The sequence below is a fragment of the Nonomuraea rubra genome, from assembly GCF_014207985.1.
Lineage (GTDB): Bacteria > Actinomycetota > Actinomycetes > Streptosporangiales > Streptosporangiaceae > Nonomuraea > Nonomuraea rubra.
In genome coordinates this window covers 1,997,009-2,054,679 of sequence record NZ_JACHMI010000001.1, presented here as the reverse complement: position 1 = coordinate 2,054,679, position 57,671 = coordinate 1,997,009, and the positions used below count along the sequence as shown (strand labels likewise).

General features: G+C 67.9%; 49 protein-coding genes and 1 pseudogene. 20 read left to right on the top strand and 30 right to left on the bottom strand.

Annotation, left to right across the window (positions count from 1 at the left end):
• Positions 1-15 precede the first annotated feature (15 nt).
• Both HD593_RS09500 and HD593_RS09495 read left to right on the top strand, forming a co-directional pair.
• Positions 16-915, top strand: a complete 900-nt coding sequence (locus tag HD593_RS09500; RefSeq protein ID WP_185101812.1) for an alpha/beta fold hydrolase — start codon at positions 16-18, stop codon at positions 913-915.
• Complete coding sequence (locus tag HD593_RS09495; protein ID WP_185101811.1) at positions 912-1,664, top strand: GNAT family N-acetyltransferase; 753 nt, start codon at positions 912-914, stop codon at positions 1,662-1,664. The genes HD593_RS09500 and HD593_RS09495 overlap by 4 nt, the downstream gene beginning before the upstream one ends.
• 609 nt (positions 1,665-2,273) lie before the next feature.
• Here HD593_RS09495 and HD593_RS09490 read toward each other — a convergent pair.
• The 9 genes and pseudogenes from HD593_RS09490 to HD593_RS60245 form a co-directional block, all read right to left on the bottom strand.
• Positions 2,274-2,570, bottom strand: coding sequence for a hypothetical protein (locus tag HD593_RS09490; RefSeq protein ID WP_185101810.1), 297 nt, complete (start codon positions 2,568-2,570; stop codon positions 2,274-2,276).
• A 223-nt stretch (positions 2,571-2,793) separates the two neighbouring features.
• Positions 2,794-2,961 (bottom strand): annotated as a pseudogene (locus HD593_RS09485) (IS5/IS1182 family transposase); the annotation flags it as partial.
• Between the two features lie 241 nt (positions 2,962-3,202).
• On the bottom strand, positions 3,203-4,525 hold the full coding sequence (locus HD593_RS09480; RefSeq protein ID WP_185101809.1) for a tetratricopeptide repeat protein: 1,323 nt from the start codon (positions 4,523-4,525) through the stop codon (positions 3,203-3,205).
• Positions 4,526-4,944: 419 nt separating this feature from the next.
• On the bottom strand, positions 4,945-6,495 hold the full coding sequence (locus HD593_RS09475; protein ID WP_221524686.1) for an OmpL47-type beta-barrel domain-containing protein: 1,551 nt from the start codon (positions 6,493-6,495) through the stop codon (positions 4,945-4,947).
• 155 nt (positions 6,496-6,650) lie between these two features.
• The gene (locus HD593_RS09470) at positions 6,651-10,577 is read right to left on the bottom strand and encodes a ThuA domain-containing protein (protein ID WP_221524685.1); all 3,927 of its coding nucleotides are present in this window, start codon (positions 10,575-10,577) and stop codon (positions 6,651-6,653) included.
• Between the two features lie 203 nt (positions 10,578-10,780).
• A complete protein-coding gene (locus HD593_RS09465) occupies positions 10,781-11,770 on the bottom strand; it encodes a multicopper oxidase domain-containing protein (protein WP_185101806.1) in 990 nt (329 codons plus the stop codon).
• Between the two features lie 316 nt (positions 11,771-12,086).
• Positions 12,087-12,446, bottom strand: a complete 360-nt coding sequence (locus HD593_RS09460; protein ID WP_185101805.1) for a hypothetical protein — start codon at positions 12,444-12,446, stop codon at positions 12,087-12,089.
• A gap of 413 nt (positions 12,447-12,859) precedes the next feature.
• The gene (locus HD593_RS09455; protein WP_246547775.1) at positions 12,860-13,168 is read right to left on the bottom strand and encodes a hypothetical protein; all 309 of its coding nucleotides are present in this window, start codon (positions 13,166-13,168) and stop codon (positions 12,860-12,862) included.
• 20 nt (positions 13,169-13,188) lie between these two features.
• A complete protein-coding gene (locus tag HD593_RS60245) occupies positions 13,189-13,545 on the bottom strand; it encodes a hypothetical protein (RefSeq protein WP_221524684.1) in 357 nt (118 codons plus the stop codon).
• A gap of 254 nt (positions 13,546-13,799) precedes the next feature.
• On the opposite strand from HD593_RS60245, the gene HD593_RS09450 reads away from it, so the two are divergent.
• The 5 genes from HD593_RS09450 (at position 13,800) to HD593_RS09430 (ending at position 18,376) form a co-directional block, all read left to right on the top strand.
• On the top strand, positions 13,800-14,207 hold the full coding sequence (locus tag HD593_RS09450) for a hypothetical protein (RefSeq protein WP_185101804.1): 408 nt from the start codon (positions 13,800-13,802) through the stop codon (positions 14,205-14,207).
• Between the two features lie 16 nt (positions 14,208-14,223).
• Positions 14,224-14,910 carry an SDR family oxidoreductase gene (locus HD593_RS09445; protein ID WP_312904432.1) on the top strand — a complete coding sequence of 229 codons (687 nt, stop codon included), beginning with the start codon at positions 14,224-14,226 and terminating at the stop codon, positions 14,908-14,910.
• 384 nt (positions 14,911-15,294) lie between these two features.
• Positions 15,295-15,921: a TetR/AcrR family transcriptional regulator gene (locus tag HD593_RS09440; RefSeq protein WP_185101803.1), complete on the top strand. Its 627-nt coding sequence runs from the start codon at positions 15,295-15,297 to the stop codon at positions 15,919-15,921.
• Positions 15,918-16,808: an ABC transporter ATP-binding protein gene (locus HD593_RS09435; RefSeq protein WP_185101802.1), complete on the top strand. Its 891-nt coding sequence runs from the start codon at positions 15,918-15,920 to the stop codon at positions 16,806-16,808. The genes HD593_RS09440 and HD593_RS09435 overlap by 4 nt, the downstream gene beginning before the upstream one ends.
• Positions 16,805-18,376 carry an ABC transporter permease gene (locus HD593_RS09430; RefSeq protein ID WP_185101801.1) on the top strand — a complete coding sequence of 524 codons (1,572 nt, stop codon included), beginning with the start codon at positions 16,805-16,807 and terminating at the stop codon, positions 18,374-18,376. Before HD593_RS09435 ends, HD593_RS09430 begins: the two co-directional genes overlap by 4 nt.
• Positions 18,377-18,422: 46 nt before the next feature.
• On the opposite strand, the gene HD593_RS09425 is transcribed toward HD593_RS09430, so the two are convergent.
• Positions 18,423-18,959 (bottom strand): hypothetical protein, encoded by a 537-nt coding sequence (locus HD593_RS09425; protein WP_185101800.1) that lies wholly within the window; start codon positions 18,957-18,959, stop codon positions 18,423-18,425.
• A gap of 110 nt (positions 18,960-19,069) precedes the next feature.
• Between HD593_RS09425 and HD593_RS09420 the strand changes: the two genes are divergently transcribed.
• On the top strand, positions 19,070-20,194 hold the full coding sequence (locus tag HD593_RS09420; protein WP_185101799.1) for a sensor histidine kinase: 1,125 nt from the start codon (positions 19,070-19,072) through the stop codon (positions 20,192-20,194).
• Positions 20,191-20,838 carry a response regulator gene (locus HD593_RS09415; RefSeq protein ID WP_185101798.1) on the top strand — a complete coding sequence of 216 codons (648 nt, stop codon included), beginning with the start codon at positions 20,191-20,193 and terminating at the stop codon, positions 20,836-20,838. The genes HD593_RS09420 and HD593_RS09415 overlap by 4 nt, the downstream gene beginning before the upstream one ends.
• A gap of 164 nt (positions 20,839-21,002) precedes the next feature.
• On the opposite strand, the gene HD593_RS09410 is transcribed toward HD593_RS09415, so the two are convergent.
• Positions 21,003-21,482: an RrF2 family transcriptional regulator gene (locus HD593_RS09410; RefSeq protein ID WP_185101797.1), complete on the bottom strand. Its 480-nt coding sequence runs from the start codon at positions 21,480-21,482 to the stop codon at positions 21,003-21,005.
• An 86-nt stretch (positions 21,483-21,568) separates the two neighbouring features.
• On the opposite strand from HD593_RS09410, the gene HD593_RS09405 reads away from it, so the two are divergent.
• Together HD593_RS09405 and HD593_RS09400 are read left to right on the top strand one after the other, a co-directional pair.
• Entirely contained in the window at positions 21,569-22,585 is a 1,017-nt protein-coding gene (locus HD593_RS09405; protein WP_221524683.1) for an MFS transporter, read from the top strand.
• Positions 22,582-23,109, top strand: coding sequence for a GNAT family N-acetyltransferase (locus tag HD593_RS09400; RefSeq protein ID WP_185101796.1), 528 nt, complete (start codon positions 22,582-22,584; stop codon positions 23,107-23,109). The genes HD593_RS09405 and HD593_RS09400 overlap by 4 nt, the downstream gene beginning before the upstream one ends.
• Positions 23,110-23,607: 498 nt before the next feature.
• Here the strand turns inward: HD593_RS09400 and HD593_RS09395 are convergent, their stop codons facing one another.
• From HD593_RS09395 to HD593_RS09385, 3 genes are all read right to left on the bottom strand, one after another.
• On the bottom strand, positions 23,608-23,757 hold the full coding sequence (locus HD593_RS09395; protein ID WP_185101795.1) for a hypothetical protein: 150 nt from the start codon (positions 23,755-23,757) through the stop codon (positions 23,608-23,610).
• Between the two features lie 1,106 nt (positions 23,758-24,863).
• Positions 24,864-25,094, bottom strand: coding sequence for a hypothetical protein (locus tag HD593_RS09390; RefSeq protein WP_185101794.1), 231 nt, complete (start codon positions 25,092-25,094; stop codon positions 24,864-24,866).
• 59 nt (positions 25,095-25,153) lie between these two features.
• Positions 25,154-25,837 carry a DUF998 domain-containing protein gene (locus tag HD593_RS09385; RefSeq protein ID WP_185101793.1) on the bottom strand — a complete coding sequence of 228 codons (684 nt, stop codon included), beginning with the start codon at positions 25,835-25,837 and terminating at the stop codon, positions 25,154-25,156.
• Positions 25,838-25,961: 124 nt separating this feature from the next.
• Between HD593_RS09385 and HD593_RS09380 the strand changes: the two genes are divergently transcribed.
• A complete protein-coding gene (locus HD593_RS09380) occupies positions 25,962-26,918 on the top strand; it encodes an AraC family transcriptional regulator (protein WP_185101792.1) in 957 nt (318 codons plus the stop codon).
• A gap of 61 nt (positions 26,919-26,979) precedes the next feature.
• Here HD593_RS09380 and HD593_RS60240 read toward each other — a convergent pair whose 3' ends face one another.
• The 3 genes from HD593_RS60240 to HD593_RS09370 all read right to left on the bottom strand — a co-directional run bounded on the left by HD593_RS60240 (position 26,980) and on the right by HD593_RS09370 (position 29,365).
• Positions 26,980-27,288, bottom strand: coding sequence for an integrase core domain-containing protein (locus HD593_RS60240; RefSeq protein ID WP_221524682.1), 309 nt, complete (start codon positions 27,286-27,288; stop codon positions 26,980-26,982).
• 106 nt (positions 27,289-27,394) lie between these two features.
• The gene (locus HD593_RS60235; protein WP_221524681.1) at positions 27,395-27,619 is read right to left on the bottom strand and encodes a hypothetical protein; all 225 of its coding nucleotides are present in this window, start codon (positions 27,617-27,619) and stop codon (positions 27,395-27,397) included.
• Positions 27,620-28,096: 477 nt separating this feature from the next.
• Positions 28,097-29,365 (bottom strand): family 16 glycosylhydrolase, encoded by a 1,269-nt coding sequence (locus HD593_RS09370; RefSeq protein ID WP_185101791.1) that lies wholly within the window; start codon positions 29,363-29,365, stop codon positions 28,097-28,099.
• 1,350 nt (positions 29,366-30,715) lie between these two features.
• On the opposite strand from HD593_RS09370, the gene HD593_RS09365 reads away from it, so the two are divergent.
• The 5 genes from HD593_RS09365 to HD593_RS09345 all read left to right on the top strand — a co-directional run bounded on the left by HD593_RS09365 (position 30,716) and on the right by HD593_RS09345 (position 36,721).
• Positions 30,716-32,128, top strand: a complete 1,413-nt coding sequence (locus tag HD593_RS09365) for an ABC transporter substrate-binding protein (RefSeq protein WP_185101790.1) — start codon at positions 30,716-30,718, stop codon at positions 32,126-32,128.
• An 8-nt stretch (positions 32,129-32,136) separates the two neighbouring features.
• Positions 32,137-33,081 (top strand): carbohydrate ABC transporter permease, encoded by a 945-nt coding sequence (locus HD593_RS09360; protein ID WP_185101789.1) that lies wholly within the window; start codon positions 32,137-32,139, stop codon positions 33,079-33,081.
• On the top strand, positions 33,078-33,968 hold the full coding sequence (locus tag HD593_RS09355) for a carbohydrate ABC transporter permease (RefSeq protein ID WP_185101788.1): 891 nt from the start codon (positions 33,078-33,080) through the stop codon (positions 33,966-33,968). The genes HD593_RS09360 and HD593_RS09355 overlap by 4 nt, the downstream gene beginning before the upstream one ends.
• 469 nt (positions 33,969-34,437) lie before the next feature.
• On the top strand, positions 34,438-34,719 hold the full coding sequence (locus HD593_RS09350; RefSeq protein WP_185101787.1) for a glycoside hydrolase family protein: 282 nt from the start codon (positions 34,438-34,440) through the stop codon (positions 34,717-34,719).
• A 448-nt stretch (positions 34,720-35,167) separates the two neighbouring features.
• Complete coding sequence (locus tag HD593_RS09345; RefSeq protein ID WP_221524680.1) at positions 35,168-36,721, top strand: cellulase family glycosylhydrolase; 1,554 nt, start codon at positions 35,168-35,170, stop codon at positions 36,719-36,721.
• A gap of 124 nt (positions 36,722-36,845) precedes the next feature.
• On the opposite strand, the gene HD593_RS09340 is transcribed toward HD593_RS09345, so the two are convergent.
• The 4 genes from HD593_RS09340 to HD593_RS09325 form a co-directional block, all read right to left on the bottom strand.
• Complete coding sequence (locus tag HD593_RS09340; RefSeq protein ID WP_345154942.1) at positions 36,846-38,375, bottom strand: family 43 glycosylhydrolase; 1,530 nt, start codon at positions 38,373-38,375, stop codon at positions 36,846-36,848.
• On the bottom strand, positions 38,288-38,737 hold the full coding sequence (locus tag HD593_RS09335; RefSeq protein ID WP_185101785.1) for a family 43 glycosylhydrolase: 450 nt from the start codon (positions 38,735-38,737) through the stop codon (positions 38,288-38,290). Before HD593_RS09335 ends, HD593_RS09340 begins: the two co-directional genes overlap by 88 nt.
• 224 nt (positions 38,738-38,961) lie before the next feature.
• Positions 38,962-41,202, bottom strand: a complete 2,241-nt coding sequence (locus HD593_RS09330) for a rhamnogalacturonan lyase family protein (RefSeq protein WP_185101784.1) — start codon at positions 41,200-41,202, stop codon at positions 38,962-38,964.
• Positions 41,203-41,232: 30 nt separating this feature from the next.
• Complete coding sequence (locus HD593_RS09325) at positions 41,233-42,612, bottom strand: galactose-binding domain-containing protein (RefSeq protein ID WP_221524678.1); 1,380 nt, start codon at positions 42,610-42,612, stop codon at positions 41,233-41,235.
• 153 nt (positions 42,613-42,765) lie between these two features.
• Between HD593_RS09325 and HD593_RS63285 the strand changes: the two genes are divergently transcribed.
• Entirely contained in the window at positions 42,766-42,888 is a 123-nt protein-coding gene (locus tag HD593_RS63285; RefSeq protein ID WP_281402448.1) for a hypothetical protein, read from the top strand.
• Between the two features lie 70 nt (positions 42,889-42,958).
• On the opposite strand, the gene HD593_RS09320 is transcribed toward HD593_RS63285, so the two are convergent.
• Positions 42,959-44,038 carry a glycoside hydrolase family 53 protein gene (locus tag HD593_RS09320; protein ID WP_221524677.1) on the bottom strand — a complete coding sequence of 360 codons (1,080 nt, stop codon included), beginning with the start codon at positions 44,036-44,038 and terminating at the stop codon, positions 42,959-42,961.
• Positions 44,039-44,745: 707 nt separating this feature from the next.
• Between HD593_RS09320 and HD593_RS09315 the strand changes: the two genes are divergently transcribed.
• Complete coding sequence (locus HD593_RS09315; protein ID WP_312903410.1) at positions 44,746-46,098, top strand: rhamnogalacturonan lyase family protein; 1,353 nt, start codon at positions 44,746-44,748, stop codon at positions 46,096-46,098.
• 10 nt (positions 46,099-46,108) lie between these two features.
• Positions 46,109-48,472, top strand: coding sequence for a glycosyl hydrolase 53 family protein (locus HD593_RS09310; protein WP_185101781.1), 2,364 nt, complete (start codon positions 46,109-46,111; stop codon positions 48,470-48,472).
• 21 nt (positions 48,473-48,493) lie between these two features.
• Here HD593_RS09310 and HD593_RS09305 read toward each other — a convergent pair whose 3' ends face one another.
• From HD593_RS09305 to HD593_RS09270, 8 genes are all read right to left on the bottom strand, one after another.
• On the bottom strand, positions 48,494-48,694 hold the full coding sequence (locus HD593_RS09305; protein WP_185101780.1) for a hypothetical protein: 201 nt from the start codon (positions 48,692-48,694) through the stop codon (positions 48,494-48,496).
• Between the two features lie 175 nt (positions 48,695-48,869).
• On the bottom strand, positions 48,870-50,414 hold the full coding sequence (locus tag HD593_RS09300) for an AAA family ATPase (protein WP_185101779.1): 1,545 nt from the start codon (positions 50,412-50,414) through the stop codon (positions 48,870-48,872).
• The gene (locus tag HD593_RS09295; protein WP_185101778.1) at positions 50,411-51,382 is read right to left on the bottom strand and encodes a hypothetical protein; all 972 of its coding nucleotides are present in this window, start codon (positions 51,380-51,382) and stop codon (positions 50,411-50,413) included. The genes HD593_RS09300 and HD593_RS09295 overlap by 4 nt, the downstream gene beginning before the upstream one ends.
• A 3-nt stretch (positions 51,383-51,385) precedes the next feature.
• A complete protein-coding gene (locus tag HD593_RS09290; RefSeq protein ID WP_185101777.1) occupies positions 51,386-52,630 on the bottom strand; it encodes a KAP family P-loop NTPase fold protein in 1,245 nt (414 codons plus the stop codon).
• A 207-nt stretch (positions 52,631-52,837) separates the two neighbouring features.
• Complete coding sequence (locus HD593_RS09285) at positions 52,838-53,638, bottom strand: hypothetical protein (protein WP_185101776.1); 801 nt, start codon at positions 53,636-53,638, stop codon at positions 52,838-52,840.
• A gap of 143 nt (positions 53,639-53,781) precedes the next feature.
• Positions 53,782-55,773 carry a hypothetical protein gene (locus tag HD593_RS09280; RefSeq protein ID WP_185101775.1) on the bottom strand — a complete coding sequence of 664 codons (1,992 nt, stop codon included), beginning with the start codon at positions 55,771-55,773 and terminating at the stop codon, positions 53,782-53,784.
• Between the two features lie 26 nt (positions 55,774-55,799).
• The gene (locus HD593_RS09275; RefSeq protein WP_185101774.1) at positions 55,800-56,918 is read right to left on the bottom strand and encodes a 5'-methylthioadenosine/S-adenosylhomocysteine nucleosidase; all 1,119 of its coding nucleotides are present in this window, start codon (positions 56,916-56,918) and stop codon (positions 55,800-55,802) included.
• Positions 56,915-57,652 (bottom strand): NUDIX hydrolase, encoded by a 738-nt coding sequence (locus tag HD593_RS09270; protein WP_185101773.1) that lies wholly within the window; start codon positions 57,650-57,652, stop codon positions 56,915-56,917. The genes HD593_RS09275 and HD593_RS09270 overlap by 4 nt, the downstream gene beginning before the upstream one ends.
• Between the last annotated feature and the right edge of the window lie 19 nt (positions 57,653-57,671).

Genomic DNA, 57,671 nt, shown 5'->3' with positions numbered 1-57,671 from the left:
ACGAGGAGCCTTACGGTGACCACCCCTGCCGATCCCCTGCTGCCCGGCAGCCATACCATCACCATCGGGGGCATACCCCAGCGTTACCACGTCGCCGGCACGGGCCCCGCCGTGTGCCTCGTCCACTCGGGAGGCCCCGGGCTGAGCTGGGAGTACCTGCGGATGCCCGACCTGGAACAGCACCTGACACTCGTCTACCTGGAACCGATCGGCACCGGCGAATCAGGACGCCTTCCCCACCCCGACGACTACCGCATCGACGCCTACGCCCGGTTCGTCCACGGCGTGGTGGAGCATCTGAACGCGCCGGCCACGTTCCTGCTCGGCCACTCGCACGGCGGTTTCGTCGCCCAGCGCTACGTCCTGACCCACCCCACCGCCCTGACGGGCCTGATCCTGTACGCCACCTCGCCCCGCACCGGCGAGCAGTTCTGGGCCGAGGCGCTGGCCAACCTCGACCGCCTCCCGGAACGGCATCCCGGCCGGGCGGAGGTGGCCGGCATCCGGGAGACCTTCCAGCGGACGCTGTCCGCCACCGACGACGAGACCGGCACCGAGGGCCTGCGCGCCATCCTGCCCGCCTACTTCGCCGACTACTGGTCCCACGAGTCCGAGCTGGCTCCGATGCGGGCGGGCCTGCGCGTGTGGACGGACCCCATGCGCGCCGCCGGACCTCCCTTCGACGTCCGCGACGAGCTGACCACCGTCACCACCCCCACCCTGATCGTCAGCGGCGCCCACGACTTCATCTGCGCCCCGCACTGGGGAGAGATGCTGCACGAGGCCATCCCCCACTCCCGCTACACCCTTTTCAAGGACAGCGGTCACCTGGCACACATCGAGGAACCCGCCGCCTTCACCTCCGCCATCGCCACCTTCACCCAGGACGTCACCCTAGGAGAGCTGTCACGATGACCACCGCCGACCTGGACCGGCAACTGGCCAACGCCCGCGACTACTGGCTGGGCTGGGGCGCGGCCGACCGCTCGGACGGCGCCCTGACCCTCTACCGCAGCAGCGTGGCCCACCCCCAGCTCAACGGCGTCCTCAGGGTGAGCCCGCACCACTCGCCGCAGGACGCCATGGCAGAGGCGGAAGATCGGCTCGCCGGCGTGCCGCACCTGTGGTGGGCAGGCCCCGACAGCCGCCCCGACCTGGCCGACCACCTGCTGGCCGCGGGCCTGACCGAGTCGGGCACCGTGCCCATCATGTCCCGCGACCTGACCCGCCCCATCCAGGAGACTCCCCCGCCCGGTCTGCGCATCCACCAGCTCACGGACCTGGACCCCCTTTCCGGGTGGGTGCACACCTACGCGCCCTCCTTCGGCGTCACCCCCGACCAGTACGACCAGGTCCTGCAGGTCGAACACGACCGCCCGGACAAACCAGGCGCCCTCGTCCGCTTCGCCGCCCACTGGAACGGCCGCCTGGTCGGCACCTCGGCCCTGTTCGACGCGCACGGCGTCGCCGGAATCTACGTCGTCACCACGCAGGAGACCCACCGGCGCCGCGGCATCGGCACCGCCCTGACCGCCGCGGCCATGCGCGAGGGCCGCGACCGCGACCTCGACACGGCCACCCTTCAGGCCAGCGCCGCCGGCGTCCCGGTGTACCAGCGGCTGGGCTTCGAAACGGTGGCGACGTACCGCATGTTCAGCGGCTGAGGCCAACGGCCCGCCCGCCTCCCACGACACCAGGCCGTGCCCGAGCGAACGTCGGACGTGGGGTCGGAGCAGGCGGCGCCCAAGTGGCGCGGCGCAGGTCCGCAGGTGTTCCCCGGCCCAGGCAGGCCCGGCGGGGGATGCCAGGACGAGGTTGCGGGTCACCTCCACGCGCGCGGTCCCGAGCCTCGCGCGCCGCGCCAGGACCGGGGTGCCGGTAGGCAGGTCGAGCAGCTCGGCGCTCTCCTCGCTCTCCACGTCGGCGCCGCCACCGGCGACCCCGGAGACGCCGGCACCGTCACCGGCGCGGCGGTTGCCGACGGCTTCCTGGCGACGGCTTCCTGGCGACGGCTTCCTGCCGGAGGCCGTCACCGACGCGATCAGGGCCGGGCAGCAGCGCGGCGGCCCGGTCGGACGGGATGATCACCGCTGCGCCTCGGTATGACGATCCAGGATGTTGGGCAGCGACATGGCGCCCACCATCACCGTGCTCGCCTCGCGCCCGAGCCCGTCCCGTTCGCCCAGGAAGAGCCTGCCGTCGCAGGCGTCGAGCAGGTCGGCGCGCGCAGGGAGGAGGTCTCCGGCAGCATGAACACCGGGTCGGGTGGTCGATCACGAACGGCCCGGGGCGGCCCTGGTGACGACGACCGCGAGCCCGCGGGCGTGATGCCGGGCCAGGACAACTCGATCGCGGCGGCGATCTGCGAGGGCGTTCTGGTCCGCCCGCTCACCACGTTGACCACGGGCGCTCCGAGATCCGCGGCCAGCCGGGGCGTTGACCTCGAACTCCGTCGGCGCCCCCACATCGGTGTAGTCGGTGCCGACCACCACCACCGCGTCAGGCTGCCCGGCGAGGGCGCGATAGCGGGCCACGACGTCCCCGGCCGCGCGTTTCGCGTCGGCATGCACCTCGTCAAAGGTGACGCACGCACACATTTCATACCGGCTGCCATCCTCGACGACCCCGTCTGGTAACAGTCACTGTGGTCGGCACCCGTTCTCGCCCTACTCGTGTCAGTTTGGGAATAGTAGTCCCGTATATCTCACTTGAGCTTGGCGCAGAGGGCCACCGCTGCGCGAACAGCGTTGAGGATGACGCGGCGGAGTGAACGACGCGCTCCGTCAGTTTTGATCCTGAGTAGCGGCCCTCTTCGATGAGTTGCAGGACGAGGATGGCCTGCACGATCGTGGTGGCGCGGTGCGGGCAGCAGCGCACCCGGGCCAGGACCTTCCAGGTCTTCAAGGTGGAAATGGCGCGTTCGCCGCAGGCGCAGATGCGGGCGTGGCTGACGCGGGCCGCGAGATCGAGGCCGACCACTACGGCACCAGCCTCGCGGTGGCCGCGACCGAGATCCCCGCCACCACGATCGACGCCATCGCCCGGCGCAGACCCCACCGAGATCGTCCCGGTCGGCTGGGGCGCCGCCCGCGACCTGATCGGGCGCTTCGTCGAGGCCGGGCTCACCAACGGGGGCAGTCCCGGGTGCGGCACCGGGCGATGGATCCATGGAGCTCCCATGGCGCCCGTGCAGTCGCGGTGATCAGGTGGCCTTGCCGCGGGCGATGTAGAGGTTCATGCCGGTGAAGTCGACGGTGATGTTGTACGGCTTCCAGAAGCAGTGGGCGAACCAGCCCATCGAGTCGAACCCCGTCCCATAGGGCCAGGGCACGTTGACCGGCTGGTTGGGGTTCGTGTAGCAGTAGACATCCTTGGCGACGGCGTCGCCGATGCGGATGTCCTTCGGGTAGCAGGGGTAGACGACGGCCGGGTGGCTTTGGGCGAAAGTCCCGATCTGGCGGTCGTAGTCGGTGCGGATCCCCAGCTGCTCGGCCGTTTTCCCCCGCACGCCCGCGGCGATCTCGCCGACTCCGCCGAAGTTCACGCCCACCACTCCTGTGCCGGAGCCGGCGGCGCCGGCGAAGCTGCCTGTGCTGTGCAGATACTGCTCACGGGCCAGCCACACCGGCAGGGGCTTCACGCCCGCCCGCGCCGCGGCGGCGCGGGCCTTCGTGGCGGTTTCGGCGGTGCGGCGGCGCAGGATCAGCTGCCGGCCCGCGTAGTCGAAGGTGGGCAGGAGGTGGTAGAAGACCCACGTGCCGATCAGGCCGTCGTTGTCGGTGCCGACGTCTTCGCCCGGCATCGTTTCCGCCCAGCTCACGGGGATGTTACGCAGTTCCATGCCGCCCAGCGTGAAGGAGTCCAGGATGCCCCAGTGCGCCCGTACGGGGCCCATCCCGAAATCGGTCTCCTGACTGAAGACGGGGCGCAGCCCGGCCTCCTCGGCCACCGACGCGCGCATACTCAGATTCGGGGCGCCGGTGTAGAACAGGAACCGCTTCGCCGGTCCGCCGTTGACCGAGGCCTCCACCAGCGGCATCGGGTCCATCTGCTGGAACGGCACCCGCGCGGTCTCGCCGTGGACCCGATACGCCTCGCCGCGGACCGCCGCGAACCACTTGGCGTAGCTTTCATCACCGGCCGCTTCCCAGTGGGGTACGGACAGGGCGAACTTGTCCTGCCGGATGTAGCAGTCGCCCAGCAACGAATGGGCTTCCTTGTCGCCGGGCGCCAGCTCGACGGCCAGCTTGAGGTATTTCTCGGCGTCGGGGAACCGGTTGGACAACAGCCCGACGTACCCGCGCCGGCGGGCCGCGTGCAGATTCTCGGGGTCATTTCTGAGGATCTCCTCGTACGCGCGGCCGGCCTGCTCGAACTTGCCGGCCTTGAACAGCGCGTCCGCGTCACCACCACCGGCCAGCGCGGTGGCCTCCCCGCCCAGCAGCGGCGCGGTCGCCGCGGCACCGGCCAGAGCGGCAGCGCCCCGCAGGAGCGAACGCCGGTCCCATTGCCTGCCATCAGCCACGCCTTCTCCTTTTTCGTGATCACTTTGCCGTGGTCCCTGCCGGCGGACGGGCACAACACCTCCTGAGGGCGATGCCGAAGGCGCCGGACTCGCCCGCCGGCCGACCCGGTCCAGTGTCAGCCGGCCATGTCCCCGCCTCATCCGCGCCGCGTCATGGTCGTGTCACGGCGGCAACCGACGGTGGCGGCCGACGGTGGCGGCCGTCGACAAACCGAGACATGCGGCAGACGATTGTGATCATCTGAGGAGATGAACCCGGCATGGGACGAGGTGTCCCGCGTTGCCCCTCCCCGGGGACTTCCATGGCGTGGTAGTTGAGCGCGTCGGCGACGACCGTGCACGCGGACGACGCGTCGATGGTGGCCACCTCCGGGGAGAATCAGCTCTGCCCGGCACCCGCCGCCGCCCGGCAGCGGGCGCTACTCGCCGCCGACCTCCACGATCATGAACTTGGCCGTGCCCACCGACATGTTCCCGGCCTTGTCGGTGGCCCGGTACGACAGGGTGTGCGCGCCGGGCTGGTTGACCGACAGCGGCCGCGTGTACGCCGCGAACGGCTGACCGTCGAGCGAATACTCCACGGTGTCCAGCCCGGAGCCGACATCGCTCGCCGTCAGCTTCACCGTCGCCGAGCCGACGTAGTTCCAGGCCCAGTCCTGGGTGCCGGTGATCGCGGCCGACACCTGCGGCAGCGTGGTGTCGTCCTCCGGAGCCACCACGGTGAACCTCAGAGTCGCCACCGGCGTGGTGTTCCCGGCCTTGTCGGTGGCCCGGTACGACAGAGTGTGCGCCCCCGCCTGGGTGACCGACACGGGGGACGGATACTCGGTGTAGGGCCCGCCGTCGAGCGAGTACTCCACCGTGGCGACCCCCGACTCGGTGTCGCTCACCGAGATCATCACGGTCGCCGAGCCGACGTAGTTGCCCGCAGAGTCCTGCTGGCCCGAGAGCTGCGCCGAGACCTGCGGAGGGGTGGTGTCCTCCTCCTGCGGGGCCGTCACCGTGAACGTCACCGAGCCCACCGGCGAGGTGTTGCCCGCCTTGTCGGTGGCCCGGAAGGTCACCGTGTGCGCGCCAGGCTGGTTGACCGACAGCGGCTGCGTGTACGCCGCGAACGGCTGGCCGTCGAACGAATACTCCACGGTGTCCACCCCAGAGCCGGCGTCGCTCGCCGTGATCGTCACCGTCGCCGCGCCCACGTAGTTGCCGTCCGCGTCCTGGTCACCGGTAACCTTCCCGGTGACCTCGGGCGGAGTGGTGTCCTCCTCCTGCGGAGCCACCACCGTGAACTCCACCGAGCCCACCGGCGAGGTGTTGCCCGCCTTGTCGGTGGCCCGGAAGGTCACCGTGTGCGCCCCCACCTGGTTGACCGACACCGGGGCCGAGTAGGCCACGAACTCGCCGCCGTCGAGCGCGTACTCCACGGTGTCCACCCCTGACTCGGTGTCGCTCGCCGAGACCGTGACCGTCGCCGCGCCCACGTAGTTGCCGTCCGCGTCCTGGTCACCTGCCACCTGCGCGGAGACCTGCGGTGCGGTCGTGTCCTCGTTCCCGCCTTCGGTGACGACGAATTCGCCGGTCATCTGGCCGTGACCGGGGATCACGCAGGTGTAGCGGTACTTGCCGGGAGTGAGGTTGACCTGCGCGATGTGCCGGCCGCCGTCGGCGTCGAAGGGGCTGGCGATGATGTTGAGGCTGACGTCGTGGTTGTAGCCGGGGGTGGAGGTGTCGAACGTCAGCGTGTGCGTCATGCCGGTGGTGTTGCCGGTGGCCGCGCTGTTCTCGAAGACGATGGTGGTGGGGCCGGCCGTCGCCGATTCCGGCGCCGACCTGTACGCGGTCATGCTGTCGTCGGCGGTCCAGGTGAGCACCTGGTCCGCCGCCTGCGCGGCGGTGAGCTGCGTACGGGGCCGCGCGTCGGCCTGGACCGACGACAGGAAGAGCGCGGGAAGCGCCACGGCGAGCAGCAAGAAGGCGAGGCGAGGCGCGGACGCCCGCCGTAAGGCTCTGGTCACGAGGGAAGGGAGAGATCCGGCATGCATGTGTCTATGCACCTTTCCGAGCTGGGGTGGAGTGCCGGGCGCGGGGAACGCTCCCCGGCCCGGCACCCGGCCGGCGTACCGTCCTAGAGTTCGCGCACGCGGATGTTGCGGAAGTCGATCACGTCGTTGCCGCCGTGGTTCTGCAGCCCGACGAACCCGCTGATGAACTGGCGCAGGTCGGTGGGCGGGTCACCGGCGCGGGACGACGCCTTGCCCGGCGTGTTGTCGAACTCGCTGATCACCGTGCCGTTGCGAATGATCGTGTAGTGCTGGCCGACCACTCGGACCTCGTAGTCGTTCCACTGGCCCTTCGGGGTCACCCCGGCCCGGTTCAGGCCGTTGGGCGCGAAGTTGTAGATGGAGCCCGTCTTCTGCGGCTCGCCGGTGTCACCGTCGTAGATCTGGATCTCGTGGCCACAGAAGATCGCGACCCACGCGGGTGAGGTGCGCGCCGCACCGACCGTGCCGCAGCTTCCGGCGGGACGCTGCTCCAGCGGAGTCCTCGGGTCCGGGAACCGGACGAAGACGCCGCTGTTGGCGCGGTGCGGGTCGGGCGAGCTGTCACGGAACTGCAGCCGGACCGAGAAGTCCGCGTACGCCTGGTCGGAGTACCACAGCATGCCCAGGCCACCGGAGCTGCGGATCGTACCGTCCGGCCGGAGGTCGAAGCGCCCGGACGGGGCCTGGCTCCAGCCCAGCAGCGACGATGCCGTGCCGTCGAAGATGGGCTGGTAGCCCTTCACCGTCCCGACCTCCGACTCGGCGCCGGCCGCACGCAGCGCCTCGGCCTCCTGGGCGGTGATGACGCCGTCCTTGAGAAGCCGGCTCACGACGGCGCCGAGGTGCTTGACGAACTGGTTGCGGTTCTTCCAGTCGCGCTCGTCGTCGATCAGGTCGTTGATCGTGCAGCCGCCGCCGGCCGCCTTGTTGCGCACGCCGGTGAAGGCGTCGAGGAACTGCACCGTCGGCCGGGCGTCGGGCGCGGCGCAGCCGACCGTGACAGCGATCTTCCCGGTGGCCTGCTCGCCGTCGGCGTAGGTGACCTTCAGCGTCGCCTGGTAGGTGCCGAAGCCGGCGTAGGTGTGCGTCGGGGCGGCCTGGTTCGACGGCGCGCTGCCGTCGCCGAAGTCCCACTCCCACGCCACGCCGCCGGCCTTGGCGCTGGAGAACGTCATCGTCCTGGGATCGGCGTTCTGCCGGGCGGGACGCGCCACGGCGGCGTCCGGGTCCGGCGTCGCCGGACCGCCCTTGTAGGCGACGCGGACCAGCTTCTGGTTGGCGTGCAGGCTGAAGAAGCCGTTGCCGTAGTCGAGCAGGTAGAGCGCGCCGTCGGGACCGAACTTCGCGTCCATCCACGACTGGAGCTGGTTGGCGCCGACGCCACCCGGGATGATGTGCCGCAGGTCCTCGGCGAACGCCGGCCGGCCCGCGTCCCGGGCGGTCTCCGGGTCGACGGTCACGGCTATGCGGTTGTTGCCGTTGGCCTCGTCACCGATCAGCCACTTGTTGTCCCAGTATTCCGGCCACGCGACCCCGCTGCCGGTGTCGATCTGGGAGCGGTGGTAGGTCGGGCCCGACATGACCGCCTGGCCGCCGCCCTTGAGGTAGGGCATGGTGAAGGTCTCCTCGCCCTGCTTGTACGTCGGGACACCGCTGCCGTCCTGCCGCTTCGGGTAGACGGGGCCGCCGCCCTGCGGCGAGTACCAGATCATGTTGTCGCGCGCCGGCGGGATGTCGACGAGGCCGGTGTTGCGCGGCGAGGTGTTCTTCAGGTTGTCGCAGTCGTACCACTCGGCGGGCTGGGTGGCGTCGCTGTTGCTGCGGTCGCGGTAAGGCTGCTTGTTGCCCATGCAGTACGGCCAGCCCTGGTTGCCGGCGGAGGTGAGGACCGTCACGGTCTCGTACTTCGCCGGTCCCCACGTCTCGCTCGGGCCGGTGGCGTCGGGGCCGACCCAGCCGGCCGTGATCCAGTCGTTCTCCTTGTCCCACTGCAACCGCGCGATGTTGCGGACGCCCATCACCCAGATCTCCGCGCGGGTCTTGCCGCCGCCCTCTTCCTCGCCGGTGAACAGGTTGCCCTTGGGGATCGTGTACGTGCCGTCGGGCTCCGGGTGGATGCGGAGGATCTTGCCGTTGAGGTCGTTGGTGTTGCCGGAGGTACGGCGGGCGTCCTGGAACGAGGTGCCCTTGTAGTCCTGGGTCCAGTTGTTCCCGGAGTAACCGCCGGATCCCCCGGAGGAGTTGCTGTCACCGGTGCCGATGTAGAGGTTGCCGTCCTCGTCGAAGGTCATGCCTCCGCCCGCGTGACAGCAGCTGTGGATCTGGGTGTCCCACTGCAGGAGGTCCTTGCGGCTGCTCTGGTCGATCGTCTGGGTACGCGAGTCGTAGTCGAACCGGGAGACCGTCCGCTTGCCGATGCGCCTGTCCCGGTCGATCGACGCGTGCGGCATCCAGTACACGTAGATCCAGCCGTTCTCCGCGAAGTCCGGGTCGAGGGTGATGCCGACCAGGCCCTCCTCGTTCTTGACCAGCTCGTCGCCGCTGCCGCGGTTGCCCATGACGGGCAGCGTGGTCAGCAGCTTGACCTGCTTGGTCCGCGGGTCCCACTGGTGGATGGTGCCGCAGCCGAGGCCCACCTTCGGGTCGTTCCAGTCGGGGATGGGGCCGGTGGCGCAGGCCGCCTTGCCGATGTAGAACACCTTGCCGTTCGGCGCGATGGTCAGGCCGTGCGGCTCGCCGATCTGGTCGAGCTGGCCCTGCGTGTTCGGCGCGGTCAGCCGTTCGACGGTGTAGTTGGCCGCGATGGTCGCCTGGCAGTCGCCCCGGACGATGCCGGTCGCCCACCGGATGGCGCCCGCGAGGTGCGTGCGGAACTGCTTGTCGCTGGTGTAGCTCGCCGCGGTGCCGCCCATGCCGGTGTAGAAGGACCGGCCGCCGTCGTAGTCGCGGCACCAGGAGACCGGATGGAACGGGCCGTTGCCGTTCATGCTCGGGTTGTAGGTCCACTCCTCGACCTGCGCGATCGTGTGGACCTTGCCCACCGGATTGGGATTCCAGCTCAGCCACTTGTCGGTCCGTGACAGGGTGAGCGGAAGCCCTTCGTTCGCCGGATGCCGGCGGTCGACGATGTCCACGACGGCCTTCTGCTCCTTCGGCGCGGGGGGCGGCGCGGAGTCGGGGCCGAACAGCCGCAGCTCGGCGAGCTGGGTCAGGGGCTCACCGCTGTTCGCGGTGATGTCGAGCCGGTAGTACTGGTACGCCGTGGTGTTCTCGAACTTGTACTCCTTGCTCTGGAACCGCTGAGGGAAGGTCTCCCCGCTGCGCTTGTCGAGATCCGTCCAGGTCGTCCCGTTCTGCGAACCCTGGAGGGCCCAGTCCTTCGGATCCCGGCCGGCGGAGTCGTTGGCCGACGTCAGCGCGTAGTGCGCCACCGCGACGGGCTTGTCCAGCTTGCCCTGCACCCACGCGGTCGGCGTCCGGGCCAGCCATTTGGTGTCGTTGTCCCCGTCGAAAACCTTGTCCTTGGTCTCGTTCGGCGGGTTCTCCGCGCTCGCCGCGGTCTCCACCACCTTCTCCGCGATGGGGAGGGCGCCGACGGGACGGGTGCCGATCAGCTCGGTGAACCAGGCCGAGTCCACCTGCGCGCGGGCGGCGTCCCGGATGCCGACGAACCCGCCGCCGCCCCTGATGAACGCCTGGAAGGCGGCGAGCTGCGCTTCGTCCAAGCTCACACCCTTGGCGGACAGGAACACCACGCCGCGGAACCGCGCCAGGTTGCCGGCGGTGAAGACCGCCGGATCCTGGGCCTCCTCAACGGAGAACCCGTTCTTCTTGCTCAGTTCCCTGATCGCCGTCGCGGCCGCCCGCACCGGGTCGTCCTGCTGAGCGGCCTGACCGCTGAAGACCAGCACGTTGACGGCGGCCTTCTTGGCGGCCGGGGCGGGGGCCTGCGCCTGGGCCGGCACGGCGGGCGGGGTCGCCAGTCCGAGCACCAGGACGGCACTCGACATCGTGATCAGTACGCGTCGCCAGGCGGATGATCGGGACGGTAAATGGCCTTTTCGACCCATCATTGCTCCTTGGGATCGAGGGTGGTTCGGGACCATTCGCGGGCGAGTTCGGGGGTCGGCCGCGGTCCGGGGTTGTCGACGTCTGCGTAGGGCTGTGCTCGTACGGCGTTCCGGTCTCGGGGGCGCCCGGGGCCGCGCGGCCGTCAGTGGCCCGTGTGGTCGCCGCCCGGGTGATCGCCGCCCGGTCGGCCCGGCACGTTCCCGGCCGCGTCCGTCACCGTGAAAATGCCGGCCATCCCCATGTCGGAGTGGCTCTGGACGTGGCAGTGGTACATCCACGCCCCCGGGCCGACGCGCTCGCCCGCGATCAGCTGGAAGCCGAACGACTCGGCGGGCCCGGTGATCTTGGTGTCGATGATCCGGCTCTGGTCCTCAAGGCTCTCCAGCATGCCGGTGCGGTTGTCGGCCCAGCGGTGCCCGTGAATGTGGAACGTGTGATAGAACTCGCCGTGGGTGATCACGATCCACTCCACCCGCTCACCGACCTTGGCGACGAACTCCGGCGCGTCGTGCCCGGGACGATTGTTGATCATCATGTCGTTGAAGACGACGGTGAACGTCTTGTCCGGCCTGACGTCCTTCTTCCGCCGGACCACCAGCGGGCCGTACAGCCCTTGACGAATGCCGCCCGTGCCGTGATCGGTCCCCACCACGTGGTCGTGGTAGTGCCAGTAGCCCGCGCTGCCAGGCTCGATGCCGGCACCGCCCGCGCGCCTGCCCTGCGCGTGGGTGCGCCAGATGTAGGTGCGCCGGCCGCCTGGCTCGACCACGCTCTCGTTCAGCCTCGTACCGTCGCTGGCCACGTCGTAGTCCACCCCGTGGACGTGCAGGCTCGCCGTCACGTCCAGGTTGTTGACCATCTCGATCTCGAGCGTGTCGCCCTCGACCATCTCGATGAGCGGCCCGGGAATCGTGGCCATGCCCGGCTCCAGGCCGTAGCCCAGCTGGCCGTTCTCCAGCCGCTCGGCGTACAGGGTGATGCGGCGGACCGCGCCCATGGTCGTGCCGGCCTGGGTCGACGCGGCCGTCTGATTCGCTGCGACCAACGGCGCCAACGCGGCAGCCGCCGCGGACGTGGTGAAGGCACGCCGGGAGAGCAGGCTTTCCGCCACGCCTCTGCCTACCTCGGTCATGGTTCCCCAATCGATGACGCTTGCGTGAGGGTGTCTTGCGGGTGCTCGGGACGCTGCCTTCGCGCGCGATGCGGGTCTAGGGCTGGACCGGCCGCGTCGTGATCGGTGGTGTCGTAGAGGGGAAGTTAGATCGACTTTCGATCGAAGTACGCGCCATTTTCAGCGAAATGTCAACAAGTAGCGGCGAAAGAGTCAGAACTTCCGCCTGTATCTGGTCAAAGCCTGATACGGCTGTTACGTTGACGACAAGATCCGACCTTGCGTCCGCCAGCAATGACATCCACCCAGGTCATGGGCCATGTATGCCTTCGCCGCGCTACGGTTGCCGCCCATCGGCGCTCGGGACAAGGGCGTCGAGACTCTCGCCCTGCGCCACCAGATCACCGTCCCGCACCGGCACCGCGATCTGACGAGGCAACGTCACGCTCGTATCTGCCGGCCGAAGCGGCCCAGGCGCCGCCCATCCACAGTCCACTCCATCCGCGCCCACATTCTGCGCCTGGTTCGAGAGAACCCCGGCTGGGGCTACCGGCAAGCTCACCACGCTCGGTATCAAGGTCGCGCCGTCCACGGTGTGGAGATCCTCGAACAGGCCGGCCTTGATCCGGCGCCCGAGCGAGCGTCCCGCCGACTTCCCGCGCTCGCACACCGACACCCTCCTGGCCTGCGACTTCATCGAGACCATCACCCTGGACGGGCAACGCCAGTACATCCCGGCCATCATCGAGCACGCCACCGGACCCGTCCGCGTGCTCGGCACCACCGCGCACCCGACCGCCGGTCACCCAGGCGATCAGGAACTTCGTACAGGCTCCCCTCCGCCCGCCCTTGCACAACCCACCCTGGTGATCGACACGGCCTCTCGGATCCACGGTCGAGGATCAGTTTCTCGTCGTCGGCCAGGACGACCCGGATCACAGCGGCAGCCTCGCCTGTACGCGCCACGTCCCGCCCGTCTCCTCCCAGGTGCACGTCCCGCCGGCCAGGCCGGCCCGCATGCGCATGCCGGTCAGACCGCCCCCCCCCTGCCTACCGGAGCTGCCTGCGGTCGCATTGTCCATCAGGACCAGGTCGGTGCCGACGGCCACGTCAAGCGTGACCGGGCCGCGCCCGTGACGCAGGGCGTTGGTGAGCGCCTCCCGTGCGATGGCGAAGGCCGCGCGCGAGGTCGGGGGCCGGGATCTTGTCGAGGTGCCCGACGCTCGCGTGCACGTCGAGGCCGCGGGTGAGCGTGTCGAGCGCCTCCAGCGTGTGGCTCCCGGTGGTGATGCCGTCGTCGAGCACGCTCAGCAGCACGTCGAGGTCCTGCTGGGCGTGGCGGGCGGTGGCCGTCAGCTGATCGAGCGACTGTGCGGCGAGCGTGGGCTCGGTCCGCCGCGGCGCCGCCTGGGCGGCCATGGCCTGCACGAGGACGACGCTCAGGGCGTGGCCGACGGAGTCGTGCAGTTCCCTAGGGCAGGGGTCTGGCGGCGGCCGAGTTCGTCGATCACCCGTGACGGCTCGCTGCGCAGCAGCCGGCGCGCTGCCCAGCGCTGGCCGAATCCGGCGGAGACCATCGCGGCCAGTACGGTGGCGGCGAGCAGGAGTGCCTCGACCGGCTCACCGGGCCCCTCATGCGTCAGTCCGCCGAGCGGGATCAGTCCGGGAGACAGCGCCAGCAGGCCCGCGCTGAGCGTGGCGCCGCCGTACAGGTGCAGGCTGGTCAGGGCCACCAGGTAGACGCGGTCGGCCCGCTTGGGCACGTCGACGTCAAGCAGTTCCGACAGCGCGGCCATCTCCAGACGCCGGCATCACGGGCGTCATGGCGAGCAGCACTGAGGCGGGCAGGCACGCCGCCCACAACACCAGCACGCGCCCCGGCGTCAGCGTTTCTAGCGTGAGCGGCATGACGACAACTGATCAGACGGTCCGTACGGCGCCATCGCCCACGGTGACCGCCGGACCACAAGGATCAACCGGGGCTACTCCGCTTGGTTCGCCGGCGACCATCGGGCGGCTGCGTCGCGCGTGGAGGGCCGCGCATGCCCCGGTGACCGGGGTTCCCCGCTGGGCACGAATCGCCGTCTATGCCATCCCGGTCGCCGTACTGCCGTCCAGCCTCTGGCGACTCCCGGCCGCGTTCAGCGACGGGATGGGGGTGGGCGAGCGAGCCTACATCGTCTTCCTGTCGGTTCTGTCGGAGCTGGTGGCGTTTACTGCGTTCGGGCTGGTCGCCACCTGGGGCGAGCGATTTCCACGCTGGGTTCCCGGGCTGCGTGGCCGTAGGGTGCCGCCGCCCGCCGCTGTCATCCCCGCCGCCCTCGGCGCCGGGATCCTGACGGTCTTGTGGACCGCCTGCTTCGTCGCTCAACTTGTCCGGCCGCACAGGAACCGGCGCGGGGATCCGGCCCAGCAGGATCGCTCCTCTGCACCGTTCACTCTCGCGACCGAACCATGAGGAGTGACACCATGAGATTCGACGGCCATCGCGTCGCCACCACCGCTGCGGGCCGCGACTTCGGGAGGCCTCCCTCTCCGCACAGAGTCTCGCCGCCGCCGAGCGGGTCCGCGATGAGATTCGCGATCGTGGCCATCAGCAGGTCCACGCCTTTGCCTGCGAGCTGACAGACCCCGCCTCAATCCGCGACTTCGCTGCCGGCGTTGCCCGGCACACCGGCCACGTCGGCATCCTGATCAACAACGGTTCCCGCCTTCTCCATGGGCCAGACCTCCAGCCAGCCTCCGACGCCGATATCGTCGCCACCATCTCATCCGGCGCCACCGGCACTGTCCTGACCATGAAGCACTTCCTGCCTCTCCTTCTCAACTCGGACAAGCCGGACGTGGTGACGATGGTCTCCGCCTGCGGAACGGCCGGCCATCACCGCTCGGACGCGCACGACGGCTTCTACGCAACCAAGAGCGCCCAGGCAGGGTTCTCCGAGATCCTCTCCAAGCGTCTGCGACCACAAGGAGTCCGGGCGATATCGCTCTACCCGCCCGATTTCGACAGCCCCGATCCGCTCTCCGAGGAGCCGGACACCACCCCGCGCGGTTCCAAGGACGCCCTCACCGCGCACTCGCTCGTGGACTGCATCCTCTTCGCGGTCGCCCAGCCCCGCGACTGCTTCATCAAGGCGTTTCACTTCGAACAAGTCTGACCAGCGCCCTCGCGAATCAACATACGAGCAACTGGCGCCGTGTCCAGCAGGGCGGCGAGCGAGACGGAGAGGAGCGATCAACCAGTGAACACGGGAACCTCCCCGGCTTCGCTCGTCACCCGCGCGGGCGACCAGGGCTGGGCATCGTCGGTCGATCAGGGAGCAGGCGGAAGGCCGGGGCCCTGCCGGGGGCGTAGGGGCCGGGGAGCTTCAGCGGGCGGGCTGCCGGGGACGCCGTCCAACTCCGGGTGGCGGCTCACGGCCAGAGCCGGACCAGAGTACGACGTCGCCGCCGAACCGGTGCACCAAGCGCGTGGCGGTGGATGCGATGCGATGCGTTGAACAGTTGCACGACAACCAATACATCTGTATAGACTCTTGTACGTGCGACCAATATCGGAAGAAGACCTGACCACGCGCGCCCGCATCCGCGACGCCGCGATGGCGTTGTTCGCCGAGCAAGGGGTCAAGGCCACCACGATCCGCGGGATCGCCGAGACCGCCAGAGTCTCGCCAGGCCTGGTGCAGCACCACTTCGGCACCAAGGAAGCGCTGAGACAGGCTTGTGACGAGTACGTCCTCAGCTACATGCGTGAGCAGGTCAACGTAGGCGTCACCGACCGCAACCTGGCCAAGCCCGAGTTCATCGAGAACGTTCACCGCACCGCGCCGCCCCTGATGAAGTACCTCGGTCGCGCGCTCGTGGACGGCTCGCCCGCGGCCGCCGCCATGTTCGACGAACTCGTCAGCGTGACGGAGGGGCACCTCGCCCGCGGCGAGCACTCCGAGGCCGACCACCGCGCCCGCGCGACCGTACTGACGGCGATGAAGCTGGGCATCACGGTGCTGCACGAGCACGTCTCCCGCGCCCTCGGCACGGACCTCTACGCCCAGCAGGGCGCGCTGCGCGTCGGCAAGGCCCAGCTCGACCTGATCAGACCGGAATTCCTCGGCCGCGAGCTGTTCGACCAGGCGCGGACGGGCCTGGAGAAAGTCGAGGGACAACAATGACCGCCGCGGTGCACGCCGACGGCCTGGTCAAGACCTTCGGCCGGACCAGGGCACTGGACGAGCTCGACCTCACCGTCGCAACCGGCGAGGTGCACGGCTTCCTCGGCCCCAACGGCGCGGGCAAGACCACCACGATCCGTATCCTGCTGGGTCAGATGCGCGCCGACGGCGGCCGGATCACGTTACTCGGCGGCGATCCCTGGCACGACGCCACGCAACTGCACCGGAGGCTCGCCTACGTGCCCGGCGACGTCACCCTGTGGCCCTCGCTGACCGGCGGCGAGGTCATCGACCTGCTCGGCAGGGTACGCGGCGGCCTCGACCCCGGACGCCGCGCCGACCTGCTCGAACGCTTCGAGCTCGACCCGCGCAAGAAGTGCCGCACCTACTCCAAGGGCAACCGGCAGAAGGTCGCGCTCGTGGCCGCCTTCGCCTCCGATGTCGAACTGCTGGTCTTGGACGAGCCGACCTCGGGCCTCGACCCGCTGATGGAGGCGGTCTTCAACGAGTGCGTCATGCAGGAGAAGCGCGACGGCCGCACCGTGCTGCTGTCCAGCCACATCCTGTCGGAGGTGGAGACGCTGTGCGACCGCGTCAGCATCATCCGCGCCGGCCGTACCGTCGAGACCGGCAGCCTGGCCGACCTGCGCCACCTCACCCGCACCTCGGTGACGGCCGAGCTGATCGGGCCCGCCCCGGGCCTGGCCGCCCTGCCCGGCGTACACGACGTGACCATGGACGGCGCGCGGCTGCGCTGCCAGGTGGACGCTGACGCGCTCACCGCGGTGCTCGCCGAGCTGGCCGCGGCGGGCGTACGCACCTTGGTCACGCAGCCGCCGACGCTGGAGGAGCTGTTCCTGCGCCACTACGAGGGAGCCGCCAGATGACCGGCACCTGGACCCAGATCCGGCTCATCCTGCGCCGGGATCGGGTGCTGCTGCCGGTGTGGATCGCGATCACGGCGCTGCTGCCGGCGAGCATCGCCTCTGCCACCACAGACCTGTACGCCGATCAGGCCGCCCGCGACGCCTTCGCGGCGGCTTCGGCGAGCAATCCCGCGCAGCTGGCCATGCGAGGCCCCATCCACGACGCGAGCGTCGGCGGTCTGACCGCCTGGACGCTCGGCTCCTCCCTCGCGCTGATCGGCGGGCTGATCAGCATCCTGCTGGTGATCAGGCACACCCGGCTCGAGGAAGAGACCGGCCGGCGCGAGCTGCTGTCCTCGGGCGTCATCGGCCGTCACGCCCCGCTGGCCGCCGCACTCACGGTCGTGCTGGCCGCCAACCTGCTGCTGGGTCTGCTGTCCGTACCCGCCCTGGTCACGAGCGGCCTGCCCGCGGGATCTTCGCTGCTGTTCGGCCTGTCCACCGCCGCGGGGGGCTGGGCGTTCGCAGCCGTCGCAGCCATCACCGCGCAGCTCACCGCGTCATCCGGCACGGCGCGCGGCATCGCGATCGCCATCGGCGGCCTGCTGTTCGCACTGCGCTCGCTGGCCGACACCGGCGGTGCCGGCTGGCTGGCCTGGCTGTCGCCGTTCGGCTGGGTCCGGCTGACCAGACCCTACGCCGACGACCGATGGTGGGTGCTGGGGCTGATCGCGGTGTTCGTCGCCGCCCTGGCGGCGGTCGCGTTCGCCCTGTCCACGTGCCGTGACGTGGCCGGCGGCCTGATCCCCGCCCGCCCCGGACCCGCCACCGGGACGCTGCCGGGCGCGTTCGGCCTGACCGCCCGGCTGCACCGGAGCACACTCGCGGGCTTCGCGATCGGTTTCGGTGCGCTCGGCGCCCTGCTCGGCGTGGCGGCCCGCGGGCTGGACGCCCAGTTGGACACCCCGCAGTTCCAGCAGCTGGCCGCGACCATCGGCGGCGCCGGCGCACCGATCTCGGATGTGTTCTTCACCTTCGTGATGTACGTGCTCAGCCAGCTCGTCGCCGGGGCGGCGCTGGTGTCGGCGCTGCGCGCCCGCGGCGAGGAGGCGGCGGGCCGGGCCGAGCTGCTGCTGTCCACCCCCATCGGCCGGCTGCGCTGGGCACTGAGCCACCTGCTGTTCGCCTTCCTGAGCCCGGTTCTGCTGCTGACCGCGCTGGGGGCGGCGGCGGGGCTCACCTACGACGGCGACGTGGCCCGCGTCACCGGGGCCACGCTGGCCTACCTGCCCGCGGTCTGGACCGTGGCCGGGCTCGCCACCCTGCTGTTCGGCCTGATGCCACGGCTGGCGACCGCCGTGAGCTGGACCGCGCTCGGCCTCTTCCTGGTCGTGGATCTGCTGGCGGAGTTCAAGCTGGCCACAGGGATCGTCCTGGACCTCTCGCCGTTCGTGCACGTGCCGGCGATGTTGCTGGGCGGCTCCTCCTCACCGGTGGCGCCCCTGCTGGGGCTGACCGTGCTGTCCGTCACCCTGGGCGCGGCGGGGCTGGCGTTGCTGCGCCGCCGCGACCTGATGCCCTCCGGCTGAAGCGGCTCAGCAAGGCGCTGATGACGACATCGATCGCACGGAATCTTCAGGCGTGGCGGCGGCGCCGGTGGTAGGCGTAGGCCAGGGCGAGCACGGTCGGGCCCCACAGCGCGAGCGGGGTGATGCAGACCATGGCCAGCGCCTGCCACCAGCCGTTCTCGTACGCCATACGCTCGGAGAAGCCGAGCCAGGTGAGCACCATCCACACCGAGACCGCGCTCAGCACCAGTCCACCGGTCACGGCAGGAACGACCGCCGCCATCGGTGGCACGCGGCGGCCGCCGATGACCGGGATCCAACTCGGGACCACCTCGCCCCACCGGCGCACCAGACCGATGCTGAGCAGCGCCGCCAATTCCGTGAGCACACTGAGCCCGAACACGTACGGGATGGTGATCCACAACGGCGACACAGGCGCGTCGTCGAGCTGACCCATCTCGAAGTGAAAGGCGAACGGCAACCTCCACAGGCACGAAGGCAGCAGCAGCCAGGGAAGCGCGTAGGCGGCACGCATCGCCCAGCGGGGGACGGGCTGTTCGGTGTCGCTGGCGGCCGGAGCCTTGTGCAGCAGATTGATCGTCATCGTCGCCTCCTGATTTCTAGGGTCGGGACCCAGACTGCGCTCACGCGGGCAGGAAGACATCTGCCGATCGGCCGATTCGCCGGCGCGGGCCGCTGCCCTAAGGTGCCGCCATGAGGTTCCTTGCAGGCGGGCTGGTGGCAGCCGGTGCGTTCGCGCTCGCACTCGCGCTCCGGCCGCTCCCCAGCCCGCTCGTCGTCGTGCCCGCGATGCTCACGGCCGCGGCCATGTCGCTTGTCTGGTGGCCGAGGGCGCGCCCCCGCCTCGCGGCGATCACGGCGGCCACCGGTGTGGCCGGCGCGACGTGCACGCTCGCCTGGCTTGCCGATCCCGGCATCGCCGGCGGCCCGTCGACCTACGTCCACACGGTCGCCGTGCTCACGCTCATCACGCTGACCGTGCGCTGGGCCGCCGCGCGGCAGGCAGTCCCTGCGGTGGGGGTGGCGGCGATCTCCGAGGCGCTGCTGGCGTTGCAGATCACTCAGCCGCCGCCCTCAGGCCTCGACGCGGTCGCCCTCACCCTCTTCTGGTCTGTCGGCACGGGAGGCGCGATCGGCCTCGGCGCCTATCTCCGCACCCTCGACCGGCGCCGAATCGACGCGGTCAGGCAAGCCCGCCGCACCCAGCGCCTGCAGCTCGCCCGCGACCTGCACGACTTCGTCGCCCACGACGTCAGCGCCATGGTCATCCAGGCCCAGGCGGCGCAGATCCTGCTCGACCGCGATCCGGCCGAGGCCGCGGCCGCACTGCGGGCGATCGAGGAGGACGGCGCGCGGGCGCTGGCGTCGATGGACCGGACCGTGCGGATGCTGCGCGAACTGGAGGGCGAGAGCGCCTCCGCCGAGCCGCTGCCCGGGCTCGACGGCCTGCCCGAGCTGGTACGGCGTTTCGCCGACGCGGGGTTCCCCGGCACCGAGCTGCGTGTCGAGCCCTCCGGCCCGGTGCCGCGCGAGGTCGCGACCACGATCTACCGCATCGTCGTCGAAGCGCTCACCAACGTCAGAAAGCACGCGCCGGCCGGGTCCAGCGTGGCCATCCAGGTAACCGACGAGACGGGGACAGTCGTCGTGACCGTGGCCGACCATGCGCGCGACCAGGCCCCGCCGCGCCTGCCGTCCGCCGGACGCACCGGCGTCGGCCTGGCCGGGCTGGCCGAGCGGGTGCAGGCACTGGGCGGCGAGTTCACCTCTGGCCGCGGCGCCGGCGGCGGCTGGGTCGTGAAGGCGGTGTTCCCATGACCATCCGGGTTCTGATCGCCGACGACCAGCCGGCCATCCGGCGCAGCTTCCGCACCATTCTCGATGTCCAGCCGGACCTGGAAGTGGCGGGCGAGGCGCCGGACGGCGTGACCGCGCTCGGCCTCGCCCGCGAGCTCCGGCCGGACGTGGTCGTCGCCGACATCCGCATGCCGCGCATGGACGGGCTCGAACTCACCCGGCGCCTGGCCGGCCCCGAGGCGGCGGCGCCGATGCGAGTGATCGTCGTGACCACCTACGACCTCGACGAGTACGTGCACGCCGCGCTCCGCGCAGGAGCCTGCGGCTTCCTGCTCAAACACGCGGGGCCGGTGCTCCTCGTGGAGGGCATCAGAGCGGCGGCCGCAGGCGATGCCTTGATCAGCCCCTCGGTGACCGTACGCCTGCTGCGCCACCTCACCCCATCACCCACCCGCACCGGCGCGCCGGGCGAACAGCCCCTGAGCGACCGCGAGCTGGAGATCGTCAAACTGGTCGCCGCAGGCAAGTCCAACCCCGAGATCGGCGCCGAGCTGTTCATCTCGGCCGGCACCGCCAAGACCCACGTGGCCAACGTCCAGCGCAAGCTCGGGGTGCGCAACCGCGTGGGCATCGCCGCCTGGGCCTGGGAACACGGCCACGCGTGAACCTTGAGCAGGCGCCTCGGTGACGCCGTTCGACTGCCTCGACGACGGTCTGGGCGCCGCGCGCGTCGCGTGCGGCGGTCGTGCCGAGGGAGCCGACCTTGTCCGCGGCGATCACGCCGGTCCGAGCACGGTGGAGGAAGTGGCGTCCATTGTCTGCCGGATTCCTATCGTGTGGCGGCCAGCCATCGGCTGACAGCGGCCATCGCCGTACCCTCGCTGTCGGCGTCGATGCGGGCGGCGAGGTCGGCGATCGTGACCTGGCGCAAGGCGTCCGCCCAGGCCTCCTCGGCCGCGGCCATGGCGCGCGCGATCGCGCACGGCCGCTCGCATCGCTCGGCCGGGAGGGCGAGCGGGCCTCGCTGCCGGATCTCGGTGCACCGGTAGGCGGGCTCGCCGCCGTCGATGGCCCGTACCACCTCCAGCGCCGAGATCTGGGCGGCGGGCCGAGTCAGCTCATATCCGCCCACTTGCCCGGCCGTGGAGTGCACGATGCCCGCGCGCGACAGCGCCTGCAGGTGCTTGGCCAGGTAGGCGGGAGGGGTGCCGTGCAGCTCGGCGAGCCTGGCCGCGGGGACGGGCTCGCGGCTCTGGCTGAGGGTGACGCAGCTGTGCAGCGCCCACTCCACCCCGTTGGACAACTTCATGGTCACCAGCCTACCCAACTCGGATGTTTATTATCCGAGTTGTGGTACAACTCGGATAGAGATTGTCCGAGATCATTGGAGTGTCCATGATGTTGACCTCTTCGCCACCCGACAAGCAGGTGCTCGGCGCGGCAGGGCTGGCGATGTTCGTGGCGGCGGCCAACCTGCGGCCGGCGATCGCCGCGGTCTCGCCGCTGGTGGACCGCATCCGCGCCGACCTGGATCTGACCGCGACCGGCGTGGCGCTGCTGACGACCGTTCCCACGCTGGCCATGGGGTTGTGCGCGCCGTTGGCCGCCGTGGCGGGCCGCCGGTTAGGGCTCCATCGCGGGGTCCTGCTCGGCCTGGTCGTCATCGCCGTGGCCACCGCCGCCCGCCTCGCCGGGGGATCCACCTGGCTGCAACTGAGCTGCGCGGCGGTCGTCGGGGCCGGCATCGCCATCGCTCAGACGCTGCTGCCCGCCGTCGTCAAGAGCCGCTTCGCCGACCAGGCCGGCCTGGCCACCGGTATCTACACCGCCGGGCTCGGCGCGGGCGGCGCCGTCGCGGCCGGAGTCAGCGCACCGCTGGCCGGCTTCCTCGGCTCCTGGCCGGGGGCGCTGGCCTCCTGGTCGGTGCTCGCGCTGGCCGGGGCGATGGCGTGGGCGGCATCCCGGCGTTCCCTGGCCCTGGACCGGGTGGCGGCCCCCGCGGGGCCACTCACCACGGGGCTGCCCTGGCGTAGCGGGGTGGCCTGGCGGGTGACCGCGCTATCGGCGGTCAACTCCGCCCTGTACTACTGTGAACTGGCCTGGATCGTGCCCCTGCTTCAGGAGAACGGGCCCGGAGCCGGAGCCGGGACGTTGCTCACCGTGATGATCGGCATCCAGGTGGTCGCGATGCTGGCCGTCCCTGCCGTGCTCGGCGAACAGCGCGACCTGCGCGTGGGGCTCGCGCTGACGGCCGCGCTGACCGCGCTCGGCTTCGCCGCCCTGGCCCCCATGCTCGTGGGCATCCTGCGCGACGCCACGGCCGATTTCCGCCTCGCCTTCATCCTCCTCGCCGCAGCGGCCACGCTGACCATCGTGCCCATCACGCGGCTCCAGAAGGCGGCGCATTCATGACACGGCTCAATCCCACTGAAATCATCGCCCTGTACCGCCGCTGCTACGCCGACCCACCCTGGTCGGAGACTCCCGAGCAACTCGACGCCTACGCCGATCGCCTGGCGGAAGCCCTGGAACATCCCTTCTTCAGGGCGTGGGTCGAACGCGATCGCGACGGGCGGTTGCTCGGCATCTGCTATGGCTGGCCGACCCCCGCCGATCTGTCGGGCAGCCGGATCTACGACCTGCTCAAGAGCTCCTTCGGTGCACCCGCCGTCTCCAGGATGACCTCGGGCTCCTTCGAGGTCGTCGACCTGTTCGTCCACCCCGAGGTCCGCGGGAAAGGAATCGCCTCCGCGTTGCTGTCCCAGGCCGTCGCCGGCTGGCCCAAGGCCTGGCTGATCACCTCTTCGCAAGCACCCGCCGCCCGGCTGTATCACCGCCTGGGCTGGCGGGAGGCCGGTCCGCTCGTGGGCCTGGATGAGCCGCCGCTCGGGCTGTTCACACTCGAAGGCGATCAGCGGATCGCGCGGGAGCAATAAGCTGGCATCAAGATCGCGATCACCGGCATCCGGATGCCGCGCATGAACGGCGCGACCATCGGAGTGCACAGTCGATGGCACAAGACTTCCTACGCTGGCGCCACCGAAGCGTGAGACGCCGCGTTCGGTACATATTGAGCAAGGCATTAGCATCGCGGCGCTGTCGATAAGTCAAGCGTTGGCGATCAGCACGAACGAACATAAATACTAGATCAAGCGTCATCTCGACTCGTCTCGAAGTCGCAGTCATCGGATTTACGAGCACGCAGGCCATCGAATTAGAAGTAGGGCCGCACCGTGTCCTCGGGTGATGGTTCGTGCCACCTCAGCACGTTATGTGTGTCAGGCGGAGCCAGATCCTGACGGCACGTGATAGAGCGTACGAGCACGCACCGAGCACGATCGGGCCCTCACCCTAGCCACCATCGTTGCGACCGTCCACTCAAGCCACGCCTTCAGAGCCGCATCGATACCACCTGACGAGACTGCACCGGCAGGTCAGCCTTGTGCGCGTACAACGGCGACGGCTATCTCCCCGTTAACCGCATAGGACGCGACCGTGGGAGCGACGACGCCGTCGACGACGACGGTTGCCAGGCCCGCCGAACCTGCCGAGTAACTCACGCTGTCGACCAGCGCGTCCTCCACGACAACCGTGGCCTCCTCAGGGCCGCTCCTGCGACCGGACACGTGGATGAGCTGGACATGTTCTCCACGCCGCAGGTCATAGGGCGCCTGGCCGGCTTGAGGGCCAACCCCACTTCGACAGGCTTCCCTCGACTGCTCCGTCTCCGCCGACGGCGGCCATCGGCCCGGTGAGCAAGGTGCCAGGAAGCACCGTAACTGTGGCTACGGCGGCCGCAACCTCCTCACGCTGGGACCAGGACCACGGCCCCGTGGACGCCCACGCGGACGGGGACATCAACAACGCGCACGCCAACGTCCCAGTACACCTGCAGCACCGGCACCCCCTCCGTCAACCCATGCCATCACCAAAAGTAGCCCTATTACACCTGAGAGTAGTCGCACAACTTGAGAACGCTCCCCTTCTTCTGCACGCAGCCGACCGCTCGGGCCGGAGGAGCCCTCCATTCGAAGCTCAAGGTCGCCGGAAGCCCGTGGCCGTGAAGGTCCTCTCACCGGTCCGACCAGCCCTTGTGCCGTGCCAAACTCGTCCATGGCATCTGGCCTGGCCTTCTATCCTCGGCACTCGTTTTTCTACGCCTGCTGTATCTGCTGATGGTCCGGTTGTTCGGCTGGTTGACGCTACTCACGCGGGACGACACCTCCAAGGACGTGGAGATCTTGGCGCTGCGTCATGAAGTCGCCGTCCTGCGTCGTCAAGTCTCCCGACCACGACCGGACCGGGCCGACCGGGCGCTGCCGGCCGCACTGGCGCGACTGCCACCCGCGCGGCTTCGCCGCCATCGAATCGTGACACCGGGCACCTTGTTGTCCTGGCACCGCCGGATGGTCAGCCAACGCTGGACGCACCCGAACGCGACCGGACGTCCAGCGATCCCCACTGAACTGTTCCCCTGTCTGCGGCCTGCGGCGCCTGCCGCGTTCGGACAGCGCGGTAGCGGCTTCGGCGCAGCCGGAGACAGGTGCGCCGAGGTCCTGCTCCTGTCCCGCGCCACCGAAAGAGGTCTCACCGCGAAGGACCTTGGACGGGTACGTCCGGCCGATCGGCACCAACGCATGGCCGACCCGCGTACGCAGCGACGCGATCGCCGTGTGCGGCCTGTCGAGCTTCACCCGGTGACCTGCGCGACGCCCGACTTCACCACCCTCATGGACGGGACCCGCTTCTCGCCCTTTGCCAGCGTCCTCGCCTCGGAGACCGTGGTGAGCACGTCACGGTCTTGGACGTTGGACCAGGTGAACGTACACGACTCCTGGGAGACGGCGGCTGTCACGGCACAGGCGGACGAACAGATGAAGATGCCGGATCCGGCGATGGCCGCAGTAGCGATCTTCAGCATGACACGTAGGACGCGAAGAACATCCCAGAAGTTCTCAGCACGCCGGGGACGACGGGATGTCACCGATGGGTACTACGGTGGGCGGTCCATCCGAGGACGGCGTACCAGGCCAGGACCCAGGTGAGCCACAGGCGCTGGGTCAGGCCGGCGATGCCGTCGTTGCCGGCGGTGGTCGCCTCGTCGAAGGTGCTGAAGTAGACCGCCATGAGGATCAGCGTGATCGGCGCGGCCACGTAGAGCAGCAGGTTCGCCAGCCGCCGGCCGGAGACATCTCGCAGGAACAGGCCCACGGCCACGAAGGTCAGGATCGGTAGCTGGAAGGCCAGCGTCACGCCGGCGAAGTGCAGGGCGGGCGATTCGAGATCGAACAGCCCGATGAGCGCCAGGCCGATCGGTACGAGGCCGAGGCCGATCGAGGCCGGCACGCGCCTGATCGTGCGTCCTCCCTCGACGGCCCGGAAGAAGCCCAGGAAGCCGGCCCCGAACAGCAGCCCGCTGAGGACGAACGCGGCGTTCATGTACGGGGCGGTGTCGCCCATGCCGAGCCCGCTGATGGGCTGGGTGAGGTTGGAATACGGCGCGATGTGGTCGCCGCCGATGGTGTACCCGTCGCTGACGAAGCTGAGCACGATCCAGGCGACGGTGAACAGAACGGCGCCGGCGACCGTGCCCAGCGCGAGCCGTCCCCAGAGTACGGTTCGCGAAGTGACGGTATCGGCTGGGGCGGTGTTGGCGGTGGGCATCAGGTTCCTTTCACTCCCCCGTGTCGCGATTAAGAAGAGGATCAAGGACGGCACCCGGAGCTGGATAGGACAAATCACGTCAACTGGGTGGTAATCCGCGCCACCGTGCTGCCACGCTTAGCCTGTGGACGGGTTGGATCTTGCTCTTCTTCCCAGGCTCATCATTAGCGGTTCAGGTCTGGACCCCGAACCGATAGCACGACAGGCCGGCATTCCCGTGTGGGTGCTCCATACCGACCACGCGAGAATCGCCGGCGACCGCTACCTGCGAGCATGGGAGCTCGTCGAGCACGGTGCGGAACGTGACGACATCGCCCTGTTGATCGCCGAACGCTACGTGGTCGGCGCGCTCGGCCTCTACGACTACCTGTTCATCACCGCGTCCACACTTTGGGACGGCATGGCGGCCACCGGCAGCTACATGACCACCATCAGCACCAACTGGCGGTTCGAACCCGCCGAGGAGACCGATCGAGAGATCTCCTTCACCGTCCATCTCAACACCGGCGAAGGGCGCGGCGCCGACCTGGCCATGCAGTTCGGGATCGCCGGCGCCTTCAGCCGCGCCCGCACGGCCACCGGTCGTCCCGTCAACCCGGTGCGGGTCGCCCTCCGGCAGCCCGCACCGCGACATCACGCCGCGTTCCACACCTTCTTCCAGACCGGCCAGGTGGACTTCGACGCTCCCGCCGACACCGTCACCATGCGCAAGTCCGACCTGGAGCTGCCCCTCCTCGGAGCCGACTCGCTCCTGGCTAAGATCCTGCGCCACCAGGCCGAGAACCTTCCGCCCCTGCCGGTGAGAAACACATGGCTGGACGAGTTCCGCCGGCTCTTACGGGACTCGTTGATGACAGGCCCCACCATCGAGACCGTTGCCGCGCATCTCGCGACCAGCCCTCGCACCCTGCAACGGCGGCTCGCCGCCCACGGCACCACCTGGCGCGAAGAACTCGATCGTGTACGGCGATCGGAGTACCACCGCATGCGGCCCGCCGGCCTCAACAGCCTCGCGCGGCGTCTCGGCTACTCGGACGCCCGCTCACTCTCCCGCGCGAACCGCCGCTGGCAGACCGGATGAGGCACTCCCCGGCACTGGCTCGCAGCCGCCTCCGCCTGTGGGTGCCAGATATCGTGTCTCCTCATGCGAACTGGGCGTATTCGTGTAGGAGGCCGCCGAGCCGGTCTCGTCGGGAGACCTCGATGTCGGTGTCGACTGGATCGGGTAGCGCCCGCAGAGGGCTGGCCTGCTTCAGGGCTCGGTGCGGACGATGCCTGTTGAAGTGGGTCTCGTACTCGGCGAGGACCTTGCGCAGGTGACGTTCGTTCAGGAAGAGGACCCGGTCGAGTAGCTCGCGGCGCACGCTGCCGACCCACCGCCCCATGACCGCGTTCATCCGAGGAGCCTGAGGTGCGGTGAGCAGCACGCGGATACCCTCGGTCGTGAACACCTCATCGAACAGAGCGGGTGAACTTGCTGTCCCGGTCTCTGATCAGGAATCGGAAGTCGCTGATCCGATCGCCCAGGTCGAGCATCAGGTTGGCGGGCTTGCTGGGCTACCCGGCCGGCGGTGGGGCGCGCCGTGACACCGAGCACGTGGACCCGCGGGTGGCGTGCTCGACCACGGCGAAGCAGTACAGTCGCGCGAGCATGACCGTCTCGACGTTGAAGAAGTCGCAGGCCAAGATCCCGGACGCCTGGGCCTTGAGGAACTGGGCCCAGGTCGGACCGCTGCGCCGGGGAGCTGGATCGACGCCGGCCTTCTTCAAGATCGCCCACACGGTGGCCGGGGACACCTTCCGACCCAGGTCGGCGTGCCAGCGCAGGAGCGTCCGCGGTGTGACGAACAGGTGACATCGGCGGCGTCGGGACAGGAGTCGCGCGAGCGCGGAAATGATGGCCCGGTCCGCCCACGACGGCCGAGGCACGGCCACCTGGCGGCAGAGCACAGCCAGCTGATGCCGCAACACCAAGATCTCCGCATCCTTGGACGCCTGTGATCGCGCAAGCAGCGCGATCCAGCCGAATACCCGTACGACGATCGAGTACAGCAGCCGCAGAGCCGCACTGCGATCTTGCCAAAGCCGAGCCCGCGAACACAGCAAACCCCAGATCAAACCCTGTGACGCAATATTCGGCACCCACAGGCCCTGGCCGGGTTCGCAGGCTCACACCGGGTGTCCTCTCGCGTTCCCGATGCGACCGGGCAGTCCGCAGCCAGCCGCGCGCCCCTTCACGGGTCGAGCCGAGCCGGCCCTCTACTTGGGCTCAAAGGCCCAGACTGTGCTGGCGTCGGTCGCGCCGGTGTTCCATTTCACCTCGCCCGCCGAAGTCGCGTACATGTAGTCGCGGCTGACATGGCCGTTGGTCAGGCGGTGGCCTCCAGGGGCCGACTCGAATCCCCAGAGCGAATCGGCGATGATTTCACCCGAGTTCCAGATGACGGCGTTGTTCGTCGCGTCGCTGTCCAGGTAATACCTCCCTGTTCTGGCGTTCCTGATCGTCCACGCGCCGGAGGATTGCTGCGTGACGACCCAGTCCTGGTCGTCGTAGGAACTCGGGGCCGCGACGATCAGCGCGCCGTTCGCCTCGGAGTCCAGGTACCTGCCCGTTGCCACGTTCCGGATCTTGTAGGTGGCGCCGCTCACGATCGGCGCGTCCGCCGCTTTGCGGTAGGCACGGAAATAATCGACGACGAATTCTCTCGGCCTGGGGTCCGCGGGATCGACGTTTCCGGTCCAGCCGGCGTTCTCGTAGATGCCCAGCAAGAACACCGCACCGTAGGCGGGAGACGCGTTGATGGTTCTCGTCAGGACATTGTCCACATACAGCTTGAGTTGCGTCGGTGTCCACTCGAGACCGTAGATGTGCATCTCGGTCGTCATGTCGAATCCAACGGAGATCGTGTTGCTGGTTTCCACCAAGTTGGGATCGGACCACTTGTGCAGGCTGTAGAGAAAGCTGCGCCCCATTTGACCCGGGTGCTCCATGACGTCGATCTCCCCGGTCTGGGTCGACGTGTCCTGCCTGCCTGCCGTCCAGAACGCGGTGTGGATCCCGCTTCTCGCCGAGCTTTTCGCGCGGATCTCGAAGTACCCGTACCGCGGGGTGTACTTCATGATGGTGGGGATCGAGTGATGGAAGGGAGAGGTCTTGTGCAGACCGGTCCTCTGCCCGGTCTGGATGCTGGAGACCTTCATCGGGTTGCCGTCGGCGTAATAGGCCGGCTGGTCGTCGTCGATGCGCAGAACGAGGGCGTTGTCGCGGAATCCGTACCGCGCCCTGGATCTTTCCTCGGTCGTCCGCGACTCGAAGTAGTTGGTGATCCACAGGCTCGTGTCGAGGCTGCCGTTGAACTCGTCGTTCCGATCGAGAATCCAACCAGGTTTCTCCAGCGGGTTCGGCGGAATATCAGCTGCTTGGGCGGGTTGCGCGGCCGTGGCGTTGAAGACGAGAGCCGAGGCCAGCAGCGAGAGGATGATCCCTGATCGGGTAAGTCGTTGAATGCCTAAGTGCGTACTCACCATGGGTTGCGACCGCCTTTCGATGGTCAAACGGCTGCGCAGCGAATCACCTGGACATGCGCGTTGCTGCAGTAGCCGTGTGGCCAGGGACTCCGGGAAATCTTTCGCCGCCTGGGGCGGAGCGTGCTCTCAACCGCGTTGGGCGTGAGCGAAAAGGCGTTGGATGGCTCGCCCGCAGAGGCGGCGGACAACGTCTCTGCAAGTGCCGCATCGGACCGGTCAACAGCTCGGAAAACGCATTCCGCATTGTGCAAACAGACAGCGGCGATGTCAAGAGCCGACGTTGCCGACAGACGGCATGGCCGATCCGACCAGCGATAGCAGGGGCGCCAGGCTTCCTGGGAAGGCTGCTGGCACCTCCGGCGCGCCATACCGGCGAGAGGCGCCTGAAGAGCAGTCTTTGGGAGCGTTCACAGAGCAGAAAGTGGCTCTTTCATCGGCTGCATGCCCGCTATCAGGGCTTTTACTGCGAATCCAAGAGTGGGCCTTTCGATACGTCGGCCCGTGCGTTACTGTGCACGTTCACAGAGCCTCATTCAGCCTGTGAGGAGGACATGTGGCCGCGCTGCCAGCCCATCTGCGGCTTCGCACGAGATCACCGCCACGCCCGCCGCGGGGCATGCGGCGACACTCCATCCACCTGACTGCGACCGTCGGTACGGCCGGCGCAGGGCGACAAGAGAGCGGCTCGTGCGGACACGCCGCTCCCGAGGTACGGGCACAACCGAGCTGTCCGCCTTGCCCGCAATCGGCGGAACACCCCCCGCGCATAGTCAGCCACGAGTACGGCACGCCGGTCAGCCCGGATCTCTCTCAAAAGAAAGCCCCACGACGCGTATAGCCCATCGAAGTCCGACCCTCGCGGCCGGCCGACGTCGCGATATTTGCGATTAAAACGATATAACGACCGCGAGACACGCGCGTTAGCGTCCAGCCCGCCAAGGAGCCTCGCATCCCAGTGGCGCGTGGATGCTCACGCCGGCAAGGGATAAGTCGCTGGGAACGTTCACAGACCCTCATCAGACCTGTGAGGAGGACACGTGGCCTCACCCTCACCCCTGCCTGCGGCTTCCCAGCCGATCCCGGTCACGCCGCATCGCAGACCACGTAGTGTCATGGCCTCCGCTCGACCGTGACCGTCGACACCGGCCCTCCGGCACAGCGACACCAGGGCTGCTCGAGCGGACTGATCACCCGCTCGTGGCGCAGAGCGCTAGCGCCAACGGGTCGTCTGTTATGCCCGTCCTCCGCCCCTGAGCACGACCTCCTTGGAGGGTTCCATGAAAAAGATCTCGGTGGCGTTTGCGTTACTCGCCGCCGCGACCGTTCTCCACCACAACTGGAGCGAGCACTGTGAACGCTCATAGCGAATTCCCACTGGTTGGCGGAGGGAAGCCCATGTTTTACGGACGTATCAGCCGACGCCGCCTCCTGAGCAGCTCGGCCCTACTTGCTGCCGGCGCCGCGGCGGCGACACCATTGCTCGGAGCGTGCAGCGCCAGCTCAGGCCGCTCGGGCGGCCCGTCCGGCAACAGCAAGACCGTGACGCTCACCGTCATGTACAAAACCGACGAGCTGACGAAGGCGCACATCGCCGACTTCGAGTCCAAGAACCCCGGAATTAAGATCAACTTTGTTGAGTACGACAGCACGCGGCTCAACGCGATGCTCGCCTCGAACGAGCCACCGGACTTCGTGCGCGCGGTGGCGGTCGGCAGCTCGAGCGCCAACGCCCAGGAGCTGTACACCGCGCTGGACCCGTACATGGCGAAGAGCAGCGTGTTGAAGCCGGAGCACCTGCTGTCGGTCAACGACAGCTTCCGATGGGACGGCACGCGGAGCGGCCAGGGCCCGTACTACGGAATCGTCAAGGACTGGAGCCAGGACGCCACGCTCTGGTACAACCGAGCACTTTTCGAGGGCGCAAAGATCCAGCCGCTGAGCACGACCGAGCCGATCTCGTACGACGAACTGTTGGAGATCGGGAAGAAGCTGACCAAGAAGAGCGGCGGCAAGACCCAGGTCTACGGCCTCGGGGTGGAGTGGGCCTGGGGCCTGTCGGCGCCGATCATGATGATGATCCTGCAGCAGGGTGGCCAGGTGTACAGCGCGGACCTGACCGAGACCGACATGACCACACCGGAGGCGTTGCGAGCACTGAGGTGGTACGTCGACTTCGCCCAGGCCGGCGTGGGGCCCACCGCGCTCGACCCGGCTCCGGACGGTGCCGACCTGTCACTCTTCCTCGCCAAGCGGATGGCGATCACCCAGGACGGCTACTGGTACGGCGGCAACTTCGTCGAAGAGTCCGACGAGATCAAGAACAACGTCGCGATGGCGCCCGCGCCGGTGATGGGCGACAAGCGCATCAGTCCCACCTACGTGGGCTGGGGTGCGGCCATCCCCTCGAAGGCCAAGCACAAGGACGAGGCGTGGAAACTCATGGAGTACTTCATGGCCGGCCCGCCATCCGAGGAACGGGCGAAGAGCGGCTGGGGCATTCCGGCCTTGAAAGCGCAGCTGACGATGTTGCCGCAGGAGCTGCCGTACCAGAAGCAGGCGTACCAGACCCAGCAGGCCGAACTTCAGTACGCCGGCCAGTTGCCCGACTCTCCCTACATGGTCGCATCCGACGGCTGGAACACCGTGCTCGACAAGCAGCTTCAGCGGGCCATCAAGAAGGAGATCACCGTCGAGCAGGCCGGCAAGGCGATCACCGATGAGGTCAACAAGCTGCTGAAGCAAGGCAAGGACCAGATCGGCTAGTGGTCGCCATGGCAACGGAAAGGGCGAGGCGTGGGCGGCCCAGCTGGAAGCGGCATTCCAGCGGGACGTTCTACCTGTTCGTCTCGCCCTGGGTACTCGGCTTCGCGCTGCTCACCGCGCTACCGCTCGGCTACGCGCTCGCGATCAGCCTGACCAACTTCAACGGCCGCAGCGACCGTTGGCGCTGGGTCGGCTTGCGCAACTATGCCGAGCTCATGGGTGACGCGGAGGCCATCGCCAGCCTGGTCCGCACGCTCGCATACACCGCGATCGCGGTGCCGCTCATGGTGGCCGGCGGGCTCGGCCTGGCGGTGCTGCTCAACCAGCGGCTGAAGGCAGTCGGCCTGTTCCGGACGATCTTCTTCCTGCCCTCGGTCGTCCCGATCGTCGCCATGGCGATCATGTGGAAGCTCATCTTCAACCGAGACGCCGGCATCCTCAACGCCATCCTCGAGAAGATCAGCATCGGCCCGATCGCCTGGCTGGTCGACCCGAACGCGTTCTACGCGCTGATCATCCTCACCCTGTGGGGACTCGGCGGCGGGATGGTGATCATGCTTGCCGCCCTGCAGGGCGTCCCAGCCGAACTGGAAGAGGCGGCGCGCGTCGACGGCGCCACCCGCTGGCACGTGTTCCGCCACGTCACCGTGCCGATCATCTCCCCCGTCATCTTCTTCCAAGTGGTGACCGGCATCATCGCCTCCCTGCAGATCATCATCCAGCCGCTGCTGCTGGCCCAGACGGGCCAGGTCGGCAACGTGGGCGAGGTGCCAGAAACCACACACCTGTACATGGTGCAGGTCTATCAGGAGTTCTTCGTCAACAGCCGGTATGGCTATGGCTCCGCGATGCTCTTTGTGTTCTTCCTGGTCATCCTGGCCATCACGCTCTTCGTGCAGCGGTCGAGCCGGCTATGGGTCCACTACACGGTCGACAGAGAGGCCGACCGATGACCATCACGAAGATCCCCACCCCAGCGCCCACAGTCAGCACGCGGCGGCGGGCCCGGCGCCCTCGGCGGCCCGCCAAGACGGCCGGCGCCTACCTGCTGCTGATGACGCTCGCGATACTGTTCGCCGGGCCGTTCGCCTGGCTTGTGCTGGCCGCCTTGAAGACCAAGGCGGAGTGGGTGTCGATCCCAGCCAAGCTCCTGCCCGAGGCGCCGCAGTGGGACAACTTCACCCAGGCTCTCACCGAAATCAACTTCGCGGCGTACCTGGGGAACTCGATGTTCCTCTCGTTCCTGTACGCGATCCTGGTGACTTTCTCCAGCGCGGCGGTCGGCTTCGGTTTCGCCCGCCTGCGCGGGCGCGGCAAACGCCCGCTGTTCGTGCTGTTGCTGTCCACCATGATGCTGCCGCAGATTCTGACGCTGATCCCTACGTACGTGCTGTTCGCCCGAGTCGGGCTGATCAACACGTACTGGCCATGGGTGCTGTGGGGCCTGGCCGCCTCACCCTTCCTGGTGTTCCTGTTCCGCCAGTTCTTCGCCGGCATCCCAGCCGAACTGGAAGACGCGGCGATCATCGACGGTTGCGGGTACGGCCGCATCTTCCTGCAGATCTTCCTGCCGCTGTCCCGGCCGGTGCTGTTGACCTCCTTCCTGCTCTCGTTCACCTGGATCTGGGGCGACTACCTCGGACCGGCCCTGTTCCTCGACCCCGACCAAACCACACTGTCCGTCGCCATCTCCGCCTTCTACCTCGACCCGCATGGCAACCCCGACTCCACGGTGCAGGCGGCGGCGGCCGCCCTTTACGTGGTGCCCGTTCTAGTGATCTTCCTGTTCGCCCAGCGTTACTTCATCCGCGGCGTTGTCAGTTCGGGTTTGAAGGGATAACCCACGACGCGCCTCACTTCGCTTCTGGTGGCGACGATGACGGCCGCTGCCATGACCGCGCCGTCGCCGGCTTGTGGTCACACGTAGGGGCTGGTGCTCGTGCCGATGACGGTCAACGGCATGAGCACCTCACCGCAACCCCACATCTACGTCCGCTGAACACCAAACGGTGAGGGTGCCTGGGGCCGCCCCACCTCCGCTACCCCCCCCACGGAGGCATCATGTCCATGCCACGACGTATCTTTCTCACGCTGAGCGCCGCAGCAGCGGGCGTTACCCTGCTCGGTTCCAGAACGGCACACGCAGATCCCGCGCCAAGCACGCCGTTCGCGGTCGGCGTGCGCCGGTATGGCTGGACCCGGGGCAGCCGCCCGTGTACCACCTACGTTACTACCGCTTCACGAAGGACGAGCGAAGCACATCGCAGACCCCGTGCGGCTAGTTCATCCTCGCCGAGAAGTCGGCGACCATGCTCAACCGCACCTACTCCTTCGTCGCAGACTGCCTCGGGAACAACGCGATCGGCCAGGGCGAGGGCCCGCTGGTCTTCAAATCGAACACCGACGAGCGCTGGTACATGTTCATCGACGAGTACGGAGGCCGGGGCTACGTACCGTTCACGACCACCGACCTGAACACCCGGCAATGGTCACCCGTCTCCAGCTACACCATGCCCGGCCGGCCGCGCCACGGCACCGTCCTGCCGATCACCCAGGCCGAGTACGACCGGCTACTGCAACACTGGGGCTGAGCCGCCGGCCGCTCGGCACGCCGAGCGCCCCACCTGCCTGATCACCCGGCAACGGCTCGAGCAGCTTGGCGGCGCGATCGCCGCTTGTTGCAATGAGATTTCCCGACTTCTACAGTGTGCCTATCGCAGCATTTCCCCTGCTGTCGAAATGCCGTCGAAGCGCTTCGACTAGATGAGACGTTAGCAGGCAAGCCTTGCTAAGAACAGCACGTATTCGGTGTTGGCTTCCGCCGCGATCGTCGGCCCGATCCCGCGCCTGCCACTCCGGCCAACCGCCCCCTCCATGCCGCGCGTTGCGCAAAACTCACAAGCTCGATGAGAAGAGTCCGACACCACCGATCGAGAGGTTTGCCTGGACGAAACTGCTCCTGGGCACACCAAGCCTGAAAGAGAGGAAGTACCCATGGTTCCAACAGCAAGGAAGATCAGGGCCATTCTCCTGGCCTGCATGCTGTCGGCCGCCCTATCGGTGTCCGGCTTGACCACGCATGCGTCGGCCGACACCACGACACAGCTCAACGCTTCGCAGATCGTCGCCGACATGGGAGTGGGCTGGAATCTGGGGAACCAGCTGGAAGCCAACGTCGACGGATATCCCAGCGAAACGGCGTGGGGCAATCCGACCGTAACACAGGCTCTCATCGACAAGGTGAAGTCGACAGGCTTCAATACGATCCGGATCCCGGTCTCGTATTTACGGCATATCGGGGCCGGCCCGGACTACACGATCAACCCTTCCTGGCTGAACAGAATTCAGGAAGTCGTCAACTATGCGTACAACCGAGGCATGTATGTGGTGCTCAACATACATGGAGACGGCTACAAAACCATCCCATACGCCTGGCTGATCTGCGATTCCTCCAACCAAACAGAGATCAAAGCCAAGTATCAGAAGATCTGGCAACAACTCGCGTCCAGGTTTCAAAATTACGACCAACGCCTGATCTTCGAATCCATGAACGAAGAATTCGACGGACAGTACGGCAATCCCACTCAACCGTGCTACTCAAACATCAACAGCTACAACCAAATCTTCGTGGACACCACAAGACGAGCTGGCGGAAACAACAGTTCACGATGGCTGCTTGTTCCTGGCTGGAACACGAACATCGATTACACCACCGGAAACTACGGCTTCGTGATTCCGACGGACAACTACCGATCGCCCTCCATCCCCAGCAATGAGCAGAGAATCATGATCTCCGTTCACTATTATGCTCCGTGGGACTTCGTCGGAGAGGAAAACGGCACGATCACGCAGTGGGGACCGGCAGCAACCAACCCATCGAGAACATCCACCTGGGGACAGGATGATTACATGGATTCGCAGCTGAAGAAGACGTACGACAGTTTCGTCGTCAGAGGATACCCGGTAGTCGTCGGCGAATACGGCTCGATCGACAAGTCATCCTTTGATTCGTCGAACAACAGGTACCGTGCGGACTTCGCGCACACCATGGTGGCCACCGCCAAGAAGTACGGAGCAGCCACTATTTACTGGGACAATGGCGTCAACGGCCAATACGGTTTTGGGCTGTTCAATCGAAGCACCAACGCGGTGACCCAGCCAGGAATCATCGGCCCCATTATGAGCGCCATCGGCGGTCCTGGGTCGGCCACCCGCTACGAGGCGGAAGCTTCGCCGGCGGTGTGCACTGGCACCATCGACTCCAACTGGTCGGGCTACTCAGGTACCGGCTTCTGCAACGGCACCAACGCGGTGGGGGCCTACGCTCAGTTCACCGTCAACGCGAGCACGGCGGGCACCGCGACGCTGCTGGTCCGGTTCGCCAACGGTGTCGCCACCACGCGGCCGGCCTCGCTGCTCGTCAACGGCTCGGCGGTGCAGACCCCGTCGTTCGAGGGCACCGGCGCGTGGAGTACATGGGTCACCAAGACCTTGACCGTCACGCTGAACGCGGGCGGCAACACCGTCAGGCTCAACCCCACGACGGCCAGCGGCCTGCCCAACATCGACTACCTCGAAGTCACGACGCCCTAGAACCCGGCGGGCCTGGCGGGCTTCGCTGGGCTCGCCCCATGTCGTTATCGGCTAGGGCAACCAGGTATTCGGCGTCACAGGCTTCGGCATGAGCACGATCAGTCGCGTGGCCTCGATGCCCAGATCATCCGGCGGAGAGAAGTGCATGCGGTGCAGCCGCATGCACTTTCTCCCGCGAGGATGCATGCACATCACGCTGCCGCGCGTGTCCATTGCTGGTTCGTGCCGGTGGTCCCGCAGGGCGGCCCGGGGCGCTCACCGATTCGAAGCTCACTGCGGCCGAGTCGGACTGGCCTGGCCGCCCGGTGAAGCTCGCGCCGTTCCTGAACCCCGTCGTGCCGTCGTTTCTGTCCAGCCAGATCTCGTAGTTTCGGTTCCGCAGGTAGGAGCCGGGGTTGCTGGTCGACTCCAGCGACACCGTGCCGCTCCCGGCCAGCCCGATGACGATGCGGAACTGCGACTCGGCCAGGTTCGTCATGTCCGCGTCGATCCGCCCGCGGAACGGGACCTGCCGGATGAACCGGTCCGGGAAGGTGTACGACCTGAACCGGTACGGCGTCGCGCCGTCCGGCACCGGGATGCCGAAGTTCGGGGTGCCGCCGGCGTTCCAGTACAGCTTCTGGATTCGGGTGCGCCGGTTCGCGTCGTTCAGCGGATCGCCGCTGATATCCCTGTAGTTGCGGTCGTGGTAAACCAGGATGTCGCTCTGCCCGTCCTCGGAGACCGTGAACGAGTTGTGGCCCGGGCCGTACTGGCTCGTCGCGGCGTTGGACCTGAACACCGGCTGCTGCTTCTTGCTCCACGACGCCGGGTTCATCAGGTTGCTGGACGCCGACGCGGTCAGCATCCCCATGCAGTAGTTGCTGTCCGTGGCGCCGGCCGAGTAGGTCATGAACACCTTGCCGTTGCGGATGAGCACCGACAGGCCTTCGTTGACCTTGTAGCCGACCGTCTCCCACGACAGCGTCGGGACGCTCAGCCGTGCCGGAGTCCCGGAGATCGTCCACGGGTGGCTCATCGGCGCCAGGTACAGGTTGGTGTTACCGCCGATCGCCGGGTCCTGCTGTGCCCAGGACAGGTAGCGGGTGCCGTTGTGCGTGAACGTGGTCGCGTCCAGCGAGAACGTGTCCAGGTGGGTGACGATGCGTCCCTTCTCGACCCACGTGCCGGTGAACGGGTCGGCGCTGCTGTTCTCCAGCACCCACATCCGGATCCGCCAGACGTCGTTGCTGCGGCCCGCGGCGAAGTAGATGTACCACTTGCCGCTGATGAAGTGGATCTCCGGGCGCCCAGATGTGCCGTCGTCGCCCGGCGCAGGATGATCCGGTCGTACTCCGGCACCGTGGCGGTGAGGTAGTAGTAGCCGTCGGTGTGCCGGACGATGTGCGGGTCGGCCCGCTGCGCGATCAGCGGGCTGGTGTACGTCACCGCCGGTGACGCCGCCGCTGGGGATGCGTCCAGCAGCGTCGCCGCCGCGCCCGGTGCGGGGATCGCGAGGAAGTACGTCTACGCATCGATTACCCCTCCTTTGGACGGGCAGCAGCTGCCACTGCTGGCAGTTGTTGTTCAGCCACGACCACTGCTGGATGTTGGCGCCGTCGGCGGAGCCGCAGGCGTTGACGTCGAGTACCTTGCCGCTACGGACGTTGACCAGCCGGCGCTCTCCAGCACGTGGGTGCGCTGAGTGTCACAGCAAGGGGCGCCGACCTGGGCGCCGGAGTAGTACAGGTACCACCGGTTGTCGATGAAATGGATCTCGGGGGCCCAGAAGTTCGTCCCGCGCGATGACGTGCTGTCCTCCCAGACCTGCACGCTCGGCGCGGTGGCGAGCCCGGCCAGCGTCGGCGACTTGCGCATCAGCAGCTTGTTGGTGAACGTGGTCGTGATCAGGTAGTAGTTGCCGTTGTAGTACTCGAGCCAGGGATCGGCCCCCTTCTGAGACTTGATCGGATTGGCGTACGGAAGGCCCGGTGCGGCGGAGGCCGGCTGCGCGACGCCGGCGGACAGCGCGTGCACAGCGCCGTCACAGCGGCAAGTAAGACCCGATGGCTAGCACGGGACATGTCGGAGTCCTTTCGACAGCGGTCGTTTGGTCCTTGCACGGGCACCTCTTTGTTAGCGTTAACAGTCCGCCAGGTGCCGCTGACCGGCGAGGCTCCCTAGGCGGAGGACAACTCGCCATCGGCACAGGTCACGGTCTGGCGGCCCGATGGATGCCGGGCCGCCAGACCGCTGGCGGGTCAGCGGACGTAGATGTCGGGCTGCGGTGGGGTGTTCATGCCGTCGCCGAGGAAGAAGCTCGGGTGTGGCGGCTGGTTGTAGGCGGTGTTCTGCCAGGCGATGGCGACGCGGTACTGGGTGTCGTGCATCAGCGTGTAGATCCGCCGGTCGGTCTGGATCGGAGTGGCGTAGATGCGCAGCGCGGCGTTGTCGTCCCGGGGCAGGATGATTTCCTCGCGCCAGTCGCCGAACAGGTCGCCGGACAGGGACGGGGTGGCCTTGGTGCCGTTGATGGAGTGTGCTCCGGAGGCGGTGAGCAGGCGGGTGTCGCCGCCGGTGCCGTATTTGTCGACGTGGTTGCCGTCCAGCAGTTCGCGCACCGGGTCGCCGTCCCACCAGGCCAGGAAGTTGTAGCTGCTGGGGTTGCGCCCGACGTTGCCGCCGGAGGCGTTGAAGAGGTTGCCCAGGCCGGTGCCGGACCCCCAGAACTCGCCGCCGGCGTTGCCGGTGTGGATGTCGCCGGCCACGCCGCGTGCCGGGCCCTCGCAGTTACAGGTGTTGTTCTTCTGCATGATGATCGAGCCGTTGCCCGCGTCCCGGAGGGTGGCGGCGGCGCCGGAGCTCTGCTCGTGGATCATCCAGATCTCCTTGCCGGTACGGCTGGGCACGAAGTCTCCGACGTGCAGGGCGTCGCCGTGGGCGTAGAAGCTGGTGGTGTAGCGGCCGGTGCCGTTGGCGTTGATGGTCATGCCGCCGTAGACGACCTCGTCGGTGCCGTTGCCGTCGACGTCGGCGATGGACAGCGAGTGTGCGCCGCGTCCGGTCCACTGGCTGCCGGCGCTGCTGGAGTCGAACTTCCAGCGCCGGGTGAGCCGGCCGTCGCGGAAGTCCCAGGCCGCGATCGCGCTCTTGGCGTAGTAGCCGCGGCCCATGATGAGGCTGGGGCGCTGACCGTCCAGGTAGGCCGTGCCGGCCAGGAACCGGTCGCCGCGGTTGCCGTAGTTGTCGCCCCAGTCGTTGATGTTGCCGCGGGCCGGGTCGAAGTTCACCGTGGACATGGCGGCGCCGGTGAGCCCGTTGAACATGGTCAGGTACTCGGGTCCGGTGATGATGTAGCCGGAGGAGTTGCGGTGGTCGGCGCCCGCGTTGCCGATCGTCTGCCCGGTGCCGGAGACGGTGCCGTCGCCGGTCTTGACCGCCAGCTCGGCCCGGCCGTCGCCGTCGTAGTCGTAGACCTGGAACTGCGTGTAGTGCGCGCCGGCCCGGATGTTGCGGCCCAGGTCGATGCGCCACAGCCGCTGGCCGTTGAGCCGGTAGGCGTCGATGTAGACGTTGCTGGTGACCCCGGACTGGGAGTTGTCCTTCTGGTCGCTGGGGTCCCACTTGAGGAAGATCTCGTACTGGCCGTCGCCGTCCGCGTCGCCGACGCTCGCGTCTCCGGCGGTGTAGGTGCTTCCCGGCCGGGAGATCGGCACGTCGAGGTAGTTGCCGCCGGCAAAGCGCAGCGACGGCCCGGACGCGGCCTGCTCCACGCCGTTCACGACCGCTCGGACGGTGTAGGAGGCGTCCGCCGGCGCGCCGTTGTCCAGGTAGTTGGTGGCGCCGGTGAGCGGCGAGGGGTTCAGCTTGGCCGAGCCCCGGTAGAGGTTGAATCCGGTGCTCGCGCTCTCGGTGCCCAGCAGCCGCCAGGACACCAGGTTGCCCGACCCGGAACGCACGCTGATCAGGCCGCGGTCGAGATCCTCCATCTGCCGGCCGGTCGGGTTCGGGTCCGGGCCGCCCTGGTCCGTCTCGAGGTAGTCGATGTTGGCCAGGCCGTCGGCGGTGGTCGGGCTCAACCGGATGATGTTGTCGCCCGCGTTCAGCGACACGGCCAGCGTCTTGGTCCCCCAGCTCGTCCAGGCGCCGGTGGGGTCGAACGCACTGGCGGCATGTGCGACCGCGCCGTTGACCAGCACGTCCGCGGGACGGCCCGCGGTCGCGCCGTTGGCGTACCGGATCGCGATGGTGGCCGCGCCGGCCGCCGATGCGGTCACGGTGAACTGTGCCGCCGCGCCGGCCGCGTTGGTGCCGTTGCAGAATCCACTGCCCGAGAAGCCGGCGTGGTTGGACTCGATGAGCCCGTCGCACGTGGCCGGGGCGCTTTCCGCCTCGTAACGGGTCGCCGCGGATGCTTCCGCGGCCATGACGACACCGGTGACGGCCATCGTCAGCGCGACGCCGGCCGACAGCAGCGCGGTGCGCGGTCTACGTAAGGACATGAGGAACTCCAGCAGGTAGGGCGGGGGTGGTTATCGCAGGTACGGCACCGGCGACAGGTTCAGCTCGCGCATGCGCTGCAGGACGAGCTTGGCCATCTCGTTCGCGCCGTGCGCGGAGAAGTGTGTGTTGTCATTCAGCTCAGTCAGGTAGAGCGCGGCCGAGGCGTTCGGGCCGAGCCCCTCCACCAACGCCTCGCTCGCAGCGGTCAGGTCGATGAGCGACGTGTTCTGCGCGGCCGCTACCTGCCGCATCGTCGCCGGGAGATTGGCGCCCACACCGTTGACGTGCAACGCCGTCGAAGTCAGCGTGCCGTCGGCAGCGAACAGCCGACGCACCGGAGGCGTGACCAGCACCGGCGTCCCACCCTGCGACCGCACCTGGGTCACCAGGCTGGTCAGGTTCGAGGCGAACGCCGAGGCCGTCGTCGACTTGTCGTTGTGCCCGAACTGGATCAGCACCATGTCGCCGCTCCGGATCAGCGGCTTCATCGCGGGGAACAGCGCCGCGTTGGACAAGAAGCTGCCCGAGCTCTCGCCCGAGTCGCCGTAGTTGGCCACCGACAGGCCCAGCTTGAAGTACTGCGGGAGCCGCTGCCCCCACCCGGTGTACGGCGCGACCGGCTGGTCGCAGACGGTCGAGTCGCCCGCGAGATACAGCACCGGCCCGCTCCCCTGGGCCAGCCCGATCCCGTTCAGCTTCGGCGTCTGCCCGGAAAAGACCAGGTCAAGCCCGGGCCTCCCGGTGCCGCCCTGCCCGGTCGGCTGCCCTTCCGGCTGGCGCACGTTCAGCGTGAACGAATACCGCGCATACGAGCCCGCCACCGTCGATACGGCAGGCAACACCGTACGGCGGGCCTCCGCCTGCACGCTGGTCACGCCCGGGCTGGCCGGGTCGCCCAGGACCACGGTCACGTCGTAGTTGCCCGGCTGGACGTCGAAGTGGCAGGTGACCGGCGAGGTGCCGGTGCACCTGGAACGCAGTGCCGGATCCGGCTCCGGCCCCTGCCGGGTGCCGGTGTCGGCGCCGAAGACCTTGAAGTCGGTGATACTCGCCCACGTCGACGCGACGAGCCCGGTCACCGTGATCCGCACGTACCGCGCGGTCGCGGTGAAGGCGTCGCTCTGCACCTGGGCGGCGGTCGTGCCGGCCGTCCGGTCGGCCACCCGCGTCCAGGCCGTGCCGTCGGTGGAGACCGAGACGTGGTACCTGTAGGTGCGGGCGAACTCCCAGCGCACCTCGGTGCCACTCAGCGTCGCCGCGCTTCCGAGGTCGACCTGCCACCAGTGGCCGGTCCTGCCGTCGGCGGCGCACCAGCGGGTGGCGGTGTCGCCGTCGTTGGCCAGGGACGGTCCGCGACCGGACTGGCTGGAGTCGGCACTCGCGGCCTTGCCCAGCGCCAAATCCGTCACCGCTCCGGCCGGCGTCGCGAGCGGTACGGCCAGCAGGCCGACTAGGAGTGTGAGGAAGGCGAGAACGACGAGTTTCGAAGAACCCGGCGGTCTGGGCACGCGGCGACCTGACCGAGATGAGCCCATGCTGATTCATGCTTTCTCGTGAGGGCGGTGGAGACGGACGCGGAGGGCCGGCTAGATCGTCACCAGCGCGGCAAGGGGCTGCGCGGGCGCGAGTGCCACACCGCTCCCGACGGGGTGGCGGGTCTGGGCTTGCCCAGCACGTCCGTGTGAGGTGTCCCCTCAGGTGCGATGGACGGAGCTGCCGGGAGCGGGTGCCCGGCAGGAGCTGCTTCGCTCCGGCCTACGGGGTCCACCGGACGTGGGGGTTGATGTGACCGGTCCAGTTGAAGACGGCCATGTTGTCCCACTCGTTACCGCTGCTCGCGATGTTCGCCGGGTCCCAGCCGTTGCCGGGCACGGCGTACCAGGTCGGCTCCCAATAGAAGACCCCGATCGCACCCGCGTTACGAGTGGTGCTCTGCACCGCCGCGAACTGCGCGCCCTGACCCTGCCAGGTCATCCGGTACCCCGAGCAGCCCGAGGTCACCACGTTGCGCGTGGAGTCGGCGTTGTCGGCGGTGAAGGGGTAGGCGGTCTCGGCGATCACCACGTCCTTGCCGTACCGGGCCCGCATGTCGGCGATGACCGTGGACAGATTCGACGTCGTGCCGTGCCACATGCAGTAGTACGACAGGGCGGTGATGTCCCAGGACACGCCCTTGGCCCGGATCCCGTCGTAGAACCAGCGGGCAGAGGACAGGCTCTCTGCCAATGCCGTGTGGATGATCACCTGGGTGCCGGGGTTGCACGCCTTGGTCGCGTTGTAACCGGCCTTGAGCAGGAGGCTCAGGTTCGTGAAGTCGTTGTTGGTCACCCTGCCGTCGTTCCACAGCATGCCGGTGTTGATCTCGTTGCCGATCTGGACGCTGTCCGGGACGGTGCCCTGCGCCTTGAGGCTGGTGCACACGTCGTAGGTGTAGTTGTAGACGTCGGTCTGCAGCTGGCTGATGCCGTGGCCGGCCCAGGCGGCTGGCTTGTACTGCTTGCCGGGGTCGGCCCAGGTGTCGGAGTAGTGGAAGTCGACCATCAGCTTCAGCCCTTTGGCCTTGACCGCCCTGGCCTGCTGCAGCACCTTGGCCTTGTTGTTGTAGCCGCTGATCGGGTTGTTCCAGATCCGCAGGCGGGCGTAGTTGACGCCGACCCCCTTGAGGATGTCCAGCGGATCTCGCTCCACGCCACCGGCGTCGTAGTACTTCGCGCCCAGATCCAGCGCTCGTTGCAAGGAGGAGACGTCTGCGCCGAGCATGCTGAGCGATGCGGCGGCGGCGTGGGCCGGTTGCCCGGCGGGGACGGTCGCGGCGGCGCATAACGCCAATGCCACCAAGATCCTTTTCATGGAGTCCTCCGATGGTCAGGGCGGAGATCAGAAACGGGGATCACAGCAGTTGCCGAAGCAGGCGGCGCGGCCGGTCGCGCACGGGGCCGGTGCCGCCGGCTGAGGCCGTCTGTTGGACGGGCATGACAGACAGACCCGCTGGCGCTCGCGTCCTGGGGCTCGAGTGGGCGGTCAGTCCGCTTGAGCCGTCCTGGTGTCGCTGCGCCGGGAGCCGGTGTCGACGGTCGCGGTCAGGCGGAGGTCGTGTCGCCGCAAGTTCTGCGGCGGGGGTGACGGGGGGTCGGGTGCGAAGCCGCAGGCAGGGTGGGGGGTGAGGCCACGCGTCCTCCTCACAGGCTTGATGAGGCTCTGTGAACGTGCACAGTAACGCACAACGCTGCGCGCTGAAAGTGCCCATGAGAAGTCCGAGGTAAAAGCCCAGACAGCGAGCATGCAATAGCCGCTGGCGGTGACAAGGCCCTTTTTCACCCTGTGAACGCTCCCAGAGCTTTCCGGGCATACCCCGGAGCGGTCTGAAAGTTTCACGCGTTGGGACCGACGTCGCGGCAATGATGGCGAGTACTGCAAGCGTATCAGCGGCGGACGCCGTACCCGGGAACGCCACTCGAAGTCTTGACGCACCGATGCTAACGCTCCTACGCTCACAGTCGTTATATCGATTCAATTGGCTCCGACCCCCCTAGGAGCTTCCCGTGCGCCCCGCCCGCTTACCCCATACAGTCACGGCCGCCCTCGTGTGCGCTCTACCGGCCCCGCCCGCCGCCGCCGTACCCCACATCAAGACGGAGCGCCTCGACCGTGGCCTTGTCGCCACGACGGCACCGAGAGGCGTCTTCCTGAGCTGGTGTTTCATCGGGACGGAGGTGACCGAAGCAGGTCCAAGCGGAAGACTCGGCGCCGACTTCCGCGTCTACCGCGACGGCCGCCTGACCGCCACGGTCACCGACAGCACGAACTGCCTCGACCCCGCCGGCACGCCCACCTCCCCGTTCGGCGTCGCGCCGATCGGGGGCCATAGGAGCGCTTCCATCAGCGCTTTACGTGAATCGTTTTACGACGTTTCTCTGCGCAAACCGGCCGACGGCGTCACCCCGGCGGGCGAGGCCTACACCTACGCCGCCAACGACATGAGCGTCGGCGACGCAAACGGCGACGGCCGCTACCAGCTGGTGGTCAAATGGGAACCGTCCAACGCCAAGGACGTCTCCCAGCACGGCTACACCGGCCCCACCTGCCTCGACACCTACACGCTCGACGGCACGCTGCTGTGGCGGCTGGACCTGGGCGTCAACATCAGGTCGGGCGCGCACTACGCCCAGTTCCTGGTCTACGACTTCGACGGCGACGGCCGCTCGGAGGTGATGCTGAAGACCGCTCCGGGCACCAGCGTCATCTGCTATGACGCCGCCGGAAACCCGAAGCAGGAGCGGTTCGTCACCATGCCGCGGCCGGGCTACGCGCACACCGACGACTACCGGCTGAGCGCCGCCGGCTACTTCGACCACGTCGTGGAGGTGTTCACGAAGTGGCACAAGCATCCCGAGGTGGTCGCCGGTCGCTGGCCCGCCACACTGGAGCAGGCCTTCGGCATCACCCCGATGCTCAGCTACCCGCTCTCGCGCGAGGCGGCGACCGAGCTGGCCACCCACTTCGTCGACGTCTACGCACGAGCCCGCAGCGGCAACAACCGCCTGCGGGAGTTCGCCGGCTTCGTCATCATCGGCCCCGAGTACCCTGTCCGTCTTCGACGGCGCCACCGGCAAAGAGCTGCACACCATCGGCTACAAGCCCGGCCGGGGCGACGCCGGCCTGCTGTGGGGCGACTAAGCGATGGCCCGCATCGAACCGGGCAACCGCGTCGACCCCTTCCTGTCCTCGGTGGACTACCTCGACGCAAACGCCTCTCAGCGATCTTCGCCCGCGGCTACTACACCCGCACCACCCTCATCGCCTACGACCGGAACGGCCACAAGCGTGCATCCGCCACGCGCGGCCGCCCAGGTCGCCGTGTTCGCCGGTCACAAGCCACTCGGGGACAGAAATGAGAAACAAGGAATGACGCATCCCATCCGCAGGATATTAGGCATCACCACCGCAATCTCTCTGGCTTGCGGCGCAGCAGTATTCGGGCCGGCCCTCCCGGCCTCCGCACTCTACGGCGATGTGCAGATCAAGCCGATCGAGAGCAACATCAGCGCCAAGTCATGGGCCAGCGTCAAGGTCAGCAGCGGGGCATCCACCGCCGACCTGGCGATCGACCAGGACGACCAGACGGCGTGGATCGCCGAGGGCACGCCTTCGAGCCAATGGCTGACGCTTGATCTCGGCGGGGCCTACGACAACGTGAGGAAAGTCGGGGTCGTCTTCCCGGACCCGGGAGCGGTCTACCAGTACGTGATCGAGTCGTCAGCGAACGGCGCCGGCTGGCACGTCATCGCCGACCATTCGGCCAACCACCGACCAGGCCGCGGCTCGATCGACCTCTTCACCCAGCCGGGGACAAGGTACGTACGGGTGAGGATCACGGGAACGTCGCCCGGCGCGACCGTGGGGATCAGTGAACTCAGCGTTTACAACTACCTGCGCGAGGAGTTGGTGCTCGGCTCCGACGCCTCCTGGGTCGACAACGACGTCGCCGAAGGGCGCAACTACTGGGTGAACCCCTTGGAGGCGGATCGAGGCGCGGGGCCCCACCTGCTCGACGTGCTCAAGGATCGTGGCTTCGAATACACCCGGCTGCGCATCTTCAACGAACCCCGCAGCGAGGGCACGGGGGATCTGCTGGCCACGCCGTACCAGGGCCCGGAGCGATCGGCCGAGGTGGCCAAGTGGGTCAAGGCACGGAACATGGGCCTGGGCGTCGACTTCCACTACGCCGACTCGTGGGCCGATCCGTCGAAGCAGCCCAAACCGCGGGCCTGGGCCCAGCTCGAGTTCGGTGACCTGACCAAAGCGGTGTACGACTACACCTACGCCTACATCGAGCGGCTGATCGAGCAGGGCACGACACCCGACAAGGTGGCCGTCGGCAACGAGATCGCGAACGGCTTCATGTTCGGCAGCGAGGCCGCGCTGGCCGGTGTGACCAACCCGGCGTACTTCCGGAACGAGCCAGAGATCTACCAGTCGCAACCCGGCGGCGGCCTGCTCTGGAACTACTGGCGCTCCACCGACCCGGACCAGCAGCGGCTGTACGACGAGGCGTGGGACCGCTTCGCCACGCTCTCCGCGGCGGGTATCCGCGCGGTCCGGGACGTGTCGGCCGCCCACGGCAAGGACATCAAGGTCGAGACGCACATCGTCACCAGCGGCGTCGAGGGCAAGACGCTGGAGTTCTGGAACCAGTACCTGACCCGGATCAAGGCCAAGGGCGCCGACACGGACGTCATCGCCCACTCGTACTACCCGCAATGGCACGGGTCGCCGGAGTACTACGAGTCCATCATCAACGCCGTGGCGGCAGCGCACCCCAAGTACAAGATCGAGGTTGCCGAGACGTCGTACCCGGCCTCGGGTGGCGGAGGAACCCCGCTTCCCAACTCGCCGTATCCGCGAACCGTCCAGGGGCAGGCGGACGCCCTGCAGCGCGTGTTCCAGATCGCCAACGACATCCCGAACAACCAGGGACTGGGCGTGCTGGCGTGGGAGCCGGCGAGATGGGAATCCTTGTTCCGCGCTGTTCCCGGAATGACGCGTACGTATGAGCCGAACGCGTCGATCGATGTCTTCACCAAGAGTCACGCATCGCACGTGGTGGAGGACACCGTGTACTCGGCCGCGTTGGTCGGCGATGAGATCGCGCTACCGGATTCGGTACGGGTGCTGACCATGGCGGATGGTTCGGCCAAGCCGGTCCCGGTGGTGTGGGACGCGGTACCGGACGGCGGAACCGGTGCGGCCGGCCGGCTCACGATCCGCGGTTCCACTACGTTCGGATCGGTGACGGCGGTGGTCGACGTGGTCGATGCGTACGCCGGCCTCCACTGCGACCGGACGATCACCGGCCAGTACTCCGGGCAGCTGAAGGTGACCGGCGGCGTGACGTGCCTGGACGGAGCGAGGATGTCGGGCCCGGTGTCGGTGCAGGCCGGAGCCTCACTGCAGGTGAACGACGCGGTGATCAGTGGCGGGGTGAACGCGGAAGGCGCTGGTACCGTCGTGGTCTGCGGCACCCAGATCTTCGGCCCGGTGAGCGTATCCGGGATTTCGTCGCTGACGTTCGGCAACCCACGGCTGGGTTGTGCCCGGAACACGATCATCGGTCGGTTGGCGGTGACCGGGACGCAATGGTGGAACGTGATCGCCGGGAACGCGATCAACGGCCCGTTGTCGTGCAGCAGCAACGCCGTACCGCCCGTGAACAACGGATTCACCAACGCCGTGACGGGCCCGAAGTCAGGACAATGCAGCACGCTGTAGCGATCAACGGCCACCGCGCCTTCATCGCCCGCCGCCGAGCTTGCGCCCCAGCGACGAATACAGGGCACCACCGACGAGGACTGGGAGGAGTTCCTCGGCCACGTCGAACGCCGCAAGGTCGCTCTCGTCGGCTGCGGCCGAGCCTGCGGACGCAACTGCATCCACAAGCACAGCCGCTTTACCGAACTGATCTTGGTTGAGCTTCCCCCGTTCGCCGGACACTTGACCTGAGGTCATCCTTGATCATCAGGGATGGATGACCTCCATGTCCGCACCTCACCCTCCCGAGTTCCGGCACCGCGCGGGCGAGCTCGCGCGGTGCCGACCGGCTCATCGACTTCAACCCCGGCCGCTACCAGCGCGCCAGCCAACCTGGCCCTGCGGATGCGCTGAGCCTTCAGTGCCGGCCGAGCGCGGCGGCCACCTGCTCCACCAGCGTGTCGAGTCGCCGGGAGAACTCGGGGGAGCCGTCGGCCACCAGCACCACGTGCGCGAGTCGGCTGAGGCCGGTCAATACGGGCGGGCTGGCGTACCCGCTGATCAGGACTGAGGTGAAAGCCGCGCGGCCGTCCTTGCGGCCGGCCTCGGCGAACCGGTGGTCGTCGGCGTAGAGAGCCTTGCTCAAAGTGATGAGCACTTGCGGGTCGCGGCTGTCCGGTAGGCCGAACGACACGAACTCCTCCCCGTTCCCCGAGCGTTCCACAACGAGACCGGCCGCCAGCAGCCGGGCCTCCAGCAGCATGGCCAGCTCGGTCAGTTCCGGACAACGGGCGCTGCCCGGCACGGAGCGGGCGATCGTCTCCACCCCGATGGGGGCGCGGGAAAACCCTCGCTCGTAGCCCAGCCAGCTGAGCTGGAGGAAGCGCCGGACGTTGCCGCCACTCTGTCGGAGCAGTTCGCGTACGGCGTCGTCGGTGAAGAGCCCGCGCGCCGCCCCGGTGTAGGCGGTGAGCAGGAGTTCGGCCTCGTGCGGCGTGAGCAGTGGCAGCCGATGGGCCGCGGAGGCAAGGCGCTGGCGCAGGTCGGGCGGCATGAGGTCCCAGCCGGCCAGATTGCACACCAGGAGCAGCAGCCCGCCGGCCAGCGGGATCGTCTCGGCCAGGTTCTGCAGCAGGGTGCTGTTGCGGGGAAGCAGGGTCCCGTCATGCAGGAGGAACTTCTCGCACTGGTCGAGCACGAGCACGAACGGAGCGCCGCCCCTGGTCGTCAGGGCGGCTAGGAGCTGGAGGGCGTACCGGCAGCGCTGGGGGTCGTCGAGCTGCGGGTCGACGCCCATCGCGAGGGCGTTCCCGGGACTGATCGCCCGGCCGCACAGCCAGTCGTAGGCCGCATGGGAGAACTCGGGTCGTAACAGGAACGACAGTGCGCGCTGGAACTGGGCGCCGTCCCCCACCGCAATGCTGATCTCTCTGGCCTGCGCTTCCAGCACTGCGTTGTAGTCGGCGTCGCCCGCGTCGAACAGCTCGAGCACCATCGAGGGCTCGTTGCGAATCGCCGCGTGCACCTCTTCCAGTTGAGCGGCACTGCCGTGCTGCTCGGCCCACTCGACGGCGAGCACGCCCAGGTAGCGCAGGCACAAGTCGGTCAGGGCGTCCTGGGTCAGCGACGAGGCCAGGCGGCGGTAGGCGGTCACGAAGTCGTCGTTGTCGAACCTCAGGTAGAACTGGACCGCCCGCCGGTCCACGGCGTCGATGCTCGCCATCATCCGGCAGGCGGCGTGCGTCTTGCCCGCGCCGTGCGCGCCATACAAGCAGCCCAGTGCGCCGTCGCGGCCAAAGTCGCGGATGTAGTCGTCGGCCAGCCTGAGTGCTCCCTGGACGCCGGAAAGCCGGGCGGTGGGTTGGTAGCGGGACCACTGGCGCCGCGCATGGGGCAGGAAGCTCTCTCCCAGCTCGCACGTGCCGCGCGCGGGAAAGGGATTACGGGCGGGGATGGAGGTCATCGTAATCTGCTCCACCGCTCGCCCTGCCACATCTTGATCCGTAGCCAGCGACTCGACATGCGCAGATCGTCAGTCGGCCAGAGGTCCTCGCCTTCGTACTCCACGAGCCGGAGGTCGAGCAAAACTTCGAGGTGGCGCAGAGCCTGCCCGATGGTGAAGCGCCTGCTGTCGAAAACCGCCTGCAGGTCATCCGGGTCGAACGGGACGGGTGGCGTGCCAGTCCAGCGCTGTTCGGCCAGGCAGGCGATCTGACGGGTGGTCAGGAGCGGCAGATCGATGATGGTGCCGCGCCTGGCGAAGTCGCTCCGGTCCGCCTCGGTGAGCTGGGCGGCATTGGCGTGCTGGTAGGCGTCCACGGTGAAGACCACGACGGCGGGAGTGTTCTCGAACACCCTGGTGCTCAGGGTGATGAGGTCCTTGGTCGCGACACCCTCGTAGACCACGCCGAACGCGGCGTCACTGGCGGCAAACGTAGCCGCGAGGAATTCCGCGATCTCCTGCAGGTCGTACTCGTCCATGGGGTCGACGGAGCCTCTCCGGCTCAGCTCTGAAAAGCGGCCTCGCAGGCCCGGGGGCATCTCGATGGTCATTAGGCCCATCTTGTTGCGCAGCGACAGCAGCGTGGAGCGCACCTGCGCGTAGGCGTCGTGGGTCATGTCGTAGCCGTCCATGCGATGAGTCGCGAGGCGGTGCTGAGGCCCATGTGCCTGGTGGTAGAGGTACAGCAAGTGGTTGGCCAGCGAGGTCCTGCCGCTCATGCCGACGCCGGTGATGAGGAAAAGTGCGGGTCCCCTGCGGGTGACGGCCGCTTCTATGGCTTCCTGCAGCTTCGGCAGGCGGACGAATCCCTCCAGCTCCAGGAGGAGGCTGCGATCGAGCTCCTGCTCCAGGGAGTTCAGCGGGCGCGTGGTGTAGGGGTTACCCGCCATCAGGCCGTACAGCTCGTAGCGGACGTCGCTCACTTCCACGTCTCAGCCGCCGATCATCGTCAGGTACACGGACAACTCATCGGCGGACGCGGCGAAGGCGGACTTCGCGAAGAGCAGGGCGAGGAAGTCGTACTTCGTGGTGTAGACGTCGCTCAGCTCCCGCAGACGGTCCGCCTGTTCACCGAATCGATCGTGCCAGTCCGGTGGGTATTTCAGTTTGTGCTGGTGGACCAGTTCGATCGCGTGCAGGAGCGTGGGCAGGCGGGCCACCTCCGCGTACAGGTCCGGGCTCTGTACGCGGAGCACGACGAGGCGGGCGATCAGGTCGGTGTGCAGGTCGGCCAGGCGGGGAGTGGCGTCGATGATCGCCTCGGTGAGGCGGAGCAGGTTCAGTACGCGCTTGATCTTGCGGGGGTTGGGCGTGACCGTCTGCTCCAGGATCGCGACGTGCTGCTGGGCGAGCTTGCCGGGGCCGGACTCGCGGATGAAGCGGCCCACCTCGGCGGGGCCCAGCGGGTAAAGGTGCACCGGCAACTGGATCATCTTGTCCAGATAGTCGTCGCCGATGTGAACCGTGGCGGGGAACTTGAACGCCTCGTATCGCACTGACACTCCGCGATCGACCACGTCCTTGGACAGAGCGATCACGACGAAGACGTTCCGCAGGTCCAGGAAGAGCTTGATGGACTCAAGCAGATCGATGATCTGGTCGGGGCCACATCTGTCGAGGTCGTCCACGAAGAAAACGATCTTCCGGTTCTCCTTGGCCAGGTGGTCGGCCTGCTCCTGCAGGGCCTCGCGCAGGCGGCCGGTCTGGCTGTCGATCTGGCCGCGCATCTCGGCATACTGCTGGGCCAGCTTGCCGATCTTCTCGACGCTGACGGCGCCCAGGTTGAGCTTTTTCAGCAGTTCGTCGGCGGCCAGGTTCATGGTGATGACGCCGAGCTTCTTCACCATCTCGGTGAAGCGGTGCTTGGGATCGGCGGAGACCGTGTTGTGCAGGGCGTTCAGCAGGGGGAGCAGCATCTCGGGCTCGCGGCGGTGCACCCAGGGGTTGAAGTGCACGCGGACGAACTCCTCGGCGTGCCGCTCGGCCAATCGCTGGTCGACCATCTCCAGCAGCGTCGTCTTCCCGCTGCCCCAGTCGCCGTACACGCCGATGGTGAACGGGGTCTGCGTGTCCTGGCTGGTGATGATCGACATCAGCGGATCGACGTATCGGCGGAACTGGAGCAGATCCCGGCGCCAGCTCACCGGCGCGTCAGAGAGCATCGCGATATCCGGCATGTGTCCCCCTTCACTCCGAGCATCCCTCGTGTGGAGTGGGGGGTAAGGGGGGTTATGCAAACGTGATGTCGACGAGCCTGCTCCGCACCTCCTGCACGCTCGGGTTGACCAGGGCCGAGCCGTCGGGGAAGACGACGGTGGGAATCAGCTAGGAGCCGCTGTTCAGCTCGCTGATGTGCTCGATGGCGCCGGGGGTTTCGTTCACGTTCAGCTCGGTGTACGGGATGCCCTCCTGGGAGAGCTGGCCCAATCAGCGCTCTCTTCATCGCCGTACAGAAGACCGGTGAGGTCCTCGCCCAGCGTCCGCAACTCGATGAACTCCCCCGGCTCCAGGACGATGCCGGCGTTGAGAACGTCCAGGTCCTCGGGGCTTTCGCTGACCGCGATGAACCGCTGGTCCTTGATGTAGTGGCGGACGAGATCGAAAACGGGCGGCAGGTTCTCCCGCGGAGGTCCCACGCCCGTACGGAGTTCGAAGGGAACCAGTTCCCCGTGGATCATCCGCCAGCCGGCCTCTTGTGCGAGCAGGAGCTTGCGTTCGTCGAGAAGCATGAAGGCGCGGCTGGCCAGGTTGGAGGTGCCGTGCACCTTGCGGAGATTGTCGAAGAACTCCCTGGCCGTGTCACCGGTGCTGGTCAGCTCGTGCTCGAACACCCTCGTCACGAGCCCGACGGATTCGCCGGTGTTGGTGACGATCACCACGCCCACCTGGACCTTCGTACCGCTAAGGAGGGGTACGGCGGCAAGCGTCCCATCGGAGGCGGCGACGATCCCGGTGCGCGCAAGATGCTTGGCCCATTGCATCTTCTCCGGGGACGGGCGGCGGATCTGGGCGCTTAAATCCTGATTTTCTGCCAATATCTCGGCACGGAGCTGCTCACGCCGCCCGTGTGAGGCCAGAACGGCCACATCGACCCGATCCCTCAGGTGATCGACATACTTTTCGAGCTCCACCCATGGCGCAACCGACAGGATGTCGGCAAGGCTTTGTGCGTCACGCTGTTCCACTGGACCTCCAGCTCCTCCAGTGACGCTGCGCAACCGATCACCACACTCTGTTGCAGAGTAGCCACGAGACCAGCGGAGTGCCAGGTCTTATGAGCACCAGGTCACTGTCGAAGGAAGCCGCACGCACGAGTGCTTGAGCTCGCCTATTCGGGGTCGTCCAAGGCGGCCGAGAGGTTCCCTGTGCGTAGCTCCCGCTGATCGACCCATTTCTTTCCTTCGGCGGCGATCGCTTCCAGGACATGAAGGGTGTGAGGCAGTCCTGCGGCGTCCAGCGACACTTCGGACACCGCTCCGGGGCGCTCTCCCTGCTGTAGTTCTTCCACCCCCGAGTTCACCTCGACACTGATCTCATTGCCGTTGACGAGCGCGAGCTGGAAATCGCGCCCGCCGTCGTCCGACTGCTTGACGCTTACGGACGCGACCGCTTCGAAGCGGTAGTTGAGCCGCTGCCGGTCGTGGAAGGTGCCTTTCAAGAAGTCGAGGGTGACGGTGAACTGGCGCACCCCTTCCTCAGTGACGAGGAAGACCAGGAGCTGGTACTTCTTGTAGCGCCACGGACCTCCACGTAGCCGTGCGCGTTCGCTCCCCCGGGCGGGAGCCTCGATGAAGGCGTGCGCGATGACACCGCTCATGGTCAGCCTGTAATGCCGCAATGCCTCCTCCAGGAGCACCTTGCGGTCGCAGTCCAGCCAGGCTGCCATTTCCTCGTCATCAGGCTTGTCCTCCAGCCTTGCTCGCCACCTCGCCAGCGCCTCCAGATCACCCTGGTACGCCGAGAGGTTCTCAGCCCGGTCGGCGGCGTACCGGCGACGCTCCAGGACGATGCGCAGCCAGGTGCGGGCGCAGAACCACCCGGCGATCAGTAGGAGGAGAATGGTGCCGATCGCAGGCAGAGGCTCGATCGGCACGATGCCGACAGCGGCCCAGCCGCCTGCACCTGCGAGGATGAGCAGTCCGAGTGTCGCCCGCGCTTTCGTCCCGAAGGGAGTGGCAAGCTCCCGGCGGTAGCTCCACAGCGTGCCTTTCCTGCGGCGCGTGGCGGCCTTGCCTGCCCGGTGCCGGATAAGCCAGGCGATCTTCTCGACTCCGACTCGGGTCTCGCCGTAGACCTCCGTGAGCTCGTCGCGCAGGCTCCGGCGTATGCCTTCCGTTTCGGCGTCCCACTGGTCGCGGTCCATGCCGGGAGGAACGTACTTGGCGAAATAGTGGTCGATCCGGTGCTCGGCCTTCTTCGCGAAATTGCCCCGCTGCACCTTCGTCTTGCGTTTCGGGGCCTTCTTGGTGCGGCGGCCGACGCCTACCCGCTCATTCTCTGTTCTGCGTACCCGGTACTCCCTGTCCTTGGCACGGCGGCGTACGACGCGGTGGCGCCAGCGCGCGGTGTCTCGCACGCCGACCGAGGCGCCGGCGAGGCCCAGCACGTAGGCGGCCATCAGAAGCGCGCGGCCGCTCTGCAGGATCAGATAGCCCAGATTGGCTGTCGCCGCGATCAGGACGACCGTCGATACGGCCGCTCGGGCCCAGCATGTCGCCGGTGTATCAGGTCGCTGAGGCTCCCGCAGCAGAGGCCTGGCCGGTAACGGGTGGAAGAACTTCCAGATCCGGTCCTCGCGCCGCTCGGCCATCTGATCCGCCTTGGCCTGAGACAGCGCCCGGTGCCACAGGTGGTCCTCGATGGGGCCGTCGAGGTACAGCTCCAGGTGTTCCAGGATCAGGCTGCGTTGCGGTTCGCGGAGCGCGTCGAGGTCCTTGACCACGACGCGGATGTCGTCCTCCGCCTTGCCCGCCGACTCCAGGAGGCGGTCGATGATGCGCACTCCCTCCCGCCATGGATCCTCGCCCCGCAGCTGCATGGTGGCGTGCCTGTCTCGCAGCTGGCCGGTCTCGTCCTTGGTGAGCTCGTGCCGCGTCCGGCGGCTCACCATGGCGAGCAACCAGTAGAAGTAGACCTCGTTGGTGGTGTAGCCGACCATGGCGTCGTTGATCAGCCGGCGGGCCGGCCCCGGCATGCGGCCCTTCAGAAACGAGACACCCTTGCGAAACGTGGTCTCGGGCGAGTCTCGCGGATCCCTCTCGTAGACGTTGAGGTTGTGCACCGTGCCCGCCTGCACTCCGATGTGGGAGTCCGTGGCCACGTTCTCGACACGGTGCCCTGGCTCTGTCATGACAGGGATTGGGCTAGGGCGATGATGGCGGTGAGCTCTGCCGCCAGCGCGGCCACATCACCGACAAGCCCGCGCAGCTTCTTCAGCGCCAGCGTCAGCGCGTTCCTCCTATCCGGCATCTCGCCTTCCAGAGCCTGGTCGGCCGCGCTGAGCTCCGCCTCCGCCGCCTTGTACGTCGCCTCGTCCAGGTGCCCGTCCGCCCATGCCTGCCACAGCCGGGAGCGGAACCCCACCAGCGCCTCCGGCAGGTCCTCCGGCCGGGACGTCTCAGGAGTGATCCGGACGCCGCCGTGCACGATGCCGGCCTGCACTCCCACGTGCGCGTTCCCCTTGGCGATGTTCCTGTTCGTCTCGGGCATGGCAGAGCTCCTTGTCGTGGATCCTTCGGCGGACAGCTCCTCGGCCAGAGCCGCGGCGAACGTGGCCGCGCTGGCCACGGCGCGCGGCTGCCACTGCTCGCGGTCCGTGGCTTCCTTGGTGCCGTCGGCCCGGTCACTGATACCGCGGATGACGACCACAGGCAGCGCCCGGTTCAGGTGGCCGGCCTGTGCCACTCCGGCGCCTTCCATCTCGATCGCACGTGCGTCGTTGTAGTGCTCGCGAATCCAGTGGGCGTGCTCGGAGAGCCGGGAGTTCAGCACCACCTCCCCCGCGGCGATCGGCCCGAAATGCACCTGCGGCCGAGGGTCGAGGTCCCCGGCCCAGGCGCCGGTGCGGTGCAGGTGCTGGGCGATCTGGTCGGCGACGTGCGAGGTCTCCCAGACTCGGGGACGGCTCTTGAAACCGTCGTCCTGGCTGGTCCCGCCGTGGAACGCGTACACGTGCGTGGCCACCACGACGTCGCCGAGCGCGATGTGCGCGTGCAGCGCGCCGGCCACTCCCACGAAGAGCAGCGCGGCCGGCCGGAACTCGGCAATGGCGCGTTCCGCCAGCACCGCCGCGGAAAGATTGCCCTTGCCGACGTGCGCCAGGACCACCTGGCACCGACCATCCACCAGCCGGCCCACCTCGAAGAGGGTGCCTTGGGAGTGCCGGTGCAGCCGCAGGCCGGCCAGCTTTTCGCGGACCGCCTGGTATTCCAGGTCGAGTGCGGTGAGGATCACAACAGGGCTCACTGCGCCGGCTCCTTTCCGTTCGGCGAGTTTTCGGCGGGGCGGATCATCGGGGGGTACAGGACTTCGCGCGGGCCTGCCCGGAACAGCCGGGCCGGTCGCCCGGTCGCGGCCTTGCGCGCCGAACCGGCAGGGAGGATGAAGCCATCGGTTTTCTTGATCTTCCGGTAGAAGTTCCGGGGATCGAGCGGCATCCCCCACACCGCCTCGTACACGTCCTGAAGATCGGTGATCGTGAACGTCGGCCCGCAGAAGGCCGTGGCGAGTGCGGAGTGTTCGAGCTTGGCGCGGGCACGCTCGACGCCGTCGGTGACGATGCACCGGTGATCGAACGCGAGGTCCAGCTCACCGGAGAGCACCCGGTCGGTGGGCTGCCAAGTGGCGTCGGCGGCATCGGTGCCGGCGGTCGGCTCGGGCAGCCTCGGGGCGATGGCCAGGAAGGCGACGCTCACCACCCGGCCGCGAGGGTCCCGCCCTGGGTCGTCGTAGACACCGAGCTGTTCCAGCCGGAGCGTCCCGACGCTCAGGTCGGTCTCCTCCGCCAGTTCTCGATGAGCCGCGACGAGGAGACTTTCTTGTGAGTGTTGCAGGAAGCCGCCCGGCAGCGCCTGGGCGCCCTTGTACGGCTCGATGCCGCGCTCGACGAGCAGCACGTGGAGGCGGGAATCGCGCAGGGTGAGGATCACCAGGTCAACGGCGAGCAAGATGGCGGGCGGCTCCCATCGATCGTCGCTCATGCGCCCGACTCTAGGTTTT

Bases quoted from the DNA above. Each gene is read 5' to 3' on its own strand.
- HD593_RS09495 (WP_185101811.1), top strand. From the start codon at position 912: ATGACCACCGCCGACCTGGACCGGCAACTGGCCAACGCCCGCGACTAC.
- HD593_RS09470 (WP_221524685.1), bottom strand. From the start codon at position 10,577: ATGTCGAGTGCCGTCCTGGTGCTCGGACTGGCGACCCCGCCCGCCGTG.
- HD593_RS09465 (WP_185101806.1), bottom strand. From the start codon at position 11,770: ATGACCGAGGTAGGCAGAGGCGTGGCGGAAAGCCTGCTCTCCCGGCGT.
- HD593_RS09460 (WP_185101805.1), bottom strand. From the start codon at position 12,446: ATGAAGTCGCAGGCCAGGAGGGTGTCGGTGTGCGAGCGCGGGAAGTCG.
- HD593_RS09455 (WP_246547775.1), bottom strand. From the start codon at position 13,168: ATGGCCGCCCAGGCGGCGCCGCGGCGGACCGAGCCCACGCTCGCCGCA.
- HD593_RS60245 (WP_221524684.1), bottom strand. From the start codon at position 13,545: ATGGCCGCGCTGTCGGAACTGCTTGACGTCGACGTGCCCAAGCGGGCC.
- HD593_RS09435 (WP_185101802.1), top strand. From the start codon at position 15,918: ATGACCGCCGCGGTGCACGCCGACGGCCTGGTCAAGACCTTCGGCCGG.
- HD593_RS09430 (WP_185101801.1), top strand. From the start codon at position 16,805: ATGACCGGCACCTGGACCCAGATCCGGCTCATCCTGCGCCGGGATCGG.
- HD593_RS09425 (WP_185101800.1), bottom strand. From the start codon at position 18,959: ATGACGATCAATCTGCTGCACAAGGCTCCGGCCGCCAGCGACACCGAA.
- HD593_RS09420 (WP_185101799.1), top strand. From the start codon at position 19,070: ATGAGGTTCCTTGCAGGCGGGCTGGTGGCAGCCGGTGCGTTCGCGCTC.
- HD593_RS09415 (WP_185101798.1), top strand. From the start codon at position 20,191: ATGACCATCCGGGTTCTGATCGCCGACGACCAGCCGGCCATCCGGCGC.
- HD593_RS09410 (WP_185101797.1), bottom strand. From the start codon at position 21,482: ATGAAGTTGTCCAACGGGGTGGAGTGGGCGCTGCACAGCTGCGTCACC.
- HD593_RS09405 (WP_221524683.1), top strand. From the start codon at position 21,569: ATGATGTTGACCTCTTCGCCACCCGACAAGCAGGTGCTCGGCGCGGCA.
- HD593_RS09400 (WP_185101796.1), top strand. From the start codon at position 22,582: ATGACACGGCTCAATCCCACTGAAATCATCGCCCTGTACCGCCGCTGC.
- HD593_RS09390 (WP_185101794.1), bottom strand. From the start codon at position 25,094: ATGCTGAAGATCGCTACTGCGGCCATCGCCGGATCCGGCATCTTCATC.
- HD593_RS09385 (WP_185101793.1), bottom strand. From the start codon at position 25,837: ATGCCCACCGCCAACACCGCCCCAGCCGATACCGTCACTTCGCGAACC.
- HD593_RS09370 (WP_185101791.1), bottom strand. From the start codon at position 29,365: ATGGTGAGTACGCACTTAGGCATTCAACGACTTACCCGATCAGGGATC.
- HD593_RS09360 (WP_185101789.1), top strand. From the start codon at position 32,137: ATGGCAACGGAAAGGGCGAGGCGTGGGCGGCCCAGCTGGAAGCGGCAT.
- HD593_RS09355 (WP_185101788.1), top strand. From the start codon at position 33,078: ATGACCATCACGAAGATCCCCACCCCAGCGCCCACAGTCAGCACGCGG.
- HD593_RS09350 (WP_185101787.1), top strand. From the start codon at position 34,438: ATGCTCAACCGCACCTACTCCTTCGTCGCAGACTGCCTCGGGAACAAC.
- HD593_RS09345 (WP_221524680.1), top strand. From the start codon at position 35,168: ATGCTGTCGGCCGCCCTATCGGTGTCCGGCTTGACCACGCATGCGTCG.
- HD593_RS09330 (WP_185101784.1), bottom strand. From the start codon at position 41,202: ATGTCCTTACGTAGACCGCGCACCGCGCTGCTGTCGGCCGGCGTCGCG.
- HD593_RS09310 (WP_185101781.1), top strand. From the start codon at position 46,109: ATGACGCATCCCATCCGCAGGATATTAGGCATCACCACCGCAATCTCT.
- HD593_RS09300 (WP_185101779.1), bottom strand. From the start codon at position 50,414: ATGACCTCCATCCCCGCCCGTAATCCCTTTCCCGCGCGCGGCACGTGC.
- HD593_RS09290 (WP_185101777.1), bottom strand. From the start codon at position 52,630: ATGCCGGATATCGCGATGCTCTCTGACGCGCCGGTGAGCTGGCGCCGG.
- HD593_RS09270 (WP_185101773.1), bottom strand. From the start codon at position 57,652: ATGAGCGACGATCGATGGGAGCCGCCCGCCATCTTGCTCGCCGTTGAC.